Origin of the sequence: Microbispora sp. CL1-1, assembly GCF_012034195.1 — a bacterium.
Lineage (GTDB): Bacteria > Actinomycetota > Actinomycetes > Streptosporangiales > Streptosporangiaceae > Microbispora.
Window position 1 is genome coordinate 283239 of the sequence record NZ_JAATEK010000001.1, and the last position, 57671, is coordinate 340909.

Annotated in this window: 43 protein-coding genes (2 of these 43 cut by a window edge); 31 read left to right on the forward strand and 12 right to left on the reverse strand. The window is 72.5% G+C overall.

Annotated elements, in window-relative coordinates; all coding sequences use genetic code 11:
- Both HCK04_RS01335 and HCK04_RS01340 read left to right on the forward strand, forming a co-directional pair.
- Positions 1-347: the 3' portion of a DNA polymerase IV gene (locus HCK04_RS01335; RefSeq protein WP_142645007.1), read on the forward strand. Its footprint begins 898 nt before the window's first position; only the last 347 of its 1245 coding nucleotides appear in the window; its start codon lies off the left edge, out of view; it ends in the stop codon at positions 345-347.
- A gap of 147 nt (positions 348-494) precedes the next feature.
- Positions 495-875 (forward strand): DUF3040 domain-containing protein, encoded by a 381-nt coding sequence (locus HCK04_RS01340; RefSeq protein WP_142645008.1) that lies wholly within the window; start codon positions 495-497, stop codon positions 873-875.
- Positions 876-1093: 218 nt separating this feature from the next.
- Here the strand turns inward: HCK04_RS01340 and HCK04_RS01345 are convergent, their stop codons facing one another.
- The 3 genes from HCK04_RS01345 to HCK04_RS01355 all read right to left on the reverse strand — a co-directional run bounded on the left by HCK04_RS01345 (position 1094) and on the right by HCK04_RS01355 (position 6004).
- Complete coding sequence (locus HCK04_RS01345) at positions 1094-3535, reverse strand: DUF3488 and transglutaminase-like domain-containing protein (RefSeq protein ID WP_142645009.1); 2442 nt, start codon at positions 3533-3535, stop codon at positions 1094-1096.
- Between the two features lie 35 nt (positions 3536-3570).
- Positions 3571-4827: a DUF58 domain-containing protein gene (locus HCK04_RS01350; protein WP_142645010.1), complete on the reverse strand. Its 1257-nt coding sequence runs from the start codon at positions 4825-4827 to the stop codon at positions 3571-3573.
- A gap of 196 nt (positions 4828-5023) precedes the next feature.
- Positions 5024-6004 carry a MoxR family ATPase gene (locus tag HCK04_RS01355; protein WP_142645011.1) on the reverse strand — a complete coding sequence of 327 codons (981 nt, stop codon included), beginning with the start codon at positions 6002-6004 and terminating at the stop codon, positions 5024-5026.
- Between the two features lie 572 nt (positions 6005-6576).
- Here HCK04_RS01355 and mraZ point away from each other — a divergent pair.
- The 18 genes from mraZ to HCK04_RS01445 all read left to right on the forward strand — a co-directional run bounded on the left by mraZ (position 6577) and on the right by HCK04_RS01445 (position 28571).
- Positions 6577-7008, forward strand: a complete 432-nt coding sequence (gene mraZ, locus HCK04_RS01360; RefSeq protein ID WP_079318531.1) for a division/cell wall cluster transcriptional repressor MraZ — start codon at positions 6577-6579, stop codon at positions 7006-7008.
- A gap of 283 nt (positions 7009-7291) precedes the next feature.
- Positions 7292-8215: a 16S rRNA (cytosine(1402)-N(4))-methyltransferase RsmH gene (rsmH, locus tag HCK04_RS01365; RefSeq protein WP_142645012.1), complete on the forward strand. Its 924-nt coding sequence runs from the start codon at positions 7292-7294 to the stop codon at positions 8213-8215.
- On the forward strand, positions 8212-9102 hold the full coding sequence (locus tag HCK04_RS01370) for a hypothetical protein (protein ID WP_142645013.1): 891 nt from the start codon (positions 8212-8214) through the stop codon (positions 9100-9102). Before rsmH ends, HCK04_RS01370 begins: the two co-directional genes overlap by 4 nt.
- A gap of 1049 nt (positions 9103-10151) precedes the next feature.
- Complete coding sequence (locus tag HCK04_RS01375) at positions 10152-11882, forward strand: penicillin-binding protein 2 (protein WP_260617039.1); 1731 nt, start codon at positions 10152-10154, stop codon at positions 11880-11882.
- 79 nt (positions 11883-11961) lie between these two features.
- Complete coding sequence (locus HCK04_RS01380) at positions 11962-13536, forward strand: UDP-N-acetylmuramoyl-L-alanyl-D-glutamate--2,6-diaminopimelate ligase (RefSeq protein ID WP_142645222.1); 1575 nt, start codon at positions 11962-11964, stop codon at positions 13534-13536.
- Positions 13537-13599: 63 nt separating this feature from the next.
- Positions 13600-14967 carry a UDP-N-acetylmuramoyl-tripeptide--D-alanyl-D-alanine ligase gene (murF, locus tag HCK04_RS01385; RefSeq protein ID WP_142645014.1) on the forward strand — a complete coding sequence of 456 codons (1368 nt, stop codon included), beginning with the start codon at positions 13600-13602 and terminating at the stop codon, positions 14965-14967.
- Positions 14964-16040 (forward strand): phospho-N-acetylmuramoyl-pentapeptide-transferase, encoded by a 1077-nt coding sequence (mraY, locus tag HCK04_RS01390; RefSeq protein ID WP_142645015.1) that lies wholly within the window; start codon positions 14964-14966, stop codon positions 16038-16040. The genes murF and mraY overlap by 4 nt, the downstream gene beginning before the upstream one ends.
- Positions 16022-17398, forward strand: a complete 1377-nt coding sequence (murD, locus tag HCK04_RS01395; protein WP_142645016.1) for a UDP-N-acetylmuramoyl-L-alanine--D-glutamate ligase — start codon at positions 16022-16024, stop codon at positions 17396-17398. The genes mraY and murD overlap by 19 nt, the downstream gene beginning before the upstream one ends.
- Before the next feature lie 113 nt (positions 17399-17511).
- A complete protein-coding gene (gene ftsW / locus HCK04_RS01400) occupies positions 17512-18846 on the forward strand; it encodes a putative lipid II flippase FtsW (RefSeq protein ID WP_205829734.1) in 1335 nt (444 codons plus the stop codon).
- A 1-nt stretch (position 18847) separates the two neighbouring features.
- Positions 18848-19927 carry an undecaprenyldiphospho-muramoylpentapeptide beta-N-acetylglucosaminyltransferase gene (gene murG, locus HCK04_RS01405; protein WP_142645018.1) on the forward strand — a complete coding sequence of 360 codons (1080 nt, stop codon included), beginning with the start codon at positions 18848-18850 and terminating at the stop codon, positions 19925-19927.
- Positions 19924-21348, forward strand: coding sequence for a UDP-N-acetylmuramate--L-alanine ligase (gene murC, locus HCK04_RS01410; RefSeq protein WP_142645019.1), 1425 nt, complete (start codon positions 19924-19926; stop codon positions 21346-21348). The genes murG and murC overlap by 4 nt, the downstream gene beginning before the upstream one ends.
- A 31-nt stretch (positions 21349-21379) precedes the next feature.
- Entirely contained in the window at positions 21380-22051 is a 672-nt protein-coding gene (locus tag HCK04_RS01415; RefSeq protein ID WP_142645020.1) for an FtsQ-type POTRA domain-containing protein, read from the forward strand.
- A 247-nt stretch (positions 22052-22298) separates the two neighbouring features.
- A complete protein-coding gene (gene ftsZ / locus HCK04_RS01420) occupies positions 22299-23735 on the forward strand; it encodes a cell division protein FtsZ (RefSeq protein WP_142645021.1) in 1437 nt (478 codons plus the stop codon).
- Positions 23736-23768: 33 nt separating this feature from the next.
- Positions 23769-24482, forward strand: a complete 714-nt coding sequence (locus HCK04_RS01425) for a YggS family pyridoxal phosphate-dependent enzyme (protein WP_142645022.1) — start codon at positions 23769-23771, stop codon at positions 24480-24482.
- 134 nt (positions 24483-24616) lie between these two features.
- Positions 24617-25144 carry a cell division protein SepF gene (gene sepF / locus HCK04_RS01430; protein WP_142645023.1) on the forward strand — a complete coding sequence of 176 codons (528 nt, stop codon included), beginning with the start codon at positions 24617-24619 and terminating at the stop codon, positions 25142-25144.
- Positions 25145-25227: 83 nt separating this feature from the next.
- Positions 25228-25515 (forward strand): YggT family protein, encoded by a 288-nt coding sequence (locus tag HCK04_RS01435; protein WP_030509057.1) that lies wholly within the window; start codon positions 25228-25230, stop codon positions 25513-25515.
- A 49-nt stretch (positions 25516-25564) separates the two neighbouring features.
- A complete protein-coding gene (locus HCK04_RS01440) occupies positions 25565-26428 on the forward strand; it encodes a DivIVA domain-containing protein (protein WP_142645024.1) in 864 nt (287 codons plus the stop codon).
- A gap of 46 nt (positions 26429-26474) precedes the next feature.
- Positions 26475-28571, forward strand: a complete 2097-nt coding sequence (locus HCK04_RS01445) for a hypothetical protein (protein WP_142645025.1) — start codon at positions 26475-26477, stop codon at positions 28569-28571.
- Between the two features lie 254 nt (positions 28572-28825).
- Here HCK04_RS01445 and HCK04_RS01450 read toward each other — a convergent pair whose 3' ends face one another.
- A complete protein-coding gene (locus tag HCK04_RS01450) occupies positions 28826-29188 on the reverse strand; it encodes a helix-turn-helix domain-containing protein (RefSeq protein WP_142645026.1) in 363 nt (120 codons plus the stop codon).
- 97 nt (positions 29189-29285) lie between these two features.
- Here HCK04_RS01450 and HCK04_RS01455 point away from each other — a divergent pair, with 97 nt between their 5' ends.
- Entirely contained in the window at positions 29286-30533 is a 1248-nt protein-coding gene (locus HCK04_RS01455; protein WP_142645027.1) for an MFS transporter, read from the forward strand.
- An 82-nt stretch (positions 30534-30615) separates the two neighbouring features.
- Here HCK04_RS01455 and ileS read toward each other — a convergent pair whose 3' ends face one another.
- A complete protein-coding gene (gene ileS / locus HCK04_RS01460; protein ID WP_142645028.1) occupies positions 30616-33774 on the reverse strand; it encodes an isoleucine--tRNA ligase in 3159 nt (1052 codons plus the stop codon).
- 697 nt (positions 33775-34471) lie between these two features.
- Between ileS and HCK04_RS01465 the strand changes: the two genes are divergently transcribed.
- From HCK04_RS01465 to HCK04_RS01475, 3 genes are read left to right on the forward strand one after another with little or no spacing between them, the layout of a single operon-like run.
- Positions 34472-34864, forward strand: coding sequence for a TraR/DksA C4-type zinc finger protein (locus HCK04_RS01465; RefSeq protein ID WP_142645030.1), 393 nt, complete (start codon positions 34472-34474; stop codon positions 34862-34864).
- Between the two features lie 53 nt (positions 34865-34917).
- Entirely contained in the window at positions 34918-35475 is a 558-nt protein-coding gene (gene lspA, locus HCK04_RS01470) for a signal peptidase II (RefSeq protein WP_312845711.1), read from the forward strand.
- A complete protein-coding gene (locus HCK04_RS01475; RefSeq protein ID WP_142645032.1) occupies positions 35468-36397 on the forward strand; it encodes an RluA family pseudouridine synthase in 930 nt (309 codons plus the stop codon). The genes lspA and HCK04_RS01475 overlap by 8 nt, the downstream gene beginning before the upstream one ends.
- A 213-nt stretch (positions 36398-36610) precedes the next feature.
- Here the strand turns inward: HCK04_RS01475 and HCK04_RS40875 are convergent, their stop codons facing one another.
- Together HCK04_RS40875 and HCK04_RS01485 are read right to left on the reverse strand one after the other, a co-directional pair.
- Positions 36611-38311 carry a serine/threonine-protein kinase gene (locus HCK04_RS40875; protein ID WP_205829673.1) on the reverse strand — a complete coding sequence of 567 codons (1701 nt, stop codon included), beginning with the start codon at positions 38309-38311 and terminating at the stop codon, positions 36611-36613.
- A gap of 92 nt (positions 38312-38403) precedes the next feature.
- The gene (locus tag HCK04_RS01485) at positions 38404-40329 is read right to left on the reverse strand and encodes a serine/threonine-protein kinase (protein ID WP_142645033.1); all 1926 of its coding nucleotides are present in this window, start codon (positions 40327-40329) and stop codon (positions 38404-38406) included.
- Positions 40330-40692: 363 nt separating this feature from the next.
- Here HCK04_RS01485 and HCK04_RS01490 point away from each other — a divergent pair, with 363 nt between their 5' ends.
- Positions 40693-43515 carry a M14 family zinc carboxypeptidase gene (locus HCK04_RS01490; RefSeq protein ID WP_142645034.1) on the forward strand — a complete coding sequence of 941 codons (2823 nt, stop codon included), beginning with the start codon at positions 40693-40695 and terminating at the stop codon, positions 43513-43515.
- Between the two features lie 65 nt (positions 43516-43580).
- Positions 43581-45011, forward strand: a complete 1431-nt coding sequence (locus tag HCK04_RS01495) for a M1 family metallopeptidase (protein WP_142645035.1) — start codon at positions 43581-43583, stop codon at positions 45009-45011.
- A gap of 123 nt (positions 45012-45134) precedes the next feature.
- On the opposite strand, the gene HCK04_RS01500 is transcribed toward HCK04_RS01495, so the two are convergent.
- From HCK04_RS01500 to HCK04_RS01510, 3 genes are all read right to left on the reverse strand, one after another.
- Entirely contained in the window at positions 45135-45770 is a 636-nt protein-coding gene (locus tag HCK04_RS01500) for a response regulator transcription factor (protein ID WP_142645036.1), read from the reverse strand.
- Positions 45767-46912, reverse strand: coding sequence for a sensor histidine kinase (locus tag HCK04_RS01505; RefSeq protein WP_142645037.1), 1146 nt, complete (start codon positions 46910-46912; stop codon positions 45767-45769). The genes HCK04_RS01500 and HCK04_RS01505 overlap by 4 nt, the downstream gene beginning before the upstream one ends.
- Before the next feature lie 195 nt (positions 46913-47107).
- Positions 47108-47830, reverse strand: a complete 723-nt coding sequence (locus tag HCK04_RS01510) for a DUF2470 domain-containing protein (RefSeq protein WP_142645038.1) — start codon at positions 47828-47830, stop codon at positions 47108-47110.
- A 66-nt stretch (positions 47831-47896) separates the two neighbouring features.
- Between HCK04_RS01510 and rpsD the strand changes: the two genes are divergently transcribed.
- Positions 47897-48511 (forward strand): 30S ribosomal protein S4, encoded by a 615-nt coding sequence (rpsD, locus tag HCK04_RS01515; protein ID WP_142645039.1) that lies wholly within the window; start codon positions 47897-47899, stop codon positions 48509-48511.
- Between the two features lie 30 nt (positions 48512-48541).
- On the opposite strand, the gene HCK04_RS01520 is transcribed toward rpsD, so the two are convergent.
- Positions 48542-49267 carry a GNAT family N-acetyltransferase gene (locus tag HCK04_RS01520; RefSeq protein WP_142645040.1) on the reverse strand — a complete coding sequence of 242 codons (726 nt, stop codon included), beginning with the start codon at positions 49265-49267 and terminating at the stop codon, positions 48542-48544.
- Positions 49268-49450: 183 nt separating this feature from the next.
- Between HCK04_RS01520 and HCK04_RS01525 the strand changes: the two genes are divergently transcribed.
- Both HCK04_RS01525 and HCK04_RS01530 read left to right on the forward strand, forming a co-directional pair.
- The gene (locus HCK04_RS01525) at positions 49451-50224 is read left to right on the forward strand and encodes a MerR family transcriptional regulator (RefSeq protein WP_142645041.1); all 774 of its coding nucleotides are present in this window, start codon (positions 49451-49453) and stop codon (positions 50222-50224) included.
- A 188-nt stretch (positions 50225-50412) separates the two neighbouring features.
- Positions 50413-50904 (forward strand): hypothetical protein, encoded by a 492-nt coding sequence (locus HCK04_RS01530; RefSeq protein WP_142645042.1) that lies wholly within the window; start codon positions 50413-50415, stop codon positions 50902-50904.
- An 85-nt stretch (positions 50905-50989) separates the two neighbouring features.
- On the opposite strand, the gene HCK04_RS43315 is transcribed toward HCK04_RS01530, so the two are convergent.
- Positions 50990-53605, reverse strand: coding sequence for a serine/threonine-protein kinase (locus tag HCK04_RS43315; protein WP_142645043.1), 2616 nt, complete (start codon positions 53603-53605; stop codon positions 50990-50992).
- 339 nt (positions 53606-53944) lie between these two features.
- On the opposite strand from HCK04_RS43315, the gene HCK04_RS44025 reads away from it, so the two are divergent.
- A complete protein-coding gene (locus tag HCK04_RS44025; RefSeq protein WP_142645044.1) occupies positions 53945-54955 on the forward strand; it encodes a chorismate mutase in 1011 nt (336 codons plus the stop codon).
- 79 nt (positions 54956-55034) lie between these two features.
- On the forward strand, positions 55035-57671 hold the 5' portion of the coding sequence (dnaE, locus tag HCK04_RS01545; protein WP_142645045.1) for a DNA polymerase III subunit alpha. The gene runs 885 nt beyond the window's last position; only the first 2637 of its 3522 coding nucleotides appear in the window; the start codon lies at positions 55035-55037; its stop codon lies beyond the right edge, outside the window.

Here is a 57671-nt window from a genome sequence, read left to right on the forward strand (position 1 = left end):
ATGTCGGCCGCACGGTCAGCGTCAAACTCCGACGATCCGACTTCACGACCATCACCCGGTCGCGTACGCTGCGCGAGGCGACCGACGTCGCGAAGGAGATTTTCGACACATCATGCGAGCTCTACGAGGCCGCCGGGCTGGAGCGGGTGCGGTTGCGGCTGGTCGGCGTGCGTGTGGAGAACCTGATCCCGGCCGCCGCGGCGACGCGTCAGCTCGGCCTGGGGGAGCGGGAGACCGGCTGGCGGGAGGCCGAACAGGCCATGGACCGGGCGGCCCGCCGCTTCGGTCCGGACGCGGTGAAACCGGCATCGCTTGTTCGGCGTCCGTTTGGTCCAATAGGTCTATGACGTCACCTCCGGTTTGGACCGCGTTGGACGTTTTCTTTCGCCTACGTCTGAGGCCTCGTATTCTGGGGATAACCGACCGCGAGGTTCGGACACCCCGTGTCGTCCGTTGCCGTCTTCCCCTGAATGGGGCCGTCCTTGGGAGGCGCCGTGCCGCTGTCTGAGCACGAGCAGCGCTTGCTCGACCAGATCGAGCAGGCCCTCTATGCCGAGGACCCGAAGTGGGCGAACACCGTACGGATCAGCGATCCGCGCAGCCACTACAAGCGCCGCCTGGTGAAGGCCTCCATAGGCTTCGCACTCGGCGTGGTCCTGCTGATGGTCGGCGCCGTCGCGGCCCAGATCTGGCTCGGTGCCGCCGGCTTCGTGGTCATGCTGGCAACCTGCCTGTGGGGCCTGTCGAGCTGGAAGCGCATGAACGGGTTCGGTGACTCCCCGCCGACGGCCCGCGGCCGCGGCCGCCGTCCCCAGCGCCAGAGCTTCATGGAGCGCATGGAGGAGCGCTGGCGCCGTCGCCACGACGAGCACTGATCCCCATCACGACCTGAGCCACCGCCGGTGGGCCCGCTTCCCGGGCCCACCGAGTCGTCTGCGGCGCCCCGCGCCCCCGGCTCGCCCGCGGCGCGCGTCCGCGCTGATCGGTGCTTTCGCCCCGCCCTGCCCGCGGGTGCTCGCCTGCCGCGCGCTTTCCCCCGTCCGCCCCAAAAGGGAACGGCACCCCCGGCCAGTGGCCGCCGGGGGCAGGGCGATCAGCGGCGGGCGCCGGTGAGGGTCCGCTCCTTCGCGGTGTCGTCGGCCCGGGTGCCGTCCGGGCGTTCCGGCGTGGCGGCCGCCCGCGTTCCGCCGGGCCGCGCCCGCCAGAGCCGGGGCCGCAGCCCCTCCAGCCGGTCGAAGACGTCGAGCGCGCCCTCGCCGGCCGCCCGCACCCGCAGCAGCACGGACATCGGGGCGAGCGCGGCCCCGAGACGCCGCCACCGTGAGGCCTTCGACGCCAGATCGCGCCTGATCCGGCGCAGGTCCGCCGGGACGGGCCCCGACGCCGAGGGCGTGGGGGCGTACCTGAGCCGTTCCTCCGACGTGACGACGCGGGTGAGCGCCTCGGCGGCCTGCGGCCCGAGCGCGTACCGCTCGCCGATCCGGCGGCCGAGCGCGCGCGGCGTCTCGCTCGGCTCCCCGGCCATCCCCAGGTCCGTGAGCATGTCGCGCAGCTCGGCCCAGGCCGCGTGGCCTCCCGCCGCCGTACGCGTGACCAGGCGAAGGCGACGACGTCGCACCAGGACCCGCGCGGCGGCGGGCAGCAACAGCAGCGCGAGCGCGGCGGCGACGCCGATGCCGATCTCGACGGGCACGGGCATGCCGGGGTCGGCCGCGATGGCCGTGCCGTCGAGGTCGCGGTCGAGCTGGCGCGGGTTCGGCCGGGCCGGTCCGGCGCTCTGCCCGGCGTCGTCCTCCGCGCTCGACGACGGCCCGTCGGACGGGTTCGCCGTCGGGCCGTCCGTCGGCGTGACAGGCAGCGAGTAGAGCGGCACCTGGGCCGTGCCCTGCCCGGTGGCGCCGGTGGGGGTGGGCTCGAACCGCAGCCAGCCGATCCCGTCGAAGAACAGCTCCGGCCACGCGTGGGCGTCGTGGGTGCGGACCGTCCACTCGTTGCCGATCTTGGTGCCGCCGGTGTATCCGATCGACACCCGCGCCGGGATGTTGAGCAGACGCGCCATCACGGCCATCGCCCCGGCGAACTGCTCGCAGTAGCCGGTGCGGTCACGCAGCAGGAACCGGGACAGCGCCTGCGCGCCCGATCCGGACGCGCGCACGTCGTAGGTGAACCGGCCGTCCTGGGTGAACCACTCCTGCAGCTTGACCGCGGCCTCGTACGGCGAGGCGGCGTCGGCGGTGATGCGATGGGTGAGGGCGGTCACCCGCGGGTCGAGTCCTTCGGGCAGCTGCAGGTAGCGGTCGCTGTCCGGGAGGGTCACCGCCGTGCGCAGCTCGGTCAGGGTGGGCTCGGGCTCCTCGGTCATCACCCGGTAGTCGAGCCCGGCCGCCTCGTCCTCGGTGGAGAAGACCATGAGCGAGGCCCGGTCGGCGCGCCAGTCGCCGTCGGCCTCGACCTGCCTGGCCGGGTAGGGCAGCGGCAGGAAGTGGAGCGTGTCGATCTCATCGCTCATCTTGACCCGCATCTCGGCGCGCTTCACCGTCACACCGGGCCGCAGCCCGGGAGCGGGCGGCAGCGGCCCCTCCGACACGCGGTCTTCCGGGCGTCCGCGCAGCGGGGCCAGCGTCCACTTCGTCCCGTCGAAGATGTCGAGCGAGAAGATCCGCAGATAACGCGGCACGTCGTCGCTGCTGGTGTAGGTGAGCACGGTCGCGTTGCGCTGCTGCCTGAGCTGGCCGCCGAGCTTGGCGATGGCGTCGGGGATGCCGATGTTGCCGCCGCCCCCGCCGAGGCCGTTGCCGACGCCGAAGCCGAACAGCGGATCGGGGGAGAGGGCCGGCAGCAGCGCGGGCACCAGCACGGCCAGCGCGATCGCCGTCACGCCGATGCGCTTGCCCGACAGGGCGAGCCGCTCGGTGTCGGGGGCGGAGCCGCGCGAGGCGTCGGATGAACGCCGCACCACGACGGCCCGGCCCCAGCGGCTCAGCCGCTCGCGCCCGTCGGCGACGAGCAGGCCGATGTAGCCGAACGCCGCGACGACGAACGCGATCCACCCGATCGGGTCGGTGATGACCGCCGCGGGCACGGTGAACAGGGCGAGCATCGGCAGCCCGGCCAGCGCCGCCCGGCGCAGCCGCACCGCGAAGACGTCCACGAGCAGGGCGATCAGCGCCACACCCGCCGTGGTGAGCAGCACGATGCCGGGACGGTCCGGCACCGGGGCGGCGTACTGCTGGATGCCGTCATATCCGGAGGCGATCAGCTTGGCGAGCCGGATGACCGAGTCCTTGGTGGGGATGATCCGCAGCCACGCCTCGTCGGGCGTGAAGACGAGCGTCAGGTAGATCAGGACCGTCACGGGCGTCACGGCGGGCGCCACCCATGGGCGGGCGCCCAGACGGGAGGCCACCGTGCCGGTCACGGTGACGACCAGGATCGCCCCCATGCAGGACCAGAACCAGGTGCCGCCCTCGAAGAGCGGATAGAGCGTGATCGTGACGGCTGCCGTGGCCAGCCCCGCCGCAACCGGCAGTTTCATTGCTTCCTACCTTCCGTCCCGCCGGTGCGGCCGGCTCAGGCCGCGCTCCTCTTGTTTCCGGCCTGCGGCCACACGTCGGCGAGCGGCGTGCCGGCGGGCAGGTCGAGCACCCGCCACCCGGCGCCGGTCAGGACCGATCGAGCGGCCCGCGCGTTCTCCTCGGCGACGGCGTCCCAGGAAGCCCCGTGCCCGGACGCGCGGTCCCAGGAGGCGAGGTCGAGCAGGATCGCGACGGCGGTCACGCCCGAGTGGCGGAGCTGGGCGAGCGCCCGGGCCTCCTCCGGATCGAGCCCCCCGAGGACCGCGATGATCAGGCCCTCGCCGCCGCCCTGACGCAGCGCGCCGATGCCGTGCTCCAGCGAGCGCGCCGTGCTCTGCCGGATGACCGAGAGCGTGTCGAGCAGCGACCACGACTGGCCGGTGTCCACCACGTGTCTCGCGCCCTGGTCGGTGACCAGGCGCAGGGCGAGCCCCTCCGCGGACAGGTGCACGCCGATGGACGCGGCGGCGGAGACCGCGACCTCGAACGACGAGCGCGGCCCCTCCCCCCGGTGGGCGTGCCTGCGGGTGTCGAGCAGCAGCGCGCCCCGGCTCTGCCACTCCTGCTCCTCGCGCCTGACCATCAGCTCGCCGTGCCGCGCCGTCGAGCGCCAGTGGACGCGGCGCAGGTCGTCGCCCTGGCGATACTCGCGCGGCGCCACGTCGTCGTCGCCCGCCGCCGCGACCGACCGCGTACGGCTGTCGCCGCCGCCGCTGTACTCCCCGGAAAGACGCGCCGGCGGCAGCGGCACCACCTCGGGCGTGACCACGAGCGTGTCGGTGATGGTGAACGAGCGGGTCAGCTCGACCAGCCCGAACGGGTCGGCGATTCGCACCGAGAGCGGCCCGATCGGGAAGCGCCCGCGCAGGTCCGAGCTCACCTTGTAGTCGATCTCCCGGACGCCGCGGGACTCCATCCGATCGAGGACGAACCTCGGCCGGGTCCCCAGCGCGTACTGCAGGGTGTCCTCCACCAGCAGCAGCCCGGTGGGCAGCCGGGTGACGTTCTCCAGCCGCAGGGTGACCGTGGTCTGCTCGCCGGCCTGCACCCGCGCCGGGGTGAGCCGTCTGGCGCAGGCCAGCCGATAGCGCGTGCGGGCCACGACCATCGAGGCGAGCAACGGCATCGCGATGATCAGCACGGACACGCGCAGCAGGTCCTGCTCGCCGAGGACGAGGGCGCACAGCAGGGCCGCCACGCCGGACGCGAGGAACGAGCGTCCTCGCGGGGTCAGAGCCTTCAGCCCGATCATGGGCCCTCCGTCACTTGCTCACTGTCACATCGCCGGGCGCGCGCCCTGCTTACCGGCGCCCCGCTTACCGGCGCCCTGCTCGCTCGCGCTCTGCTCGCTCGCACCCTGTTCACTCGCACCCGGTTCACCGCACCCGGCTCGCCCGCACCCGGCTCGCCCACATCCGGCTCGCTCACATCCGGCCCACTCGCGTCCGCTATTTGGCGTCGGGCACCGGGACGCGCCGCACCAGCTCGCCGACGAGCTGTTCGGGGTGGCGGCGCTGCCCCTGCGCCTCCAGGCTCGGCATCAGGCGGTGCGCCAGCACGGGGACGGCCAGCTCCTGCAGGTCGTCCGGGATCACGTAGTCGCGGCCGGACAGCGCGGCGTGGGCCCGCGCGCTGCGCACCAGATGAAGGGTGGCGCGCGGGGAGGCGCCGAGCCGCAGGTCGGGGGAGTGCCGGGTGGCCGCGACCATGTCGACCGCGTAGCGCTTGACCGCCTGGGAGACGTAGACCGCGCGGACGGCCTCGATCAGCGCGGCCACCTCCGCCGTGGTCGCGACCGGTTCCATCTTGTCCAGCGGCTGCGAGGCGCCGTGCACGTCCAGCATCTCCAGCTCGGCGGCAGGCTCCGGGTATCCCATGGCGATCTTGGCGGTGAATCGGTCGCGCTGCGCCTCGGGGAGGGGATAGGTGCCCTCCATCTCGATCGGGTTCTGCGTCGCGATGACCATGAACGGCGCCTCCAGCGCGTAGGTCACGCCGTCGACCGTGACCTGGTGCTCCTCCATGCACTCCAGGAGGGCGGACTGCGTCTTGGGGGAGGCGCGGTTGATCTCGTCGCCGACGACGATGTTGGCGAAGACCGGTCCGGGCTTGAACTCGAACTCACGCGTCTGCTGGTTGTACGCGCTGACCCCGGTGATGTCGCTCGGCAGCAGGTCGGGGGTGAACTGGACGCGCTTGACCGGGCAGTCGATGGAGCGCGCCAGAGCCTTGGCGAGCATCGTCTTGCCCACACCGGGCACGTCCTCGATCAGCAGGTGGCCCTCCGCCAGGAGCACGGTGAGAGTAAGACGGACGACGTCGCTCTTGCCTTCGATCACCGATTCGATCGAGGCGCGGATCCGGTGGGCGGTGTCGATGAGATCCTCGAGCCGAGCTGAAGCATCGGTGACGTCGGGAGTTACTGCCACCAGGCCTCCATGAGGGTGCGTCCCCGAGAATGGGGCGTTATACGTTCCTTTTCCATTCTGTGTACTGACCCTATGTCCCCTCTGGTTCTCGAGCGACTTTGTCCGGAAATCCGGGTGAACTGCCCACAGTGTTGTGGCGTCTCTTCACGGTCGCGTGGCGCGTTCGTCCGAATCCCGTGACATCCCGTGACTTTTCGCGACTTCCCGCGCCATCCCGCGACTTCCCGCGCCATCCCGCGACGTCCACCGGCGTCCCGTGCGGCGGCTCATGGCACCTGAAGCCTGGCGCGCTCCACTTCCCTCCACCCGGTTCCCCCACCCCTCTCCTGCCGCCCCCGGGAACCCCGTACGCGCCGGGGTTTCCGGGGTGCCGACACGCCCGTGCGCGGGGCGGGGGGCGCCGCGGCGCCCCACCCCGACCCACCCCATTTCACCTGCGAAAACGCCGTCGATTTTGAATGCCGACACGGCCAGAATCGGTTGACGGTGGGGAGAAGTGGAGTATGGTGGTGCGCAGTGGAGGGCAGGGGCTATAGCGCTGAGCGCTCCACAAGGCACAGGAGGTGGGTCCGGTGTTCCTTGGCACCCACCACCCGCGCCTCGACGACAAAGGACGGCTGTTCCTGCCGGCGAAGTATCGCGAGGAGCTGGCGGAGGGTCTGGTGATCACCAAAGGCCAGGAGCGCTGCCTCTACGTCTTCCCCGTAGAGGAGTTCCAGCGCATCACCGAGGCCCTGCGTACCGCTCCGGTGACGGCGAAGGCGGTCCGCGACTACAGCCGTGTCTTCTTCGCCAGCGCGTCCGACGAGGTGCCGGACAAGCAGGGACGCATCACGATTCCCCAGACGCTGCGGCGTTACGCCGGGCTGGAACGTGACTGCGTCGTGATCGGCGCCAACACGCGACTGGAGATCTGGGACGCCCAGGCATGGGACACCTACCTGGAGGCCCAGGAACAGGCATTCTCCGATCTGTCGGAGGAGGTGCTGCCCGGGATTCTGTAGATCGGTCCTTTCTTTTGATCAATTGACCCGTCGGTGACGTTCGGCGAGGTCTCCACCCGCTCCCATGTGGCAGCTGATGCACCTTCCCCGGTGTCAGACGCCACGGCCGGCGACGCGGATGGGGACCTGGCCGGACGGGTCGGTTCTCCGGGAACCGGCATGGGTGGGGGTCCGTTGGGTAGTCACCGGCGGCACAGCCGCGAATCCGCGAGTACTGCGGCGTAAATGGGGGTTGGAAGCGTTGTCGCAAGAGCCCGGTCACCCGGGTGGTCACGTTCCGGTCATGCTCGATCGCGTGCTGGAGTTGCTCGCTCCGGCGTTGTCCGGACCGGAGCCGGTGGCCGTGGACGCCAACCTCGGTCTCGGCGGGCACGCCGAGGCGCTTCTGGCCGCCCACCCCTCCCTCCACCTCATCGGCATCGACCGCGACCCCACCGCCATCGAGCGTTCCACCGCCCGGCTCGCGCCGTACGCGGACCGGATCACTCTGGTGCGCGCCGTCTCCGACGAACTGGCCGACGTGCTCCGTGACGCCGGACGGCCCCGTGTGGACGCCGCGCTGTTCGACCTCGGCGTGTCATCCCCTCAGCTCGACGAGGCCGAGCGCGGTTTCGCCTATTCCTATGACGCCCCCCTCGACATGCGGATGGACCGCGAGCAGGAGCTCACCGCCGAGCGTGTGGTGAACACCTACTCCGCCGCGGACCTCACACGCATCCTGCGCGACTACGGCGAGGAGCGCTTCGCGGCACGCGTCGCGAGCCTCATCGTCAAAGAGCGCGCCAAGGACCCCATCACCAGCACGAAACGGCTTGCCGACCTGGTCCGCGCGGCGATACCCGCCGCCACGAGGCGGACCGGGGGCAACCCGGCGAAGAGAACGTTCCAGGCGTTGCGCATCGAGGTGAACGGCGAGCTGTCGGCGCTCGAACAGGCGCTCCCCGCCGCACTGGACGCGCTGGCGCTGGGCGGGCGCGTGGTCGTGCTCGCCTACCACTCCCTTGAGGACCGGCTCACCAAGCAGGTCCTCGCGGCGCGAACCAGGGACACCAGCCCACCCGGGCTGCCGGTCCCCCTGGAGGCTCACCAGCCCCGGTTCCGCCTTCTGACGAGGGGAGCGGAGCTCCCGGACGACGAGGAGGTGGCCCGCAACCCGCGGGCGGCCTCGGCCCGCTTGCGGGCGGCAGAGAGGATCCGCGAGGGATGAGGACAGAGCAGGAGAGCAGGAGGGCGGCCGGGCGTACGGCCGCGCCGCCCCGCGTGCCCGGCCGCACGCCGGGCCGGACAGCCGCGCCGGCGGGCGAGGCCGTCGCCGCTCCGGACAAGCGCCGCGTCCGCCCCGGCGCGCCCGGCGACGACCGCGCGCGCGAGGCCGTCCCGGCTCCCCGCGGCGGCGCGCAGAGCCGCGGCCGCGAGGCCGCCCCGGCGTCCCGGCCGGGCGCGGACGGCCGGCCCCGCCGTGAGGCGGTCCCGGCTCCCCGCAGGGCTCGTACGGACGCGCGCCCCGGTGAGGCGGCGGCGTCCGCGGGATCCGTCGCGGCCCCGAAGCGCGACGGTTCCCGGGTGCGTACGACCGCCCCCGCCACGTCCGGCACGGCGGCTTCCGGCACCGCCGCGTCCCGCTCCGCCGCATCCCGTACGGCGACCCGCCCCGCACCGTCCCGCGAGGCCAGGAGTCTCACCGAGGTAGTGCCCGCGCCGCGGCGCGTCGGGCGCGGTGGTGCGGAAACCCGGCCGGCGGCGACCTCACGTGCCACAATGGCGCGGCGGGCGTTCCGGCGGCCGCCGCGCGCGCCCTTCGTGCTGCTCGTCGTGGGCCTCATGTGCGGTGGCCTGGTGACCCTCCTGCTGCTGAACGTGGTCCTCTCGAAGGACTCGTTCAGGCTGAGCGACCTGCAGTCGAGCATCGACGAGCTGCACGAGCAGGCAGCGGAGCAGGAGAACCAGCTCCGCCAGTGGACGCAGCCCAACGCGGTGAAGGAGCAGGCCGCGGCGCAGGGCCTCGAGCCCGACAAGTCCGCGCCGAAGTTCCTCGACGCGGGCGGCGGCGCGGCGGCGCGGGAGCAGGCCCAGAAGGAGGGCACGGACCGGTGAGAGACAGCGGCCGGAACCCGGGTCCCGGCCGCGGGGGTCCCAGCGGGCGAGGCGGTGGCCAGGGCCCGGGCGGTGACAGGAGGAGCCCGGGCTCCCCGGGGCGGCCGCCCCGCCAGGACGGGCCGCCGAGGCTCGGTCGTCCCGGTCGTCCCGCCGACCCCGGACGCGACGACGCGACGGGCGGCTCGCCCCGGCGCGGCCGCACCGGCGGCGCTCCGGAAGGCGGAGGCAGGCAGGGCGGCGGCCGGGCGGACGGCGCGCGCGACGACATCAGGAACGGCCGCGGCGGCGAGTCGGCCGGGCGGCGACCCGCCCGGCCGCACACCGGCATGCCGGGGCACGGCGCGTCGGGGCCCAGTACGTCGGGGCCCAGTACGTCAGGACACGGCGCGTCGGGGCCCAGTACGTCAGGACACGGCGCGTCGGGTCACGGTACGTCGGGGCACGGTACGTCGGGTCACGGGACGTCGGGTCACGGTGCGCGGGGAGGCGCGTCCGGCGCCTCCGGCCGTCCACGTGCGGCGAACGGCGGCGATCCGCGTCCCGGCGCCACAGGAAAGCAGGGCACCGCAGGAAAGTCCGGCACGGGAAAGCAGGGCGCCGCGGGAAAGCCCGGCGTCACGGGAAGGCCCGGTGTCCCAGGCAAGGTCGGGGCCACCGGAAAACCCGGCGCTTCAGGAAAACCCGATGCCCCGGGAAAGTCCACCGGCAGGTCCGGCGCTCCCGGCAGGCCCGGTGCCCCGGGGACGTCGGGGACATCGAGAACGACCGGAGACGGCGCGTCGTCGAAGGCGGGCGCCCCGGGCAGGACCGGCGCGCCGCGCCCGTCCGTACCACGTCCGTCCGCGGCGAGCCCGTCCGCGCCGCGCCCGTCCGCGCCGCGACCGTCCGCATCACGGGCGTCCGGACCCGGCGCGTCCGGTGGGACGGGTGGCACCGGCGGCGGGCGTCCCCGAACCGGAGGCGCGCCGCCGCGCCCGCCGGGTCCCCAGCGTCCCTCCGGCCCGCAGCGGTCCTCGGGCCCGCCCGGCCCGCCGCGCCCGCCCGCCGTGCTCCGGCTGGGCAACCCCGCCCGGCGGCTGCGGGCGGCGCTGGTCGTGATGGCGATCGTGCTGTCGCTGTTCGCCGGCCGGCTGGTCCAGCTCCAGGGGTTCGACTCCAAGGTGCTCCAGGCGAGGGCAGCCGAGCAGCGCGTACGCCCCGAGACGCTGCCGGCCAAGCGCGGCTCGATCACCGACGCCAACGGCCACGACCTCGCCGTGACGGTCGAGGCCAGGGAGATCTACGTCGACCCAGCGGACGTCGACCCGGCCAAGCGCGACCTGGTCGCCACCACGCTGGCCCGGGAGCTGAACAAGCCCAAGGAGGAGATCGCCGCCGCGCTGGCCAAGACCACCCAGCGGTACATCCCGCTCGCCCGCGACGTCGAGCCGCCTCGGGCCAAGCGCATCATGGGCTTCGAGCTCAAGGGCGTGGGCATGAAGGAGACCTACCGCCGTCTCTATCCCGGAGGCTCGCTCGCGGGCGGCCTGCTCGGGTTCGTCGGCGTCGACGGCAGAGGCCTGGAGGGCCTGGAGAGCGCGTACGACGCCATCCTGGCGGGCAAGGACGGCAAGCAGAGCGTCGAGCTCGGCGCGAACCGGCAGCGCATCCCGATGACGCGCAGCCAGCGCGAGGCGCCGGTGCCCGGCCGCGACGTGCGCCTCACCATCGACAGGGACCTCCAGTGGGCGGCGGAGCAGGCGCTCGACCGGCAGGTGCGCGAGAGCCGGGCGCGCAGCGGCAGCGTGATCGTCATGGACGTGCGGACCGGGCAGATCCTCGCCATGGCGAACGCGCCCCAGGCCGACCTCAACAACTGGCAGTCGGCCCCGGCCGAGGACCGCGCCAACCGGGCCGTGTCGGAGATCTTCGAGCCGGGCAGCACCAACAAGGTGATCACGGCCGCGGCGGCGATGGAGGCGGGTGTGGTCACTCCGGAGACCGTCTTCCGCGTGCCCGACCACATCCAGTGCGCCGACCAGCAGCTCAGGGACGCCCATCCGCACAAGCCCGAGCCTCTGACGTTCACCGGGATCCTCGCCGAGTCCAGCAACGTCGGCACGATCATGGTATCGGAGAAGATCACCAGTCAGCGGCTGTACGACATGTTCCGGTCCTTCGGGTTCGGCGCACGCAGCGGGTCGGGGGTCCCCGGCGAGCAGGCCGGCCTGCTGCCGCAGTGGGAGACGTGGTCGGGCAGCCAGCGCTGTACGATCGCCTACGGCCAGGGCATTTCGGTCACCGCGCTGCAGATGGCCAGCGTCTACCAGACGATCGCCAATGGCGGAGTGCGGTTGACCCCCTCGATCGTGGCGGGCACCACCGACGAGCACGGCGCGTTCGTCCCCAGCCCCCCGGCCAAGGGCACCCGGGTGATCAGCGAGGCCAACGCCAAGAAGATCGCGCTGATGCTGGAGGCCGTTGTGGGCAACGAGGGCACGGGAGAGGAGGCCTCGATCGAGGGCTACCGTGTCGCGGGCAAGACCGGCACCGCCATGCGCTACGACGAGAAGTGCGCGGGATACTGCGGGTACACCGCCACGTTCGTCGGCTTCACCCCGGCGGACCAGCCCAGGCTGGTCGCCCTGGCGGTGATCCAGGACCCGAAGAAGGACCACTACGGCGGCTCCGTCGCCGCCCCGGTGTTCAAGGACGTCATGACTTTCGCGTTGAAGAGCAGGAAGATCCCGCCGACCGGCACGAAGGCGCCCGCGATGGTCCTTCGCCCGTCGGAGTGACGGGCACGTGACCGGAGCCGACGTGGCCGGGAGGGGCGACGGAGGGGGGTACGCTCTCGCCGTGCGTTCCCCGTCGTCCATGCGTCCCGAGGCCGTCCAGGCCCGTCCGCTGTCCGCCCTGGCGTCCCTGCTCGGCGCGACGTCGTCGGCCGTCCCGTCCCCCGGAGCGCGGGCGGTGCGCGGCACGGTCACCGGCATCACCCTCGACTCGCGCCGGGTGCGGCGCGGCGACCTGTACGTGGCCGCGCCCGGCAAGGCCCGGCACGGCGCGGAGTTCGCCGCCGACGCCCTGGCGTCGGGCGCGACGGCGATCCTGACCGATGAGGAGGGCCGTGACAGGGCCGTCGCCACCGGGCTGCCGGTGCTCGTCGTGCCCGACCCGCGCGCGGTGCTCGGACAGGTCGCCGCCTGGGTGTACGGCAAGCCTGCCGAGGGCATCGCGCTCATCGGCGTCACGGGCACCAGCGGCAAGTCCACCTCGACGTTCCTGCTGGAGGCGGGACTGCGGGCGGCGGGCCACCGCACCGGCCTGGTCGGCGGCGTGGAGATCCGCGCGGGCGACGTGCGGTTCATCCCCGAGCTCACCACCCCGGAGGCGACCGACCTGCAGGGGCTGTTCGCGCTGATGCGCGAGCGGGGCGTGAGCGCGGCGGCCATGGAGGTCTCCAGCCATGCCCTTGCCCTCGGCCGGGTGGACGGCCTGCGCTACGACGTGTCGATCTTCACGAACCTCTCGCAGGACCACCTGGACTTCCACCGCGACCTGGACGACTACTTCGCGGCCAAGGCGCGGCTGTTCACCCCCGAGTTCAGCCGGGCGGGCGTGGTGAACATCGACGACGCCCACGGGCGTGAGCTGGCCGCGACAGCCAAGATCCCCATCACCACGTTCTCCGCCACCGGGGCGCCGGAGGCCGACTGGCGCGCCGAGGACGTGCGCCTCGGCTCCGCGGGCAGCGCGTTCCGCCTCGTCGGTCCCGGCGGGGTCGAGGCCGAGGTGTCGGTGGCCCTGCCCGGCCCGTTCAACGTGGCCAACACGCTCGGCGCGCTGGTCGCGCTGGTGGAGGCCGGGGTCCCGCTGCAGGCCGCGGTGACCGGCGTCGGCGAGTTCGCCGGCGTGCCGGGCCGCATGGAGCGGGTGCCGGGCGCGGACGACGTCCAGGTGATCGTCGACTACGCGCACAAGCCGGGCGCGGTCGAGTCGGTCCTGCGCTCGCTGCGCGCCGTGCTGGACGACGGGCCGGGCGGCCGCCTGGTGATCGTGCTCGGCTGCGGCGGCGACCGCGACCGCGGCAAGCGCCCGATCATGGGCGAGGCCGCCGTCCGTCTCGCCGACCTGGCCGTGTTCACCAGCGACAATCCTCGTACGGAGGACCCGCTCGCGATCCTCGCCGCGATGCTGGAGGGCGCGCTGCGGGTACCCATCAAGGAGCGGGCCCACGTGATTGTGGAGCCGGACCGGGCGGCCGCCATCCGTCTGGCGGTCGGCGGTGCGGTGCCCGGAGATGTGGTAGTTGTGGCCGGCAAAGGACACGAGCAGGGGCAGTATGTCGGGGGCGAGGTCATTCCCTTCGACGACCGTGAGGTGGCCGCCGCGGCCATCGCGGAGCGAAGCCGGGCACGGCGGGCGGTGCGGGAGGCCGCCGATGCGTGAGCCGATGCCGGGCCGTGTCCAGGCGGCCGAGTTAGCGACGCGAAAGAGAGCAGGAAAGACACCATGATCCCGTTGCCGCTGGCCCGGGTCGCCGAGATCACGTCCGGAGCACTACACGGGGTGGCCGACCCCGGGGCCGTGGTCCGGGGACCCGTCGTGATCGACTCACGGGCGGCCGGACCGGGCTCGCTGTTCGTGGCGATCAAGGGTGAACGGGCCGACGGGCACGACTTCGCCCGGCAGGCCCACGACGCCGGCGCCGTCGCCGTCCTCGCCACCCGGCCCGTCGACGCGCCTGCCGTGATCGTGAGCGACCCGCTCGCGGCCCTGGCCTCGCTCGCCACCGCCGTGCTGTCGGAGCTGCCCGGCACGACCGTGGCCGGCGTGACCGGCTCCGCGGGCAAGACCACGACCAAGGACCTGCTCGCCGGTCTCGCCGCCCGGCTCGGCCCCACGGTCGCCCCCGCCGGCTCGTTCAACAACGAGATCGGCCACCCGCTGACCGTCCTCAAGGCCGACGAGACCACCCGTTTCCTGGTGCTGGAGCTGAGCGCGCGCAACGTCGGCCACATCGACTACCTGGCGCGGATCGCCCCGCCCCGCATCGGCGTGGTGCTCAACGTCGGCACCGCCCACCTCGGGGTCTTCGGCGGCAAGGAGGCCATCGCACAGGCCAAGGGCGAGCTCGTCGAGGCGCTGCCCGCCGACGGGGTCGCCGTGCTCAACGCCGACGACCCGCTGGTGCGCGCGATGGCCGGCCGTACGAGCGCGCGGGTGACCTACTTCGGGCGCTCGCCGGAGGCGCACGTGCGGGCGGAGGACGAGACGCTCGACGCGACCGGCCGCGCCTCGTTCACGCTGCGCACGCCGTCCGGCTCCGCCCCGGTCCGGCTGCGCCTGTACGGCGCGCACGCGGTGGACAACGCCCTGGCCGCGGCGGCGGCCGCGTACGAGCTGGGGCTGCCGGTGGCCGTCATCGCCGAGGAGCTGTCGGCGGCCGAGCCGCGCAGCCGCTGGCGCATGGAGGTCGGCGAGCGGCCCGACGGCGTCACCGTGATCAACGACGCCTACAACGCCAACCCCGACTCCATGCGGGCCGCCTTCGGCAGCCTCGCGGTGATGGGGGAGGGGCGGCGGCGGTTCGCGGTGATCGCCGCGCTGCGCGAGCTCGGCGAGGACAGCGCGGCGCTCAACGAGGACCTCGGGCGGCTGGCCGCGGGCGCGGGCCTGGAGGCCGTCGTCGTTGTGGGAGAGGACGCCGGGCCGGTGCTCCGGGGCGCGCCCGGCGCGATCCACGTCCCGGACGCCGCCGCGGCGGCGCGGGAGTTGTCCGGCCGCCTCGCGCCGGGCGACGTGGTGCTGGTGAAGGGGCCGCGTGCGGCCGGGCTCGAGCGGGTCGCCGAGGCGATCCTCGGAGGTGACGCCCGGTGAGGAACATCCTCATCGCGGGGGCGATCTCGCTGATGCTGTCCATGGTCGGCACGCCGCTGGCCATCCGGCTGTTCGCCCGCAGGGGCTACGGCCAGAACATCCGGGAGGAGGGCCCGTCGGGACACTACGACAAGAAGGGCACTCCCACGATGGGCGGCACGGTGATCGTCATCGCGTCGCTGATCGGCTATTTCGTGGCCCACGGGGTGACCGTCTTCTCGGCGGTCAGCGACCCGCCGACGGCGTCGGGACTGCTGGTGCTGTTCCTGATGACGGGCCTCGGCGCGGTCGGCTTCCTCGACGACTTCATCAAGATCTACAAGCAGCGCAGCCTGGGCCTGCGCAGCGGCGCCAAGGCGGGCGGGCAGCTCGTCGTCGGCGCGATCTTCGCGGTGCTGGTGCTGCGGTTCCCCAACGCCTACGCCGTCACCCCGGCCGACACGCACGTGTCGTTCCTGCGGGACATCGGGCCGTCCATCGGGCTGATCGGCTTCATGATCTGGGTCGTGTTCTTCATCGTGGGCTTCTCGAACGCGGTGAACCTGACCGACGGCCTCGACGGCCTGGCCTCCGGCGCCACCTGCCTGGTCCTCGCGGCGTACGTGCTGATCGGCAACTGGCAGCTGCGCAACAGCTGCACGACGGTCGGCTTCGGCCCCAACTGCTACTGGGTGCGCGACCCGCTCGACCTGGCCGTGGTCGCGGCGGCGGTGCTGGGCGCCTGCCTCGGCTTCCTGTGGTGGAACGCCCCGCCCGCCAAGATCTTCATGGGTGACACCGGCTCGCTGGCCCTCGGCGGCGTGATCGCCGGCCTGGCCTTCACCACCCGGACCCAGCTCCTGCTCGTCATCCTGGGCGGCCTTTTCGCCATCATCACGATGTCGGTGATCATCCAGGTCGGGTCCTTCAAGCTGACCCGCAGACGCGTCTTCCGGATGGCGCCGCTCCAGCATCACTTCGAGCTGTCGGGCTGGGCCGAGACGACGATCGTGGTGCGCTTCTGGCTGATCGCCGCGCTGTGCGTCGCCGCCGGTCTCGGGCTGTTCTACCTCGAATGGATGCCGAAGCAGTGACCGTCGTCGTCGCCGGCCTCGGCGTGTCGGGCGCCGCCGCGGCGCGGGCCCTGGCGGCACGCGGCGAGCGCGTGACCGTGCTGGAGGCCGCGGACGGCGAGCGGCAGCGCGTCACGGCCGCCGAGCTCGCCGAGCTGGGCGTGGAGGTGCGCTTCGGCGAGCCCGCCCTGCCCGCCGGGACCTCGCTGCTGGTCACCTCGCCCGGCTGGCGTCCGTCCCACCCGCTGCTCGTCGCCGCCGCGGACGCGGGCGTCGAGGTCATCGGGGAGGTCGAGCTGGCCTGGCGGCTGCGGCGGGAGCCCGCGGCCCCCTGGCTGGCGCTGACCGGCACCAACGGCAAGACCACCGCCGTCCGCATGCTCAGGTCCATGCTGTCGGCCGCCGGGCACAAGGCCGTGGCCGTGGGCAACGTCGGCGTCCCCATCGTCGAGGCCGTCGACGGGCCCTACGACGTGCTGGCCGTGGAGCTGTCGAGCTTCCAGCTCCACTGGTCGTCCACCGTGGCCCCGCTCGCGGGAGCCGTGCTCAACGTCGCGCCCGACCACATCGACTGGCACGGCTCCATGGAGGAGTACGCCTCGGCCAAGGCGCGCATCTTCGCGGCGGCGGGGACGGTGGTCTACAACGCCGACGACGCGTCGTCGTCCCGTCTGGCCGAGCCGTACGCCTCGCGGGTGGGCTTCACGCTCGCCGTGCCCCGGCCGGGGGAGCTGGGCGTCGTGGAGGACCTGCTGGTCGACCGGGCCTTCGTGGCCGACCCGGTGGCCTCGGCGGAGGAGCTGGCCTGCCTCGCCGATGTGCGGCCGTTCGCGCCGCACAACGTCGCCAACGCGCTCGCCGCCGCCGCGCTGGCCCGCGCGTACGGCGTGCCGCCCGAGGCCGTACGCCGCGGCCTGCGGGAGTTCGTCCCCGACCCGCACCGGATCGCCCACGTGGCCCGGGTCGGCGAGGTCGACTACGTGGACGACTCCAAGGCCACCAACCCGCACGCGGCCGCCGCGTCGCTGGCCGCCTACCCGTCGATCGTGTGGATCGCGGGCGGCCAGCTCAAGGGCGCCGACGTCGACGACCTCGTACGGCAGGCCGCGCCGCGGCTGCGCGGAGCGGTGCTGCTGGGGACCGACCGGGATGTGATCCGGCGCGCATTGGCGCGACACGCCGCGAATGTCCCCGTGGTGGACGTGCCGGAGCAAGACACTGGGGTCATGGACCGTGTCGTCGCCGAAGCCGCCCGGCTCGCCACCCCGGGTGACACCGTGCTGCTCGCCCCCGCCGGGGCGTCACTGGACATGTTCGCGAGCTACGGAGCCCGTGGGGAGGCCTTCGCCCGAGCCGTGCGGCGGCTGGCGGCCTCGTGACGGGCCCAGCGACCGGCCCGGGGGCCGGCGGCTCGGCCGGCGCCGCCACCGCCCGGGAGCCGGAGCGTCGGGGGCCCGAGCCCGTCGGCTGGGCCGCCGCCCAGCTCGCCGCGCTGCGCGAGCTGCTCGGCCGCCCGCTGACGTCCTACCACCTGGTGCTCGGCTGCAGCGCGCTGCTGCTCGCGCTGGGGCTGATGATGGTGCTGTCGGCGTCGAGCATCGAGGCGCTGCAGCGGACCGGCGACCCGTTCTACTGGTTCCTCAAGCAGGTCACCTCGGTGGCGATCGGGCTGCCGCTGATGTGGGTCTGCTCCCGGCTGCCGCAGCGGTTCTTCCGCCTGGCGGGCTATCCGCTGATGGGCCTGTCGATCCTCGGCCTGCTGATGGTCATCTTCCTCGGCCAGGAACTGCTGGGCGCCCAGCGGTGGATCGTCATCGGCCCGTTCTCGGTGCAGCCGTCCGAGCCGGCGAAGCTGGCCCTGGCGTTGTGGGGGGCCGACCTGCTCGCGACGCGGGCCCGCGTCGGCCGCATCGAGTGGCGCCAGCTGCTGATCCCGCTGATGCCGGGCGTGGCCCTGCTGGCCGTCCTGGTCATGCTCGGGCGCGACCTCGGCACGACGCTCGTGCTCATGATCATCTTCCTGGCGTTGCTGTGGGTGGTCGGCGCGCCGGTGCGGTTGTTCGGCGGGATCCTCGCGCTGCTCGCACTGGCGACCGCCACTATGATCATCGCCGAGCCGTACCGGCTCGACCGCCTGACCGGCTTCCTGCACCCGTGGGACACCGCGCAGAAGGAGGGCTTCCAGGCCGTCCAGGGGCTGATGGCCATCGGCTCGGGCGGCTGGTTCGGCATCGGGCTCGGTGCGGGCCGGCAGAAGTGGAACTACGTCCCGCACGCGGAGAGCGACTTCATCTTCTCCATCCTGGGCGAGGAGCTCGGGCTGATGGGGACGCTCGTGGTGGTCGCGCTGTTCGGCCTGCTCGGCTACGCCGGGCTGCGCATCGCCATCCGGACGAAGGACCCCTTCGTCCGCCTGGCGGCCGCCGCCGTCACCGCCTGGATCGCCGGGCAGGCCGTCGTCAACATCGGCGCGGTCATCGGGGTCTTCCCGGTCACCGGCATCCCGCTGCCGCTGGTGTCGTACGGCGGATCGGCGCTGCTGCCGACGCTCGCCGCGCTCGGCATGCTGGTGTCGTTCGCCAAACAGGAGCCCGGAGCGGCCGAGGCGCTCGCCGCCCGTGGCCCGGGACCGGCCGCGCGGGCTCTAAGCTGGCTTGGCCTGAACGGCCGCGCCGGGCGGCGGCCCGCGGTCTCGCGGGCACCGGCCCGTCAGCGGGCGGCGCGGCCGCCGACGGCACGAAGAGGAACGACAGGGAACGGACGCGGGAACATTCGCGAGAAGATCCGGGAAGACGTCCGCGAAGGCGTCCGCGAAGACAGGGAGTGACATGAGGGTGGTCCTCGCCGGCGGCGGGACGGCCGGCCATATCGAGCCGGCGCTCGCGCTGGCCGACGCGCTTCGCCGGCTCGACCCGAGGATCGGCATCACCTGCCTCGGCACCGAGCGCGGCCTGGAGACTCGCCTGGTGCCCGCCCGGGGCTACGAGCTCGAACTCGTGCCCGCCGTGCCGCTGCCCCGCTCGCTCAGCCCCCAGCTCCTGACCGTGCCCGGCCGCCTCGCGGGGGCCATCGGCAGCGCCGCGGGCATCCTCGACAAGGTCGGCGCGGACGTCCTGGTCGGCTTCGGCGGATACGTCGCCACGCCCGGCTATCTCGGCGCCCGGCGGCGCGGCGTGCCGATCGTGGTCCACGAGGCCAACCCCCGGCCCGGCCTGGCCAACCGGCTCGGCGCCCGCGTCACCGAGCACGTCTTCACCGGCCACCCGGACGCCGTGCTCCCGAACGCCGAATACATCGGCATCCCGCTGCGCCGTGAGATCAGCACGATGGACCGCCTGTCGATGGGCGACAAGGCGCGGTCGTACTTCGGGCTGGAGTCCGACCGGGTGACGCTGCTCGTGTTCGGCGGCTCCCAGGGCGCCCGCTCGATCAACCAGGCGGCGCTGGAGGCCGCGCCCTACCTACGGGCTGCGGGCGTCCAGGTGCTGCACGTGATCGGGCCCAAGAACACCGTCGAGGTGGAGCCCCCGCCCGGCGACCCGCAGTACGTCATCCTGCCGTACGTCGACCGGATGGACCTCGCCTACGCCGCCGCCGACCTCGTGCTGTCCCGCGCCGGCGCCATGACCTGCGCCGAGCTCACCGCCGTGGGGCTGCCCGCGGCGTACGTGCCGCTGCCGCACGGCAACGGCGAGCAGCGCCTCAACGCCGAGCCCATCGTGCGGGCCGGGGGCGGCCTGATGGTCGACGACGCGGACCTGTCGGCGGCCTGGATCGTCCAGACGCTGCTGCCGATCCTGAACGACCCCGAGCGCGTGGTCGCGATGTCCGAGGCCGCATCGCGGATGGGCCGCAAGGACGCCGACATGGCGCTCGCCCGCAAGGTGCTGGAGATCGCTCACCGATGAGTCTCGTCAAGCTCGTGGATCCCGTCCCCGCGGCCGACCTTGGGCGGGTGCACTTCATCGGCATCGGCGGCGCCGGAATGTCCGGCATCGCCCGGATCCTGCTCAAGCGAGGCGTGCCGGTGTCGGGCAGCGACGCGCGGCCCTCCGAGCTGCTGGCCGAGCTGCGCGAGCTGGGCGCCGTCATCCACGTCGGCCACGCCGCCTCCCACATCAAGGAGGTGGACACGGTCGTGGTGTCCACCGCCATCCGCGACTCCAACCCCGAGCTGGGGGAGGCGCTGCGGCAGAACCTGCGGGTGATCCCGCGCGCCGCCGCGCTGGCCTCGGTGATGGCCGGCCGCACCGGCATCGCCGTCGCCGGCACGCACGGCAAGACCACGACCACCTCGATGCTGACCGTGGCGCTGCAGAAGTGCGGCGAGGACCCGTCCTACTGCGTCGGCGGGCAGCTCGTGACGACCGGGCTCGGCGCCGACGACGGTGCGGGCGAGGTGTTCGTCGCGGAGGCCGACGAGAGCGACGGCTCGTTCCTCATGCTCGCGCCGGGCGTCGCCGTGGTCACCAACGTCGAGGCCGACCACCTCGACAACTACGGCGACCCCCAGGCCGTCCACGACAGCTTCGCCCGCTTCGTCGAGCGCATCGGGTCGCTGCTCGTGGTGTGCGCCGACGATCCGGGCGCCGCCGCACTCGTGCCCATCGCCCGTGAGCGCGGCCTCACCGTCGTCACGTACGGCGAGAGCGCCGGCGCCGACCTGCGCACGACCGACGTGGTGCCGCGCGGCCTCGGCGTGGAGTTCGGCGTGGAGCTCGGCCCCGCCGTTCCCGGCGGGCCGGGACGCGGTGAGGTGCGCCTGGCCGTGCCGGGCCGGCACAACGCGCTCAACGCCACCGCGGTGATCGCCGTGGCGCTCCACCTCGGCCTGCGCTTCGACGACGTCAAGGAGGGCCTGGCGGCCTTCACCGGGGCCAAGCGGCGGTTCGAATCCAAGGGCGAGGCCGCGGGCGTGACGGTCTTCGATAGCTACGCCCATCACCCGACCGAGCTGACCGCCGACCTGCGCGCCGCCCGCGACGTCGTGACCGGCGACGGCCGCGTCATCGCGGTCTTCCAGCCGCACCTCTACTCGCGCACCCGGTTCTTCGCCGACGAGTTCGGCGCGGCGCTCGGCCTCGCCGACGAGGTGATCGTGCTCGACGTGTACGGCGCGCGCGAGGACCCCGAGCCCGGGGTCTCCGGCGCGCTGGTCGCGGGGAAGGTGCCGCTTCCCGCCGAACGGGTCGTCTACGCGCCCGATCGGCGGGCCGTGCCTGAGCTCGTCGCCGGCCGGGCCCGTCCCGGCGACATCGTCCTGACGATGGGCGCGGGAGACGTGACGGAGCTCGGCCCGAAGATCGTCGCGGAGCTGTCCGCCCGGTGATGCGCGCCGTGATCCGGAGCGTGGGGGACCGGTGAGGCGGGCCGTCCGGCGTTCGGCGCTCGCCATCCTGCTGGCCGGCGGGGTGGTGGGCGTCGCCACGTGGGTCGTGTTCTTCTCGCCCGTCCTCGGCGTGCGCGAGGTCGAGATCACCGGCAACAACCGGATCCCCGCCGAGCAGGTGCGGCAGGTCGTCGGAGTGCGCACCGGAACGCCGCTCGCCACCGTCGACATCGCCGGGGTCGAACAGCGGGTGCGCGCCATGCGCGAGGTCGAGTCGGCCACGGTCGAGCGCGGCTGGCCCGGGACGCTGCACATCAGCGTGGTCGAGCGCGTTCCCGCCGCAGCGGTGCCCATGGGCGTGACGACCGCGATCGTCGACCGCTATGGCGTCGTCCTGCAGGAGGTGGCCGTGGCCCCGCCCCGGCTGCCGGTGCTGCGCGTCCAGCGGGCCGCCGTGGACGACCCCGCCACCAGAGCCGGGCTCACCGTGCTCCGGGCGCTGCCGGAGAGCGTCCTGCAGCGCCTGCGGGAGCTGCGCGTCCCCTCGCCCCGGTCGATCACGCTCAAGCTCACCGACGGCCGTACGGTCGTGTGGGGAGACGCGGAGCGCTCGGCACAGAAGGGACGTGTCCTGCTCGCCGCCCTCGCCAAGCCGGGAACCAGCTACGATGTCAGCTCGCCGCAGGTGGTGACGGTCAAGTGAGATTTCTCACGGGCCGGGAAAACGTGGTCCGGGCCCGCCGGAGAGCGGGGCTTCGTGCGAAAAGGACAGCGCGCGACACGCCGGACGGCCTTGCGGCGCGGTTAGTTGACCCTGGGGGACGCGCAACCCTACTGTCCGTATCAATCCTCAGGTTGACATAACTCTAAATCTCAACTTGAGGGTGAGAGTTCAGAAGACGGCGGGCCCTGCCCGCATGAAACGCAAACGAGCGGAAAGGCCCCTCGTCGTGGCAGCACCGCAGAACTACCTCGCGGTCATCAAGGTCGTCGGCATCGGCGGCGGCGGAGTGAACGCCGTCAACCGGATGATCGAGGAGGGACTCAAGGGCGTCGAGTTCATCGCCATAAACACTGACGCCCAGGCGCTGCTGATGAGTGACGCCGACGTGAAGCTCGACGTGGGCCGCGAGCTCACGCGGGGTCTCGGCGCGGGCGCCAACCCCGAGGTGGGCCGCAAGGCCGCCGAGGACCACCGGGAGGAGATCGAGGAGGTCCTCAAGGGCGCCGACATGGTCTTCGTGACCGCGGGCGAGGGCGGCGGCACCGGCACCGGCGGCGCGCCGGTCGTGGCCAGCATCGCCCGCTCCCTCGGCGCGCTGACGATCGGCGTGGTCACCCGGCCCTTCAGCTTCGAGGGCAAGCGCCGGGCCATGCAGGCCGAGGCCGGCATCGAGACTCTCCGCGAGGAGGTCGACACGCTGATCGTCATTCCGAACGACCGGCTGCTGTCGATCTCCGACCGCCAGGTGAGCGTGCTCGACGCGTTCAAGGCCGCCGACCAGGTGCTGCTGTCCGGTGTGCAGGGCATCACCGACCTCATCACCACGCCCGGTCTGATCAACCTGGACTTCGCCGACGTGAAGTCGGTCATGTCCGGCGCGGGCTCGGCCCTCATGGGCATCGGTCACGCCCGGGGCGACGACCGGTCGGTCGCCGCCGCCGAGATGGCGGTCTCCAGCCCGCTGCTGGAGGCGAGCATCGACGGCGCCCACGGCGTGCTGCTGTCCATCGCGGGCGGCTCCGACCTGGGCCTGTTCGAGATCAACGAGGCGGCCCAGCTCGTCAGCAACGCCGCCGCGCCCGACGCCAACATCATCTTCGGCACGGTCATCGACGACGCGCTCGGCGACGAGGTGCGGGTGACGGTCATCGCGGCCGGGTTCGACGAGCCCGCGCCGGCCAAGCCGGTGGCCGCGCCGTTGTCGCGGCCCCAGCAGGCGGCCCGTCCCGCGACGCCCCCGCCCGCCCCGGCCAAGCCGGAGCCGCGCGTGGAGCCCGCACCGCCCGTGCGTCCGGTGAGCAGCGTGGCGCAGCCCGCGCCCGCGCAGCCCGCGACTCCGCCGGTGACCCAGCTTCCGGTGAACTCGCTTCCGGCCACTCCGGTGCCGCCGCCGGCCCAGCCCGCGAGCCAGCCGGTCCAGCAGGCGACGTCGCAGCCGGCGTCCGCGCCGCAGGCCCAGCAGGCCGAGGGGTCCACGGCGTTCCCGCGTGAGACTGCCGACGGCGGTCGCGACCAGGGCGCCACCGGACCGCTGTCGATCCCGCGCCCGGCTCCCGAGCCGCCGACCCCGATCACCTCCAGGACCGCGCAGCCGGGCCCCCGGCGTCCGGTGGTGTTCGAGGAGCAGGAGGAGGACCTCGACGTGCCGGACTTCCTCAAGTGACCATGGACATCCGTACGGCCGGGGGCGCGGTCCGTGGGTGACCGGCGCGAGGAACTGGCCGCGGCCCTGGCCGAGGTGGAGCGGCGGATCGAGGACGCCTGCCGGGCCGCGGGCCGGTCGAGGTCGGAGATCACCCTGATCGCGGTGACGAAGACCTACCCGGCCTCCGACGTGCGGCTGCTCGCCGAGCTCGGCGTGTCGCACATCGGCGAGAACCGAGACCAGGAGGCGGCGGCCAAGGCGGCCGAGTGCGCCGGTCTCGGCCTCACGTGGCACTTCATCGGCCAGTTACAGACCAACAAGGTCCGCTCGGTCGTCTCCTACGCCGACATGGTCCACTCGGTGGACCGCCCCCGGCTGGTGGACGCGCTCGGCCGCGAGGCCGTACGCGCGGGGCGCGAGGTCGACTGCCTCATCCAGGTCGCCCTCGACGCCGCTCCGGGCGAGGGCGGGGCCGGACGGGGCGGCGCGGCACCGCAGGAGGTGCCGGCGCTCGCCGGGCTCGTGGCGAAGACGGAGGGGCTTCGCCTGCGAGGGGTCATGGCGGTCGCCCCGCTGGGGGAGGACCCGTCGGCCGCGTTCGCGCGGCTGCGGGCCGTCGCCGAGCGGGTCCGCGAGGAACACCCCACGGCCGACGTCATATCGGCCGGAATGAGCGGAGACATCCCCCAAGCTGTGGCGAACGGCGCGACACACCTTCGAGTCGGTACGGCGTTGCTCGGCCGCAGAAAGCCCTTCGTCAGGTAATGTCCCCCAAGTGGACCATGGTGTCCGCGCACAGGTAGAGGTCGATCAGCGGTGAGCTCCAAGGGGGGTACGGCTACCGCCCTGGCCTTCCAAAGGGACCTTGAAGGCACCAGTAACGCGGAGGACGACGAGCGATGGCCGGCGCGATGCGCAAGATGGCGGTCTACCTCGGTCTCGTGGAGGACGACCGCTACGAAGACAGGTACGCGGCAGAATACGGCACAGACGAGGACTATGGCGACGAGGAGTACGAGTCGCCGCGGCGCGGCTTCGCCGGGCCCTCGGGCGCGCACTCCGGGCCCCTGGAGCGCGAGGACGACGCCGAGACGGCCGTCCCCGCCCCGCGTCCTCCCACGACCGTGCTGGAGCGCCGTACGACCGATCTGGCGCGTATCACCACCCTGCATCCCCGCACGTACAACGAGGCGCGCACGATCGGCGAGCACTTCCGTGAGGGCACGCCGGTCATCATGAATCTGACAGAGATGGTCGACAGCGACGCAAAACGCCTTGTCGATTTCGCGGCAGGTCTCGTCTTTGGCCTACACGGCAGCATCGAACGTGTTACCAACAAGGTGTTCCTGTTGTCCCCCGCCAACGTTGAGGTGACCGCCGAGGACAAGGCCAGAATCGCGGAACGCGGCTTCTTCAACCAGAGCTAGAGTTCCATACATGAACAGTGACCGGCTGAGCGGTGCCCGTGCGGCCCGAGGGCGGCTGGACCGAGGGGAGGCGGGGCTCGACCGTGGGGATCATTAGCGAGATCTTGGTCATCGCCCTGACCCTCTTCCTGGTTCTGCTGATCGGCAGAATGATCATAGATACGGTGCAGGCGTTCGCCCGCGCCTGGCGGCCCACAGGGGTCGTCCTGGTGCTGGCGGAGGTCGTTTACACAGTGACCGACCCACCTCTCAAGTTCCTCCGCCGTTTCATTCCGCCCCTCAGGTTGGGTACGGTGGCCTTTGACCTGAGCTTCACAGTGCTGTTCATTGTGGTTTTGGTCTTGATCCAAGTCGTGAACGCGCTTCGTTGATCGGGTACCGTCCGACCGGACAGACTCCAAGCGCGCCAAGGAGACCCAAATGCCGTTGACGCCCGCTGATGTGCGGAACAAGCAGTTCAGTACCACCCGGCTGAGGCCGGGGTACGACGAGGAGGAGGTCGACGCTTTCCTCGACGAGGTCGAGGCCGAGCTGGACCGCCTCATCCAGGAGAACGAGGAACTCCGCGCGAAGCTGGCCGAGTGCCTCAGGGGCAAGGTGCCCGGAGGCATGGGCATGCCCGGCTCCATGCAGATGGCTCCCGCTCCCGTGGCCGAGCCGAAGCCCGAGATGATGGCGCCCCAGCCGGAGCCGATCAAGCCTCCGGAGCCGGCCCGCCCCGAGCCGGTGCCCGTCGGCATGGGCCTGCCGCCCGCCGAGGACAACATGGACACCGCGGCCCGCGTGCTCGCCCTCGCCCAGCAGACGGCCGACCAGGCGATCGCCGACGCCCGTCGCGAGGCGGACGAGACCGTGACCCGCGCCCGTCGCGAGGCCGACGACATCCTCGGCAAGGCCCGCCGCCAGGCCGAGCAGATCATCGGTGACGCCCGCGCCCGCGCCGAGACGCTGGAGCGCGACGCCCAGGAGCGGCACCGCCAGGCCATGGGCACCCTCGTGCAGACCCGCGACGAGCTGGAGCGCAAGGTCGAGGAGCTGCGCAGCTTCGAGCGTGAGTACCGCAGCCGTCTCAAGCTGTACCTGGAGAACCAGCTCGCCGAGCTCAACGTGGCCGGTGAGGGCAGCGGAGGCTTCCCGATCGTGGGCGCCGCCCCGGCCATGGCCCACGCCGTCGCCCCCGCTCCCCAGCAGATGGGTGCGGCCCCCAACCCGTTCGGCCAGGAGCCCTCACAGCACTCCGGCGCCTTCCCCGGACCCGACGGCCCCCACAACGACCGCCGGTAAGCAGTGGCGGGTCCCCACCGGGACCCGATAGCTCGGAGAACCCCCCGTGATCCTCATCAGTGCCGCCCTGGTCCTCGCCGCAATCGTCCTGCTCATCGCAGGCGTCGTGCTGGGGACGCCCCCTCTCGTGATGTGGTCGATCGTCGTCAGCGTGCTGTCGGCGGTCTGCCTGCTGATCGGGGCACTGCTGAGGCGCCACGAGCTGTTCCCTGCCGGTGGGCGTGCCGCCGAGGGAACCGCTCCCACCCCCCAGGGTTCGTCCGTGCCCCAGCTCGCGCACGTCGGTGCCGTGAGCGGGGCGTACGGCGGAGCCCTCGCCGGGGCACCGGCGCATCCGGTGGCCGCGCCCATGCTGGCGGCCCCGCCGGTCACGCATCACGGGGCACTGCCCCCGCAGACCTTCCCGTCCCCGCCCCCGCAGCGGACGGGACCGATCACGCGGCCGCCGGCCGGTTCCGGCCGGGGCCTCGCCCCCGACGCGATCGTCATCGTGATCCCCGGGCGCAAGCGCTTCCATCTGGCCACCTGCCGCCAGCTCGCCGGGCGTGAGACCGAGGAGCTGACGCACGAGGAGGCCCGCGAGGAGGGCTTCACGCCCTGCACCACCTGCCTCCCCGAGGTCTCCACCCGTACGGCGGAGCCGGAGGAGGCCCCATCCCGCGGCGGCACAGCCCGCGGTGACGCGGCCCGCGACGAGAGCCTGCGCGCGGAAGCCGCTCCCACGACCACCACGCCTTCGGCCGGGACCTCCGGCACGACCGGCAGGACCCCGTCCCGTCCCACGTCCGCTGATCGTGAGCCGCCTGTCGCGCGGTTCCCTCAGCCCGGCGTCCCGGGGCCGCGCCTGCCCGAGTCGCCCGGACCAGAGTCCTCCGGCCCCGGCACATCCGTTGCCGGCGCGGCGGGTGCCGCGGCCGTTCCCCCCGCGTCCGGCTCTTCCGCAGCCGCCCCTTCCACAGAGGGATCGTCTGCGCCGTCCGACGACGAAGCGCGCGAAGAGCCCCGTGAGACGGCGGGTAAGCCGTCCGGGAAGACCGCCGGCGGCGAGACCGCCGAGCAGGCCGACACGGCGGCAGACACGGCGGCCGACACGACTTCCGAGGCCGGCGCCGCGACCACGGGCGGCACGCACACGCCCGTGGACTGGTTCGGCCGGCGCGCGGCGCAGGAGCCCGGTGCCGAGACGACGCCGCAGCGGCCCGCCGCCTCCGCCCCGCAGTCCCCGTCTTCGCAGTCCTCGCCTTCTGCCTCGTCTTCGGGATCGTCGTCCGGTTCCTCCGCGTCGTCCCGGCCTTCTGCCACGTCATGGTCCGCACCGGCCTGGTCTCCGCCGGCGACGGGATCGGCATCGGGCCGGTCGGACGCCGAGACGGACGAGTCGCTCACCGACACCGCGGTGCACGGCTGGTTCAAGCCCGGCATGTTCTCCCAGCCGTGGGACCCCGCGCGGTCCAAGGCCGCAGGGGAGGCGACGGAGGACACCTCGTCGCCGGAGGGCGGCGAGTCCGGCGCACCCGCCGCCAAGGGCAAGGCCAAGGGCGCGGCCTCGCCGCGGCAGGCCGCCTCCTCCCGGGCGGACGACGAGCAGGCCCGTGACGACCAGAACGACTCCGGGACCGCGGACGCCGACACGGCGTCCCGTCCGGAGGACGCCCCCACGCCCGCGGGCGCGGGGGCCCGGAAGCCGGTGGAGCCGGCAGAGACCCCCGGATCCGGGCGCGCCGGATCCGCGGCCTCGGCCGGCTCCACCTCCGGCTCGGCGCCCGCCGCCGGGAGCACCGCTGAGAAGAGCAGCGGGAAGGCCGACGCCTCCAACGAGGAGGACGGCGCAGGCGACGGCGATCGCGCCGCCGCTACGGCCCGCCCAGGAAGGGCGGCCACGTCCCGTCCCGGCGGCACGGATACGGACCTTGAGGACCGTGGCGGGTCCGGCGACGAGACCGGTGAGGATCGCGCGGCCGACGCGGCGGAGCCGTCCGCGGACGGGGACGTGCCGGTGCGGGTCATGATCGGCACACGGCGCTACCACAAGGGCGAGTGCCCCCTGATCAGCGGGATGGGCGACTCGGGCGTCGAGACCATGACGCGGGCCGAGGCAGACGAGGCCGGCCTCACCCCCTGCTCGGTCTGCCAGAACGACTGAGAGCGCGGGGCATCGTCCCACGGTCGCGCGATCGGGACAGGACCGGCTGATCCGCGAGCCCGGCGAGGCAGCGAGACCTGCCGCACGGTGTGACACGTCCACCTCGCGAGCACGTCCGAAGGAACCTGCGGCATCCCGCACCGAACGCGATCACTTCTGCGACGAGAACGTCGGGAGGGTCCCGGCGAGCGGCTTGTCTGTTCACCCCGCTGCCGACGGCGCGACCGGGGCGCTTGGGCGTGGGCGCGAGGCCGTCAGGGATGCCAGGCGGCGACGAGGTCGAGTAGGCCGGGGAAGCGCTCCTGCAGGTCGTCGACGCGGACCTGGCTGCGGCGTTCGAGGCCGTACTGCCGCTGACGGGTGACGCCGGCCTCGCGCAGGACGCGGAAGTGGTGGGTGAGGGAGGACTTGGGCCGGTCGATCCCGAACCAGCCGCAGGGATGGTCGAACTCCTCGGCCTCCAGCAGGAGTTTGCGCACGATGGTCAGCCGCAGCGGATCGGCGAGTGCGGCGAGCACGTGTTCCAGCCGAATGTCTTCACGCGCGGGTTCGGGCAAGGGCGGGGGCGCGTCGGCACGCGGGGGATAGACCTTGAACGCTGTGGAGGCTGCGGGCATCGCGGCTCCTTCCTGCCGCTAGGAGCCAGTACGAATTTTCTCGTACTGCATGCTAACTTCGAAAAAGATCGTACTGCCCGCGGAGACGGAGCCTCTCATGTCGCATGTCCGCATCGTCCCTGCCACCGCCACCCATGGGACCGCGCCCCCGCCGCGGCCCCGGCCGGCGCCGACCTGGTGGGTCTGGCTGGCCGCATGGCCGGTCACGGCGGTGTTCGTGCTGTCCAACGCGGCCACGCCGCTGTATGTGCTGTGGCAGCGGGAGATCGGGTTCTCCAAGGGGACCTTGACGGTCGTCTTCGCGCTCTACATCGTCGGATTGCTGGTCTCCCTGCTGGTCAGCGGTGTCGCATCGGACCGGCTGGGCCGTAAGGCGGTCCTGCTGCCGGCCCTGGCGCTGGCCTTGATCGCCTGCCTGGTCTTCGCCACGGCCACGTCGGTGGCCGCTTTGGCCGTCGCCCGCGTGTGCACCGGCATCGCGGTGGGCGCCGTGGTCAGCGCCGGGATGGCCGCCGTGACGGATGTGGCCGGGGCGCACCGCAAGCGCCTCGCGGCGCTGCTTGCCTCCTGCGCCATGGTCTTCGGTGCGGGCCTGGGCCCGCTGCTGGCCGGCGTCTTCGCGGAGACTCTGCCGGGGCCCACGGTCACCGTGTTCGTGGTGGAGGCCGCCCTGCTGCTGACCGCCGCCGTCACCGTGCTGCGGATGCCGCTGGGCCGCCCCGCCCGGGTGATCTCCGGCCGGTGGATTCGAGTGCCCTCGGTTCCTGCCGAGGGGCGCCTGCCGCTCCTGCTGGGCATCGCCACCTTCGGCCCGGGCATCACCGCGACCTCGTTCGTGCTGTCGCTGGGCCCCTCGCTGCTCGCGGGCCTGCTGCATTCCAGTAGCCGCGTCCTCGCCGGCGTCACCGCGTTCGTGATGTTCGCCGCGGCGACGGGCACGCAGTTCGCCGTCCAGCGCGTCTCACGCCGCACGGTGCTGACGGCCGCCGCGGTGTGCACCGTGGCCGCCATGGCGGCGTTGGCGGGAGCCATGCGGGCGGGCTCGGTCGTGCTGCTGGTGGCCGCCGCGCTGCTGGCCGGAGCCGGCCAGGGCATGGGCCAGCTGGCCGGGCTGTCGCTGCTGAATGCCGCCGTTCCGGCCACCCGGCTGGCCGAGGCGAACGCCGCGCTCAATGTGGGAGGGTACGTACCCGCCGGTCTCCTGCCGGTCGCCGCGGGGTATCTCAGCGACGCGGCGGGCCTCACCACCGGCTCGACGATCTTCGCCGCCGTGCTGGCCGCCCTCGCCCTCGCGGGCGGGGTGGTCGTCATGGCGACCCGCCGCCGCATTGTCGAGCCCGGCTGAGCGGAGCCGCCGGGGCACCCCCGGCCGCCGTACATGCACGATGGGGGCCGGTCGGCGTGACCGGCCCCCATCGGCGTCGGGATCAGGCCTTGCGGAGGCGGAAGGACAGGCCGAGGTCGGCGTCCTCGTGCACCGGCAGGTCCTCGTCCGGGGTGCCCTCGGTGATGCTCGCCGCCAGCACCTCCTCGGCGACGGCGTCGCCGCTCTCGCGCAGCGCCTCGGCCGGCTCGCCCTTGGCCGACCACCACAGGTGGATGCGGTCGGTGATGGACAGGCCGGTGGACTTGCGGGCCTCCTGGACGAGCCGGATCACGTCGCGGACCAGGCCGGCCCGGCGCAGCTCGTCGGTGATCGCCAGGTCGAGCGCCACGGTCTCGCCGGTGCCGGTGTCCACCGCGCCGGTCTCCACGGCCCAGCCGGACTTCGGCTGCTCGGTGACGATCACATCGTCCGTGCCCAGCTCCACCGTGCCCAGCTCACCGGCGTCGACCGTCGCGGACCCGCCCGAGCGCAGGGCGCGGGCCAGCTCCGCCGGGTCGGCGCTCGACACCGCCGCGGCGACGAGCTTGGTCTGCGAGCCGAACCGCTTGCCGAGGCTGCGGAAGTTGGGCTTGACCGTGAACGTCACCAGGTCGGCGGAGAAGCCCGACAGGTCCTCAAGCCGCTGGACGTTGAGCTCGTCGGCGATCAGGTCGCGCAGCTCGCCGGGGAGCGCGGCCCAGCCGGGAGCGCCGACCAGGGCACGGCCGAGCGGCTGGCGGGTCTTGACCGACGACGAGGCACGCGCCGAGCGGCCCAGCTCCACGAGCCGGCGCACCAGCGCCATCCGCTCCGACAGCTCGGGGTCGAGCAGCGCGGTGTTCACCTCGGGCCAGGTGGCCAGGTGCACCGAGGCCGGGGCGTCCGGCTCGCGCAGCACGTCCCACAGATAGTCGGTGAGGAACGGCACGAGCGGGGCCATGAGCCGGGTGACGGTCTCCAGGCACTCGTAGAGCGTCGCGAAGGCCGACGCCTCACCGGACCAGAAGCGGCGGCGCGAGCGGCGGACGTACCAGTTGGACAGGTCGTCCAGGAACTCGGTGAGCCGGCGCCCGGCCCGGGCGGTGTCGAACTCCTCCATCGACGCGGTGACCTCGGCCACCGTGCGGTGCAGCTCCGCCAGCGCCCACCGGTCGATCAGCGGCCGGTCCGCGTACGCCGGGGCCTCGGCCGCCCGGGCCGGGGACCACGACTCGGCGTTGGCGTACAGCGTGAAGAACGACGCGGTGTTCCAGTAGGTCAGCAGGACCTTGCGGACGATCTCCTCCAGCGCCGCGTGGCCGATCCTGCGCGGAGCCCAGGGGGACCCGGAGGTGGCCATGTACCAGCGCAGGGGGTCGGCGCCGTGCTGGTTCATCAGCGGCATCGGCTGCAGGACGTTGCCGAGGTGCTTGCTCATCTTGCGGCCGTCCTCGGCGAGGATCAGGCCGAGGCAGAGCACGTTCTCGTACGACGACCGGCCGAACACCAGCGTGCCGACGGTCATCATCGAGTAGAACCAGCCGCGGGTCTGGTCGATCGCCTCGCAGATGAACTGGCCGGGGTAGGAGCTCTCGAAGACCTCCTTGTTGACCAGCGGCGCGCCCCACTGGGCGAACGGCATGGCGCCGGAGTCGTACCAGACGTCGATCACGTCGGGCACGCGCCGGGCCTCCGCCTGACACGACGGGCACGGGAAGGTCACGTCGTCGACGTACGGGCGGTGCGGGTCGAGGCCGGTCAGGTCCTGGCCCGCCAGCTCGCCCAGCTCCTTGAGGGAGCCGACGCAGGTGACGTGGTCCTCGTTCTCCGAGCAGACCCACAGCGGCAGCGGGGTGCCCCAGTAGCGCGACCGCGACAGCGCCCAGTCGACGTTGTTGCGCAGCCACTCGCCATAGCGGCCGTGCTTGATCGTCTCGGGGAACCAGTTGGTGCGCTCGTTCTCGGCGAGGAGCTGGTCCTTGATCGCGGTGGTCCTGATGTACCAGGACGGCAGCGCGTAGTAGAGCAGCGGAGTGTGGCAGCGCCAGCAGTGCGGGTAGCTGTGCTCGAAGTGCTCGCCGCGGAACAGCAGGCCGCGCTCGCGCAGGTTCTCGGTCAGCGGCTCGTCGGCGTCCTTGAAGAACTTGCCGCCCACGAACGGCACGTCCGGCAGGAAGCGGCCGTCCGGGCCGATCGGGTTGACCACCGGCAGGCCGTAGCGCCTGCAGACGGCCATGTCGTCGGCGCCGAAGGCGGGAGCCTGGTGGACCAGGCCGGTGCCGTCCTCGACCGTGACGTACGTGCCGAGCACGACGTAGTGGGCGCCCTCGATGTCGACCAGGTCGAAGGGCCGCTGGTAGGCGGTGTGCTCCAGCTCGGAGCCCTGGTAGGTGGCCAGCACCTCGGCGTCCTCGCCGAGGACCCGCCGCAGCAGCGGCTCGGCCACGACCAGCACCTCGTCGCCGCGCCGGGCCGCGACGTACGTCACGTCGGGGTGCACGGCGACCGCGGTGTTGGACACCAGGGTCCAAGGGGTGGTGGTCCAGATCAGCAGCGAGGCGCCCATCTCGGCCAGCGGGCCGGACAGGACGGGCATCCGCACGTACACCGACGGGCTGGAGACGGTCTCGTAGCCGCCGGGCTGGCCGAGCTCGTGGTCGGACAGGCCGGTGCCGCAGCGCGGGCAGTACGGAGTGATCCGGTGGTCGCGGAACAGCAGGCCCTTGTCCCAGACGACCTTGAGCGACCACCAGACGGCCTCGACATACTGGGGGTCCATCGTGCGGTAGGCCTGGGACATGTCGACCCAGTAGCCCATCCGCTCGGTCATCTCCTCGAACGCGTCCACGTGCCGCAGCACCGACTCGCGGCAGCGCGCGTTGAACTCGGCGATGCCGTAGGACTCGATCTCGGGCTTGCCGGACAGGCCGAGTTCCTTCTCGACGGCGACCTCGACGGGCAGGCCGTGGCAGTCCCAGCCGGCCTTGCGGGGCACGTGGTAGCCGCGCATCGACTTGTAGCGGGGGAAGACGTCCTTGAAGACGCGGGCCTCGACGTGGTGGACGCCGGGCATGCCGTTGGCGGTCGGCGGGCCCTCGTAGAACACCCAGGTGGGGCCTCCGGCGTTCTGCTCCAGCGAGCGCTCGAAGACCTTCCCGTCCCGCCAGCGTTCGAGGACCTCGTGCTCGAGGGCCGGCAGGTCGACCTGCGCGGGAAGTGAGCGGAAATAGTGGGAAGACATCGTCGGGCGGGACCTCCACGCGGTGGCTGTGACAGCGCTGCTGACATGGCGTGAAGGGACGAAGCCGGGAACGGCTCCGCGGTACCACCCTTCTTGACGACCGGCCTGGCCGGGCGCCCTCTCGTTTTCCTCTCCGCTGCCGGTTCTACTCGGCCGGGACGGCCTTTCTTCCGGCGGCTCCGGGGTGATCTTCCCTGCGCGGCCCGCCCCGGGCTCACACCGTCCCCGGGTCGCTGTGCGGGCGGATGCGGAGGTACTCGTCCCCATCAACACCTTGCAGACTACGACGATAACGCAACGCGGGCGGAAGGGCTTCCCGATATACGCGCGACGTTAGGGGTGAGACCCGGCCCGTCCCGGGAATAGGGAGGAACACGCGCAGGCCTCGCGATTGTTGTGGGGATGTGCGGGCGGGCCCCGGCGGCCGTCGGGAGGACGACCGGTGGTGGTCCGCGGGCCTTCGCCTCGGGATCCGGGGCATGGTCTCGATGACACCGTCCGCGACAAACTGATCGAAACAGAGCGTGACGAGGAGGAGCTGGCCGAATGCCCCGTCCCGGTACGGGTGGGGTAAAAGCCTCGGCGAGTCCGTTGCCGATTCGTTATCGGCGACTTATTCTGCCCGGACCGGCTCGAATCGCACCCGCTCGACGGGTGCCCTGAGCCCGACGGGTTCTGGGCGAAGGGGAGGCCCGCAATGACGCGCTCGGCGAGAACCGCCATCAGTGACGACGTCTGGTCCGACGAGGAACTCGCGGAGGTCGGCGAGCGGCTGCGGCACGAGATCGAGGAACTGCGCACCGACATCGCCCGGGCGGAGGAGCAGCTCGCGTCCGGCGACGTGAGCCAGGGCGCGGGGGACGATCCGGCGGACGCCGGGGCCAAGACCTATGAGCGTGAGCGCGAGATCGCCCTTACCCTGAATGCGCGCGACCTGCTCGCGCAGAACGAGCGGGCGATCGCCCGCGTCGAGGCAGGGACTTACGGAGAGTGCGAATCGTGCCACAAGCCGATCGGCAAGGAGCGTCTTCGGGCATTCCCGAGGGCGACGCTGTGCGTAGCGTGCAAGCAGCGGGAGGAGCGCCGCTGAGCGATCCACCGGCGCGGCCCGACCGCGCGCGGAAGATCGCTCTCCTCGTTGTCGTGGCCGCGGTCGTGTACGTGCTCGACCAGGTCAGCAAGTTCCTCGTCGTGGAGTTCCTGGAGCACGAGGAGCCTCTCACCGTCGTGCCCGGCGCGCTGGTGCTGACCGTGATCCGCAACGCCGGCGCCGCCTTCAGCATCGGCACCGGCATGACGATCGTGTTCACGGTGATCGCGCTGGCCGTCGTCGTCGCGATCGTGCGTACGGCTCGGAAGCTGCACAGCCTGCCCTGGGCGATCACGCTGGGCCTGCTGCTGGGTGGCGCCGTCGGCAACCTGACCGACCGCATCTTCCGGTGGCCGGCCCCGTTCCAGGGGCATGTGGTCGACTTCATCCAGGTGTTCCCGGTCACCCGCTTTCCGGTGTTCAACCTCGCCGACTCGGGCATCGTGTGCGGCGGCGTGCTCGCCGTGTTCCTCGCCTGGCGCGGCTACCAGATCGACGGCACCCGGCAGACCGACAAGCCGGAGCCGGTCGAGGACCGCGGGCAGAGCCACGCGGAGAGCGAGGCGGACACGCAGGCCGCCGAGCCGGCGAGGGAGCGGACCGATGGGTGACCAGCGCAGCCTGCCCGTGCCGGACGGCCTGGAGGGCGAGCGCCTCGACGCCGCCCTGGCCCGTCTCTTCGGCTTCTCCCGCACCCGCGCGGCCGAGCTGATCGCGTCGGGGGACGTGCTGGTCGACGGCGCCGTCCCGGCGAAGTCCGACCGTGTCCATGCCGGGGCCTGGCTGGACGTCACGATCCCGCCGCCGCCCGCCGCGCCGATGCCCGTGGCCGAGCCGGTGCCGGGCATGGCGATCCTCTACGAGGACGACGACATCGTCGTGGTGAGCAAGCCGATCGGCGTGGCGGCGCACCCGACCGTCGGCTGGACCGGCCCCACCGTGATCGGCGGCCTGCTCGGCGGCGGCCACCGGGTGTCCACGAGCGGCGCGGCCGAGCGCCAGGGCATCGTGCACCGGCTCGACGCCAACACCACCGGCGTCATGGTCGTCGCCAAGAGCGAGCGGGCCTACTCGCACCTCAAGCGGGCGTTCAAGGAACGCACGGTCGACAAGCGCTACCACGCGCTCGTCCAGGGGCACATGGACCCGCTGCGGGGCACCGTCGACGCCCCGATCGACCGGCATCCGGCGGGCGACGGGCGCTTCGCGGTGGTGGCCGGAGGCAAGGACTCGGTCACGCACTACGACACGATCGAGGCGTTCCGGGCGGCGTCGCTGCTCGACATCAAGCTGGAGACCGGCAGGACCCACCAGATCCGGGTCCACATGTCCGCGCTCAGGCACCCGTGCGTGGGCGACCTGCTGTACGGCGCCGACCCCACCCTCGCCGCCCGCCTCGGCGTGGGCCGGCAGTGGCTGCACGCGGTCTCGCTGTCGTTCGAGCACCCCGCGACGGGCGAGTGGATGACCTTCACCAGCGACTACCCCGCCGACCTCGCCCACGCCCTGGAGATCCTCTCCGACGAGGGCTGAACCCCGGCTCCGCCGGCTCCAGAGGCTTTTGGGGGCGGGCGGGCCGCCCGGCCCGGCGAGCGGGGCGTTTGTCCGGCTCCGGGGCCTGTCGGGGCGGGGAACGCCGGGGCGCCGGGTTCCACGTGTCCATGGTCTTCGCTCCGGCTGGGCGAGCGCCGTGATCTCCGGGGGACGCGCCAGGATGCCGGGTGGACCGTTGGCGGCGCGGCCGGGTCAGGCCGCCCAGCCGGTCTCCGGCTGGATGTAGCCGTCGGGGATGTCACCGAGGTCGCCGAGATCAGTGGTGTCGTCCGTGGTGGGCCCCCGGCCCTCGTCTTTTCCCTGGCCTCCACCTTTTCCCTGGCCTCCACCTTTTCCCTGGCCTCCACCTGCGCCCTGGGACGGCTTGGCGCTGCCGCCGCCGTTCCCGGGCTTGCCCGCGGGCCCATTGCCGCTCTGCTTCGCGGGGCCGTTCTGCTTCGCCGGGCCGTTGCGCTTCGCGGGGCCGTTGCGCTTCGCCGGGGGAGACCCCTTGGGCCTGCCCCCGCCCTTGGACGCGGCCCCACCTTCATGCTTTCCCCCGCCGTGCCTTCCGGCGGGCCCGCCGCGATCCTCCGTACGGTGCCCGCCCGCGGCGCCGGGGTTCCCCACCGGCCGGGTGGCCGCCTTCTCCGCCCCGCGGCTCTCGGCCCGCCTGCCGGCCTCGGCGGTCCCGGGCTCGGCGGTCCCGGGCTCGGCGGTCCCGGGCTCGGCGGTCCCGGGCTGGGCGGTCCCGGGCTGGGCGGTCCTGGTCGCGTAGACCGTCACCGTGGGCGTGCTCACCACGGCGGTCCCCCTCGGGTCGGCCGGAAACCTGGCGGTGGCGAACGCGACCGCGCCCGCCGCCAGCCCGACGAGCGCGACGAGTGCCCCGGAGCCCGCCGCCAGCGCCCACGGCCTGCGGCGTCCGCGCACCGGTGCGGGCACCGGGACCGGCGTCGGGGTGCCCTCGCCGAAGGGCACCGGCGTGGGGGTGGAGGCGGGGGCCGAAGGCGTGGTGTCGAAGCCGGGCATCAGCCGGGCGAGCCGGGGCGGCTGCCGCGGGCGCGGCACGACCGGGTCGGTCGCCTGGCCGCTGGCAACGGCGTACAGATGCTGGGCGGCGTAGTCCGCGGTCATCCTGCGGGCCGGGTCCTTGACCAGCAGGCCCTCGATCACCGGTGCCAGCGGCCCGGCGTTGTGGAGCGGGCCCGCCTCCTCGTACATGACCGCGGCGAGCGTCGCCAGCGCGTGCCCCCGGTGGAACGGCGAGCGCCCCTCGACGGCCATGAACAGCGTCACTCCGAGCGACCACAGGTCCGAGGCCCGCTGCGCCTGCCGTCCCGCCGCCCGCTCGGGTGCGATGAACGCCGGGGTGCCGATCAGCATGCCGGTGCGGGTGACCGGCGAGTCGTCCTCCATCGCGGCGATGCCGAAGTCCGTCAGCACGACCCGGCCGTCGTCGGCGAGCAGCACGTTGTCGGGTTTGACGTCCCGGTGCAGCACGCCGTTCGCGTGGGCGACGCGCAGCGCGGCCAGCACCCGCGACCCGATCTCCGCCACCCGCCGTGGCGGCAGCGGGCCCTCCTCGCGGATGACCGATCCCAGCGTCCGGGACGGGATCAGTTCGAGGACGATCCAGGGACAGCCGTTCTCCTCGAAGGCGTCGTACACCGCGGCCACGCCCGGATGGCTCAACCGCCCGGCGGCCCTGGCCTCGCGGAAGGTCCTGATGGTGAAGACCTCCCGCTCCGCGCCGGTGAGCCCGGCCGACGCGAGCAGCTCCTTGACGGCGACCTCACGTTCGAGCACCTGGTCGACGGCGCGCCACACGGTGCCCATGCCGCCCCGCCCCAGCGGCTCGATCAGGCGATAGCGTCCTGCCACGACACGTTCGGAGGTCTGCGCTTCAGCCATGGTTGTCGCGCTACCCGCCTTGGGCGGACGCATGCGACATCATTGCCTGAACGGGCGAAATCCCCTCGACCTGCGGATCGTCCCCGGATCGGCTATGCCGGCTGGAAGGTCCGCGTGAAGGCGTTGAAATAGGACAAACCGGATGTCCATCGGGAGTCGGCGACCTGCCAATAGAGCATGATGGACCGGCCGTCACGGAGCCTGAAGGCGCGATCGATCACCCGCACCTTGCCGAAGCTCGGTTTGAACGTGAACTCCCACTCCGCCGACTCGACCCCGAGGTAACGACTCGTCTTGTAGTCGATGCGCTCGTAGCCCGGCAGGTAGCCCTGCTTGGTCGAGTTCATCTCGACGATGCGCAGGGCGTTCACCGGATTCGGGTCCTCCCACGGCGTCAGGTCCACCTGCAGGTAGTCGTGACTGTTCGGATGGTGGAAGCGCACCCGGGCGCCCTCCCTTCCGAACGGGACCCAGCCGGAGGGCAGGGCGATGGAGAAGCCCAGCGGGTCGTGGTAGGTCTTCCACCCCTTGGGCGGCTTGGGGGCCTCCGGTGACGGCTTCTCCGAGGGCGTGACCGGCTCGGGGGAGGCGCTCGGTGAGGTGTCCCCCGACGGGAGATAGGCGCCCGTGGTGGGGCCGATCTGCGTGGTATTGGGATCCTCGGCGAGGGTCTCGTCGCCGGCCGGTGAGCGGGAGCCGTACCAGAGGCCCACGCCGGTGGCCACGAGCGCCAGCGGTAACACGACGCCCAGGATCACCTTGGCCAGGGTCTGCTTGGCCGCGGAGACCTGTCCCGGAGGGCGCGCACCCGGTGCGGCGTACGCGCCGGGCCTGCTTCCCGGCGGGACGGCGGGTCCGCCGGGACCGGGGTGGCTTCCGGGTGGGGCGGCGGGACCGGCGTGGCTCGCGGCGTTGACCCCTCCGCCGTTCGGCGCCGTGGGGTGGCCCGCCATGCCGATGCCGCCTCCGGGCCCGGTCGGTCCCTCGGGACCGGCGCCCCCGGGCCATACGGCGGTGCCGCCGTACGGCCGGGTCCCGTGCGGCTGCGCGAAACCGGACGGAGGCTGCTGCGACGGCCCGGACGGAGGCTGCGGGGTACCGGGCGGAGGCTGCGGCGGCCCGGACGGGGCGCCGCTCCACGGGCCGGGCTCGGGCAGGTTGTACGGGGGACCGGGGGCGGCGGCGGGTCCGGGGGCGGGTCCGGGGGCGGCCGTCAGTGCGGCGTTGAGCAGGGCCGCGGCCTCGGCCGCGCCCATCCGCCGGGCCGGGTCCTTGCGCAGCAGCCCTTCGAGCACCGGCGTCAGCGCGCCCGCCTGCCGGGGCGGGGCCGGGTCGTCGTGCAGGATGGCGGCCAGAGTGGCCACGGGCGTCTTGCGGTCGAACGGCGTTCCGCCCTCGACCGCGGCGTACAGCGTCGCGCCGAGCGACCACAGGTCGGACTCGGGGGTCGCGGGATCGCCGTTGAGCCGCTCGGGCGGCATGAAGGCGGGGGTGCCGATGATGCCGCCGGTCATGGTCAGCCCGGCCTCCTCGGGCATCGTCGCGATGCCGAAGTCGGTGAGCACCACCCGGGTCTGCCCGCTGAGCAGCACGTTCTCGGGCTTGACGTCCCGATGCAGCACCCCGGCGGCGTGCGCCGTGCACAGCGCGTCGAGCACCTGCAGGCCGATCGCGGCGACCCGGGCGGGCGGGAGGGTGCCCTGGTCGCGCAGCACCTGGCCCAGCGACTGCGCCCGCACGAGCTGCATCACGATCCAGGGGCGGCCGTCCTCCTCGATGACGTCGTGGACGACGACGACGTTCGGATGGTCGATGCGGCCCGCCGCTCGCGCCTCACGGATGGTGCGCCGGTTGAACGTCTCCCTGTCCTCTTCGGAGGCGGGGTGGTAGAGCACCTCTTTGACGGCCACCGCGCGGTCGAGCAGGTCGTCGTGGGCACGCCACACGACGCCCATGCCTCCACGGCCGATCGGTTCGAGCAGGTGATATCTGCCCGCGACGCGGCGCTCCTCGTCCACTCTGTCCCTCCTCCGAACATCCTGAATGGTCCCACAGCGGAGCGCGCGGGCGTCCGTCTTCGATCACGCGATGCCCGGCGCGGGCGGGCAAGTCGCAGTCCGCGCCGACCGGCCGGGAACGCCTGCGAGGCGGGCGAACCCGATGCTCAGTTGTTATCGGACGTTATAAAAGGGTGATTCGGACAGTCATCGCTACATTGACTTGCGAAAACTCCATTGCTCACAGTTTCCGTTCGCGCATGGTTATGTTTCGCGGCGGCTTGTCCGGTTTATTCCGTTCTAATACTGTCCGCAGTGACTTTGTCGTTTCCCGGACGGGCGCTCTCCCACGGAGACCTCCCCGTCCCCCCGCCTGGAGGCGAGATGCGGTTACGCACATTGCTGTGCGGAAGATCCCCCTTTGGTGTGGCGCTCGGCGCCGCCGTCCTGGTGTCGGCCACGCTGACGCCCGCGGCGCCGGCGCTGGCCGCGCCGGGCGGCAAGCCGGGTGGCAAGCCGCCCGCGGGGTGCAGCACCGACCCGAACGCCCACGAGGCCAAGGTGCCGTCCCCCGAGCAGTTCTTCGGCTTCCCGCTGGGCAAGGGCCAGCCCCGGGTGCTCACGACCGAAGAGATCCAGAAGTACGTCCAGGCCGTGGGCGGCGCCTCGGACCGCGTGGTCACGGGCAGCGTGGCGCACAGCGTGACCGGCCAGGACCTGCCGTACGCCATCGTGTCCGACTCCCACAACATGGTGCCCGGGCAGCTCAAGAAGATCGCGGACCAGATCCGCTCGCTGCGCGACCCGAGGTCGCTGAAGGCGGACAAGGCGGCGCGCATCGCCGACGACTCGCCCGCCATCGTCTGGATCGCGGGCAACGTGCACGGCGGCGAGAAGAGCGGCGCCGACGCCTCGCTCAAGACCCTGTACGAGCTGGCCAGCGGCCTGTCCTGCGACGTCGCCAAGCGCAACGACAACCTGGTCACGGTCATCATGCCGACCCAGAACCCGGACGGCCGCGACGCGAGCCGCCGGACGAACGAGTACGGCTTCGACCTCAACCGCGACTGGTTCGCCCGCACCCAGCCGGAGACCGACGGCAAGCTCGAGATGCTGCGCCGCTATCCGCCGCAGGTCTTCGTCGACGCGCACGAGATGGGCGGCAGGCAGTACTTCTTCCCGCCGAACGCCGACCCGATCCACCACGAGATCGCCGACCAGCCGGTGGACTGGATCAACCGCATCGGCGCGGCGAACGCCGCCGGTTTCGGTTACAACGGCGCCTGCAACGACGTGGTCACCACCGAGTGCTACTTCAACTACGCGACGTACGACCTGTTCTACATGGGCTACGGCGACAGCGTCCCGGCCACGGGCTTCGGCGCCGCCGGCATGACGTTCGAGAAGGGCAGCTCGTCGGCGGTCGAAGACCGGGTGCAGCAGCAGTTCAACACCCAGTGGGCCACGACCGGCTGGGCCGCCGACAACCGGCGCGAGGTGCTGAACGGCTACTACTCGATCTGGCAGACCGCGCTGGCCGAGGGCGCCGCGGGCGCCCTGGAGCCGAACGAGGTCGTGCAGCCGGCCAACACCGTCCGGTTCCCGGTGCCCGACATCACGATCCGGTCCTACTTCCTGCTGCCCGACCGGCAGCTCGGCGACGTACGCCGCCTGGTCGAGCGGCTGCGCCGCATGGACGTCGAGGTCTACCGGGTGAAGAAGCCCGTGAAGGTGCCCTCCGCGCGGGTCTTCGGCGGCCGGACGGCCAGTGACGTGACGGTGCCCGAGGGCGCCTACTGGATCCCCATGGACCAGCCGCAGAAGCACTGGATCCAGGCGGTCATGGGCGAGGACCCCTACGTCCCGTTCCCGTACTTCTACGACGTCTCCTCGTGGAGCAACCCGCTGCTCGCCGGCGTGGACACCATCACCACCGGTGACGTGGTGTCGCCGAAGGCCGACCTCGTCAAGGACATCGACGGCGGCGTCGCCTCCAACGCGCCCAAGGGCGGGTCGTACGCCTACCCGATGGACTCCGCCGCCGCCTCCGAGCTGACCTTCCGGCTGCTCGGCGCGGGCGTGCCGCTCACGCGTGACGCCACCAGCGGGGTCGTCAGCCTGCCCGAGGCCGCCATGAAGCGCGGCGATCTGGACAAGCTGGCCCGCTCGCTGGGCGTGACGGTCGAGGGCGTCCGCACCCCCGCGTCCGGCGCCGCGCTGCGCACCCCCGACGTCGGCCTGTTCGCCGGCACCGGCATCTCCACCACCTCCGGGTCGTACGGCGAGGCCCGCTACGTGCTCGGCGACCGCTGGGGTCTCGGCCTCAAGCCGGTGACCGCGGCCGACGTCAACGACAACACCCCCGCCTTCACCGAGCGGACCGTCCTGCTCGTCCCGGACGGCAGCAGCTCCAACGGCGGCCTGACCGAGCAGGGCCTGGCCAACCTCAGGCAGTGGGTGGCCGCGGGCGGCACGTACGTCGGGCTGCGCAACGAGGGCACCCGGGTGGCCAGGGCCGCCGGCCTCACCTCCACGACCGAGAAGGCCAAGCCGACCGGTTACCAGGTCATCGGCTCGCACTTCCGGGTGGACGTGGCCCAGGACAGCCCGGTGTCGCTCGGCCGTCCGGCGGAGGACTTCCAGTTCAACAACGGCGACCCGATCCTCAACCCCAGCCAGACCGGCGTGAACGTGCTCACCTACCCCACGGACGACACGTTCTGGTCCAACGGCTACACGGTGGGCGCCGAGGCGCTCAAGGGCACGGCCTCCCTCGTCGACGAGCCGACCGGCGCCGGGCACGCCGTGCTGTTCGCGTACAACCCGCTGTTCCGGGCGTACAACGAGAACGGCATCCACCTGCTCGCCAACGCCGTGCTCTACCCGGCGTCGCAGGCCTCGCCCAAGGCGAAGCTCCGCGTCGCTCCGGACACGCTGCGCAGCGCCGCGGCGACGGCCGAGGAGCCGCCGAACCTCGGCGGCGAGTGGCGTCCGATCGTCATCCAGGTGGCCGACGCCGACCTGGCGCGGGCGCAGGCGGTGGTCGAGCGCTACACGGACACGGCGCAGACCGCGTCCGCGGACGGCTCGTCCTACATCACGATCCCGAACCCCGACGGCCTGCCCGCCGACGAGCACCCGTTCGTCCGCGACCTGGTCCGCGACCTCGGCACAGCGGGCATCCCGCTCCGGTCCGTCGTCGCCTGATCCCACCTGAGAAACCGGGCCGGGCGGCCGGTCTCCCGGCCGCCCGGCCCTCCGAAAGGAACCTCATGACCTCGTCCCGCTCGCGCCGGGCGGTGCGGCTCGGCGGTGCGGCCCTCGCGGCCGCGCTGCTCGCCACCACCCAGGCGACCACGGCTCTCGCGGCCCCCGGCAAGCCCGGGGAGCCGCGCTTCTCCGCCGGCGCCCCCTCGCTCGGCGACCCGTACTTCCCCGACCAGGGCAACGGCGGCTACGACGTTCAGCACTATGACGTCACGTTCTCCTACGACCCCGCCACCAAGGTCATGGACGCCACGACGGTGATCACCGCGGTCGCCACCCAGGACCTCGACCAGTTCGACCTGGACTTCCGGGGCCCGGAGATCACGTCGCTGAAGGTGGGCAAGCACCCGGCCGACTTCCGCCGCGACGGGCAGGAGCTCGTCGTCACGCCGCGGCCGAAGCTCAAGGCCGGGGAGACGTTCACGGTCACGGTGACGTACGCCGGGACGCCGCCGGTCGTCACCGACCCCGACGGCTCGATCGAGGGCTGGGTGCCGACCGACGACGGCGCCTTCGTGCCGGGCGAGCCGCAGGGCGCCCCGGCCTGGCTGCCGTCCAACGACAGCCCCACGGACAAGGCGACGTTCACCTTCCACGCGACGGTCCCCGAGGGCGTCACGGTGGTCGGCAACGGCCGCCTGGTGTCCAAGACGACCGCGAAGGGCAAGACGACGTTCGTGTGGGACTCGGCCGAGCCGATGGCGACCTACCTCGCCACCGTGACGCTGGGGAACTTCACCGTGAACGAGACGACCACGCCGAGCGGCATCCCGGTCTACACGGCCGTGGACCCGCGCCTGGAGGCCCAGTCGGCGGCGGCCGTCGCCCGGATCCCCGACATCCTGGAGTTCTTCTCCTCGATCTTCGGGCCGTACCCGTACAACCAGGCGGGCGCCATCATCGACCGCGCGCCGGACGTCGGCTACGCCCTGGAGAGCCAGACCAAGCCGATCTTCTCCAGTGCGCCCAGCGTCGGCACGATGGCGCACGAGCTCGCGCACCAGTGGTACGGCGACAGCGTGAGCGTCGCCAAGTGGTCCGACATCTGGCTCAACGAGGGCTTCGCGACGTACGCGAGCTGGCTGTGGACCGAGCACACCGGCGGCGCCACCGTGCAGCAGACGTTCGACAGCTCCAGCAACTACGGCCGGGCGGCGACCTCGTCGTTCTGGCAGGTCGTCACGGCCGACCCCGGCCCCGAGGACATGTTCGGCAACGTGCCGTACAACCGCGGCGCGATGACGCTGCACGCGCTGCGCGGCAAGATCGGCGACACCGCCTTCTTCACGCTGATCAAGGACTGGACGACCCAGCACCGGTATGGCAACGCCAGCACCGCCGACTTCATCAAGGCGGCGGAGAAGGTCTCGGGCAAGGACCTGCAGGCGTTCTTCGACGTGTGGCTGTACCAGAAGGGCAAGCCCACCTCCTGGTGACCCTCCTCCGGCGGCTCCCGTTCCGCGGGAGCCGCCGGGTTTCATGGCGTGGGGCTTTCATCGCCGGAGGCTTTCCGGCCGGGCTTTTCGCGGCCGGGCTTCTTCCGGTCGGCGGCGGCGGCGTCAGGGGCGCAGGTGCAGGGCGAGCTGGGTGCGGTCGCGCAGACCCAGCTTGCGCAGCACGCTCGACACGTGGTTCTTGACCGTGCCCTCGGTGATGCACAGCCGGGCCGCGATCTCCCTGTTGGCCGCCCCGGCGGCGACCATCCGCGCCACCTCCACCTCGCGGGCCGACAGCAGCTCCCGCCCGCGGAAGGCGACCGCGTTCACCGGCAGGTGCCGCAGCTCGGCGACCAGCCGGGCCGCCACCGGGCTGCCCAGCACGGTCTCCCCGCGGCTCACCCGGTGGACGGCCGAGACCAGCTCCTCCGGCGAGCAGTCCTTCAGCAGATAGCCGGTCGCGCCGCCGCGCAGCGCGCCGAAGATGTACTCGTCCTCGTCGAACGTGCTGAGCACGACGACCGCCACCTCCGGATGCCCGGCGGCCAGACGGACGATCAGCTCCACGCCGTTCATGCCCGGCATGCGCATGTCCACGAGCGCCACGTGCGGCCGTCGCTCGCCGATCACCCGCAGCGCCTCGTGGCCGTCGGCCGCCTCGCCGACGACCTCGATGCCGTCCTCGACCTCCAGCAGCTTGCGCAGGCCCTGGCGCAGCAGCGCCTGGTCGTCCACCAGCACCACCGTGACCGGCGTCACGCCCGCACCCCCGCCAGCGGCAGCTCGGCGCGCAGCTCGAACCCGCCGCCCGGCCTGTTGCCGCCGGCCAGCGTGCCGCCGAGCGCCCTGGCCCGATCGGCCAGCGACGCCAGCCCGAAGCCGCGCGAGCCGTCGTCCCGGCCCGTTCCGTCGTCGCTGACCACGAGCGCCACCCGGCCGTCGCCGAACGTCAGCGTGCCGTGCACGTGCTCGGCCTTCGCGTGCCGCAGCGCGTTGGTGAGGCCCTCCTGCAGCACCCGATAGAGGACGAGCTCGGTGTCGGCCTCCAGGCGCCGCTCCTCGCCCCGCACCTCGAAGCTCACGCTGATACCGGTGCCGTCGAACGACGCCGCGAGCCGTTCGAGCGCGGCGCTGCCGACGCGGCCGTCGAGCGCGAGCGGCCGCAGCGCCCGCACCCAGCGCCGCGCGTCGGCCAGCGCCTCCACGGTGAGCTCCTTGGCCTGGCGGACCTCCGCCCAGGCGGCCTCGGGGCGGCGCTCGCGGAACCGCTCGGCGTTCTCCAGGCCCATCTTGATGACGGTGAGGTGATGGCCGACCGAGTCGTGCATCTCCGCCGCCATCCGCGCCCGTTCCTCGGCGACGGCCAGCTCCCTGATCCGCTCCAGCAACCCCTGGGCCTCCTCGCGCCTGCGCCGCGCCTCGCGTATGGACGCCACCATGCCCAGGACGAACGCGGAGAACGCCGCCATCCAGGCGGCCTGGACCAGGCCGTCGGCGATGGTGTCGCCGACGAGCGGAGGCGTGACGGCGCACAGGACCACGACGCCCGACAGGATGGCCGTCGCGACGCGCATGCCGTACAGGAAGGCCAGGTCGGCCACCGCGATGAGGATCAGCGGCAGGTGGGTCTGCCGCGAACCGGTGAACCCCAGCATGATCGTCGCCGCCAGGAACAGCGGGGCCACCCAATGGCGGCCTCGCGCCGGATTCCAGGGAAGCACCGGCCAGAGCACCGCGAGCAGCACGAGGTTGGCGCCGAAGAGCACGACCTGCGGCCGGGCGGCGGGGCCGGCCGCGACCCATTGAGTGAGGCTGGCGGCCAGCAGGGCCGTCATCGCCCAGAACACGACGTTGAACAGGAACGGCCGGTCGGCGTCGCGAAGCCAGTCGAAACGCGCCATGGTCTCGACCTTAGAGAGATCCGGACCGGATGCAATCGCCCATCGGGGCCATGACGAAGGTCATGCCCGTGTCTATCCGCCGCTCGATGTGCCCGCGAACGGGGCGAACCCAGCGTTCCTCGCATGAGAGCCGCCACGCCCGTGTGGGCGGTATGCGAGTAGCGGCCCGCCCGCACGTACGCGGGAGGCCGTCGCTCAGGAGGCGTGCATGAGACAGGCCAGGGCGTGTTCGAGTGCCGCGGGCGTCGTGACGGGCGCGGGCCAGGGGATCCTCACCAGGTGGCCGGGCCCCGGCCGCAGTGTGGCGCCGTAGCGGTCGAGCTCCCACAGCCACACCTCCTCCTGGGCCGGTTCCCCCGTCAGCCTCTCCACCGCCTCCTTCAGCTGCCGCGCGTGGGACTCGTTGACGTGCCGCACCATGCGTTCGGCCAGAGGGAGCAACGGGTCGGGAGCCGAGGCGAGGTAGCTCTCGGCGTCGAGGACGCCCGACTCCTGGCCGGTCAGGTAGATCACGTGGCAGACGTCGACGCGCAGCAGCGCGGGACCGCCGCCCTCGACCGCCGCGAACAGGTCCTCGTCGGGGCACGCCTCCGCGATGGCGACGGCGGTGGCCCGCGTCTCCGCCTCCGGCACGGGCTGCGTCCACCCCCGCACCTTCAGCAGGGCGCGCTGCCGCTCGACCCCGCCGACCTCCCTGCTCACTGTGAGGTCGACCGTCACCAGGGTCTCCGCGGGCGTGCCGTACAGGGTCTCGCCGGGCTTCACGAGCAGGACCGGCCGGCCCGTGCCGTCCACGCCGCCCCGGGCGGTGGCCGTGGGCACGCCGGACCCGGCGACGGAGACGTGCGTGGGCGCCGCAACCGCCGCGAGCGTCCGTACGCGTTCGGGGATGGGGGCTGCGGTGACCGGGTGGCGCATGAGAGCTCCTCGCTTCGTAGGTTAGGCTTACCTTAGTAAGGCTCACCTAACTTGAAAAGAGGCGTCATGCGTTACACGGGTCCGAAGGTGCGGCTGTCGCGCCGGGCGGGCGTCCCGCTCACCCGGAAGGCGGTGAAGTACTTCGAGGCCCGGCCCTACCCGCCGGGGGAGCACGGCCGCAAGACCAGCCGGCGCAACACCGGCGACTACGGAATGCGGCTGCTGGAGAAGCAGAAGCTCCGCTGGTATTACGACGTGCCGGAACGTCAGCTCCGCCGCTACTGGGATCTGGCCGTCCGCCGCCCCGGCCGTTCGGGGGAGGAACTGGTGGCGCTGCTGGAGACCCGGCTCGCCTCGCTCGTCCTGCGGGCCGGCCTCGCACCGTCCATCTACGCCGCCCGGCAGTACGTGAACCACGGGCACATCACGGTCGACGGCCGCAAGGTGGACATCCCGAGCTACCAGGTCAAGCCGGGCCAGTCGGTGGCCGTACGGGAGCGGTCGGTCCGGATGCAGCCGTTCGCGGCCGCCGCCGAGGGCGCGTACGCGGACGAGCGGATCGCCCCCTACCTCGACGTGGACCACCGCGCGCTGCGCTTCACGCTGCTGCGGCGACCCGTACGCGAGGAGATCGCCGTGCCGGTGGACGAGCAGCTCGTGGTCGAGCACTACTCCCGCTGACGCCGCGACGGCGGCGGGCGTGACGGCCGGTCAGGGTGTGCGGAACCCGCGGAACGTCACGCGCCTGCGGACCTTGAAACCGAGCCGCTCGTAGAGCGCGATCGCGGCGACGTTGGCCTCGGCCACGTGGAGGAACGGGCGCTCGCCGCGCGCCGTGATGCGGGCGACCAGGGCGCGCACCAGGCGGGAGGCGTGACCGCGCCCGCGGGCCTCGGGGGCGGCGCAGACGGCGCTGATCTCGGTCCACCCGGGCGGGCGGAGCCGTTCGCCCGCCATGGCGACCAGGGCCCCGTTCTCGCGGACGCCGAGATAGGCGCCGAGCTCGGGGGTCCGGGGCCAGAACGGCCCAGGCCGGGTCCGCGCGGTGAGATCGAGCATCTCGGGCACGTCGCCGGCGCCCAGCTCGGCGATCCGCGCGCCGGACTCGGCTTCCGCATGAGCGGGTTGGGCCTCCGTGTGACCGGGGTGGGCGCCCTCGGGCCAGATCATCTGGAAGCCGTCGAGGCTGAACACCGGCTCCCAGTCCGCGGGCGGGGTAGCCGGGGAGCTGAACAGATCGGCGAACCCGCCGCGACCGAGCAGCCGCGCGAGGTCGTCCCACTCGGCCGGGCCGGGGTCGGCGGACACCGTGGAGAACGTCGCGATCTCCGGCGGATAACCGGCCGCCCGTCCGATCCGGCGGGCCAGGTGCGCGTGGTGGCCGCGAAGCGACTCGCCGACGGGGTCGTCGAGTGCGGCGGTGTCGCGGTCGGCCATCGTGCCGTGCCTTTCGTTTCCGGGCGGGGGAGCTCCAGCCTTCGACGGCGTCGCGACCGGATCGCAGCCGCAGTGTAGTCAGGCGGGTTCCCGTCCTCGGCAGAGGGAGGCCTGCCGGACGCCGGTGATCGCGCGCTCGCGGGGCTTGAACCCTACGCGGCGGGAGGTCGTAGCGTTCCGAGCGTGATCGGGACGGACGACGCCGGGCGGCGATGGTCGATCGGCGAGCTGGCACGGGCGACCGGGATGACGGTGCGCGCTCTCTACCACTACGACGAGATCGGGCTGCTGCGCGCGAGCGAGCGTACGCCCGCCGGGCACCGCCGCTACACCGAGCGGGACCTGCGGCGGCTGTACCGCGTCCGCACCCTGCGGACCCTCGGCCTGTCGCTGGAGGAGATCGCGGGCGTTCTCGACGGCGCGGCGGACGACCCCGAGTCGATGCGCCATCTGCTGACGGCGCAGTTGCGCAGGCTCGACGAGCATGCCGAGCTGATCGGGATGCTGCGCCGGCGGGTCCGCGGCCTGCTCCGGCAGGCCGGCGACTCGTCCGGCCCCGATCCGGACCGGTTGATGACCGCATTGGAGTTGATGTCGGTGTTCGAGACCTACTTGACCGAAGAGCAGCGCGAGCGGCTGGCCGAGCGCAGGGCCGCCCTGGGCGGCGAGGGCGTCGAAGCGGCCAAGCACGAATGGAAGGGGCTCGTAGAGGAGGGCCTGCGGCTCGTGGAGACCGGCGTTCCCGCGGAGGACGAGCGCGCCCGCGACCTCGTACGCCGCTGGGACGCCCTCGCGGGCCGGTTCCACCCCGCCGGACCGGAGGGCGAGCGGACGAGGGCGGCGGCCCAGAGGATGTGGCAGGACAACAGCGCGGAGATCGGCCGGAGCCTGCCCTGGCCGGCCGAACGGATCGCCGGCCTGGTGGCCTACCTGGCGCAGGCCCGCCACACCGGCTGAGCCCGCCCCGCCACGGTGGTCAGGGGGCCGGGGCGCCGAGGCGGAGCTGAGCCGGTGAACGTTTCACCCGTTCCGCCGCGTCTTCCGAGCGCCGGGCCGAGCGGGGGACAGCGGACGTTGACCGGCAGGAAGGACCGGCCTACCGTCCGGATCGCCCGTTCGCGCACCTGTCGTCAGCCGGAGGTTCCGTGTTCCGCACCGCCGCCGCGCGCCTCGTCCCCCTGGCCGCCGCCGTCCTCGTGGCGGCCACCGCGCTCCCCGCCTCGGCCGAGGTCGCCGACCCCGCTCCCATCGGCCCCCACGAGTACTTCTACGGTTTCGTCAACGGCCAGACCAGCCACACGGTCATCAAGATGGCGTGCTATGGGCCGGTATTCCCTGGACAGACCGGGCATCCGTTACCCGGGCAGACGGTGGAGGTGCGGCCCGCCGGGATCGCGTCGTCGCTCGCGGGCCTCGGCTACACCGGCAGCGGCGGCACCTCGATCGCGGTGAACCTGGGCGACCCGTCGACCGTCACAAGGGCGCTCGTGCTGCGCTACTACGGGGTCAAGGCCGACATCCCGGCCACCGCGACACTGCCGTGCTACGGCTCCGGGAAGGTGACGTTCACCCCCGTGGACGACAGCTGGACCGCCCGCCCGGCGACCGTGGTGGTCGACTACGTCGGCCAGCCCTGACCGCATCGCGTCGCCGCCAGTGCCGGGACCGCGGGCACCCGCGTATGAGCGCCCGCGGTCACCGGCGTGACACGCCCGCCGGTCGCTACTTCGCCGGCTTGAAGGTGGAGGCGATGGTCTCGAAGAGCTCTTTCTTCTTCTTCCAGTCCTTGTCCTGGGTCTTGTAGAGCAGCGCGTAGCCGTTGTGCTTGTCGGTGACGAAGCCACGGTCGATCACCCGGGACCGATAGCGGCTGTCGCCGAAGGTGAACTCCCAGTCGGCCGCGGTCTTCCAGAACCCCTTGACCTCGCGGATCTCGACGAGCTTGTAGCCGGGGAAGTTCCGGCTCATGCCCGGCACGTCGCGCCGCCAGACCTTCAGCGCGTCCGACTCGGGACTCGTGGTGTGGTGGACCTCCAGATAGGTGTGCGAGTCGCCGCGGAAGCGGACCTCGCCGTTGCCCCTGCCGTCGACATGCCATCCCTTCGGCAGCGCGATGGAGAACCCGCTGGAGTGCTTGTACTTGTGCCACCCGTCGGGGACACCGGCGGGCTCGGAGGTCTTGGGGCTGGGGGAGGGCTCGGGGGACTTCGTCTCCTCTTCCGACGCGGACGGCTCGGGGGAGTTCGGCGCGGCCGATGAGGGCTCCGCAGCGGAGGGCGTGTCGCCGCCCCCGACCGCCGCGGCCGCGTTCGGCCCGGCGGCGGGGTCGCTTCCCGAGTCGCCTTCACCCGCCCGCAGGCCGAGGTACCCCGCCACACCGGCGATGACCAGCAGCGCGGGAACGAGGATCAACGCGACCTTCAGCAGGCTGTTCGACGACCGCGGCACGACCAGGCTGGTCGGCGACCCCTGCCAGGCCGCCCCGTCCTGCGGGGGAATCGTCGGGGACGCCTGCCGCAGCCCGGCGATCGGGCTCCCGGCGATGCCGCCCGAGGACTCCTGCGTACGGTCCGCCGTGGCGGCGGGCCGCTCGTCGCCCGCACCCGGCGTGGGCCGGTCGTTCGCGTAGGGCCGGGACGTACGGCTGCCGCCACCGGAACCCCCGAAGCCGCCGGAGCTCCCGGAGCCGGTGGAACCGGAGGAGGCGAACGAACCGGACGAACCAGATGGGGCGGACGACGCGGACGACGCGGACGAGGCCGAACCCGCCGCGGCCTTCGACGCGGCGCTCCCCCCTGTGGTGCTTCCCCCTGTGGTGCTTCCCCCTGTGGTGCTCCCGCCTGTGGTGCTCCCGCCCGTGGCGCCCTTCGGTGTCGCGCTCGACCCGGAGGCCGTGGTGGCGGGGCGCTCACCGGAGGAGGCGCCGGAATCCTTCGCCTTCCCGGCGGCGGACGAGCCCTCCTGCCCATTACGGCCCTTCCCACCGGAGGCCACGGAGGCCACGGAGCCCGCGGAGGCGGCGGGGGCGATCCTGGTGGTGCCGTCGCCGGCGTCCGCGTCCGCCGCCCGGCCGTCCTCCTTCCCGGGCCTCCCCTTGGCGGAAGTGCCGGTCGAAGGCGTCGTACGGGCGGGCGGGGCGGCCTGCGCGCCGGTCTCCGGCATGGCCGCCGGAGTCTTCCCGGGCCGCTCCTGGGCCGGGCCGTCCGCCTGTCCGGGTGCCGCGTCGTCGCGGATGACCGGGAGGGGCGAGGTGATCTCGCCGGGGCCCGCGGCATCGCGCAGGGCGCCGCCGCGCCCGGCCGCTCCTCCCTCACCGGCGGCGGGGGTGCGCTCCGCCGCCTCGTCCCTTCGGGAGGAGGAGGCCTCCGGCGAAGACGCGGGCGAGGGGGACACGGGCGGGTACGGCGCCGCACCCCGGGACGCCTTGCCCTGCCGGGAGGCGGGCGTTTCGGGCTTCGCGGCCTCCGGCTTCGCGGCCTGCGGGGAGGCGGGCTCGGCGGCGGGCCGGGACGGCGGCGGGGCCAGCTCCCGCGCCGCCCGCTTGAGCAGCCGGATGAGCTCGTCATAGCCGGGCCGGTCGGCGGGCTCCTTGGCCAGCATCCTTTGGAGGACGGAACCCAGCGCGCCCGCGCGCCGCGGCGGGGCCGGGTCGTCGTTCAGCACGGCGTGCATGGTGGCCATCGCCATGCCCCGGTCGTGCGGGGGCTTGCCCTCCACCGCCGTGTAGAGCGTGGCGCCGAGCGACCACAGGTCCGATTCGCGCTGGGCGGCCTCGCCGCGGAGCCGTTCGGGGGCGATGAAGGCGGGGGTGCCGACGAGGCCGGTGCGGGTCATGGTGGAGTCGGCTTCGAGCCTGGCGATGCCGAAGTCGGTCAGGACCACCCGGCCGTCATCGGTGAGCAGCACGTTCTCCGGCTTGACGTCGCGGTGCAGCACGCCCTGGCGGTGGGCGGCGCGCAGCGCGTCGAGGATCTGCAGGCCGATCTCGACGGTGCGCTCGGCGGACAGCGGGCCGTCCTCCCTGATCACCTGCCCCAGCGAGCGGGACGGCACGAGCTGCATGATGATCCAGGGGCGGTCGTCCTCCTCGATCACGTCGTGGACGACCACCACGTTGGGGTGGGTGAGGCGGCCCGCGGCCCGGGCCTCGCGCATGGTCCGGCGATTGAGGTCGCTGAGCTCGTCGCCCATGGCGCTGTCGTAGCGGACCTCCTTGACCGCGACCGCGCGGTCCAGCAACTGGTCGTGGGCGCGCCATACCACGCCCATGCCACCCCGGCCGATCGGCTCCACCAACTGGTACCGGCCTCCGACGAGCCGGCCTTCCGCACGCGACACTCGAACCCCTTCCTGGACCCATGAATCGTCCCACGGATGGCAAAGGGATCAACCGCGTACATGACAGGCGATCCCGGAATCCGAGACAAATCGGTTCGAGTCGTGGCCCGCCGCTGCTAAGGTCCTTGTTATGGGTAGGTACAGCTCGTTTACGAGGCCGGCTCCGGAGAGCCGGTCGCGTGACGTGAGCTAGCGACCATCCGGAGCCGGCTTGAGGCAGGGACGCCAGCGTCTCTGCCTTTTTGGTTTTCGGACGTTCGTTTTCTCGGCCAGTCCCGATCTCAGCGAGCCCTCGTGGCGGACCGCCGGTTCCGCGGGGGCGCTCATGGAGGAGCCCACATGACGAAGGCAGCCCAACTCGACCGCGATGCCGTACGGATCGGCGACCTCGTGATCGGCGACGGGCGCCCCGTTGTGGTCATCGGGGGCCGGGACGCCCGCTGGGTGCGCCTGCGCGGCGACGGCACGATCCCCGGCACTCCAGGCGCTCCCGGCGCTCCCGCCGGCACTTCCGCGGACGGCGCGGGGCCCGAGCACGGGGACGCTTCCGGGGAGGGTTCCTCGCGAGACAGGGCGGTCGCCGAGGCCGGCCCACTGCTGATGGAGCCCGCCACGGTCGCCGACCTGTCCATCGTGGCCCGGCACGCCGACGGCGTGGTGGTCGGGGCGGCCTGGGCGGCCGACCCCGATCTCGTCCGCGCCGCGGCCCGGCTCGGGCTCCCTGTCGTCCTCCAGCGGGGAGCCGGCCGGAACGGGCGGGCGGCGACGCTGGAGGAGTGGCTGGCCGCGGCGGACGACTGCGCCGCCGAGGGCAACGAGGCGGTCGTGCTATGCGAGAGCGGCGGTCACGCGGAGGACGCCGCGCCCGATCTCGGGCTCATGCGCGCCGCTCGGGAGCGGGCAGGCCGTCCCGTGCTCGCCGGGCTGGGCGCCGACGGCGGGCTCGCGAACGCGGCGGTGGCGGCGGGCGCGGACGGCCTGCTGGTCGCCCCGGGCGCGCCCGCGCCGGCCCTCGCGGCGGCGCACGAGGCGGCGACGGTCATGGCGGCGCTCGTGCGGCGCGACGACCCCGAGACCCTCGGCGCGGCCCGGGCCGCGATCGACCGGGTGGACGCGGCCCTCGCCACGCTGCTCGAACGCCGGGCCGCGCTGGCCGGGCGCATCCAGCGGCTCAAGCCCGTCGGCGGGTTCCGGGGGCGCGACATGGAGCGTGAGCGGCGCCTCGTGGAGGCCATGGCCCGCCGCGCCCCCAGCCTCGGCGCGGGTCGGCTCGCCCCCATCATGAACGCCGTGATCGAGGCCGGGCTGCGCCTGTCGGAGGAGACGCGCGACGGCGAGGAACGGAGATAAACTCTGTTTCACCTGAGTCCCACTGGTTGGCGATCGCGGCGTAGGCTCTGGTCCGCGGTCCGGTGACGATGGGGGTCTCATGGGTGATTCGTTTGTTCATCTGCACGTCCACACCGAGTATTCGATGCTCGACGGAGCGGCGCGGCTGAAGCAGATGTTCAAACTCGTGGGCGAGCTGGAGATGCCCGCGATCGCGATCACCGACCACGGCAACATGCACGGCGCCTACGACTTCTACAAGCAGGCGACCGGCGCCGGGGTGAAGCCCATCCTCGGCATCGAGGCGTACGTCGCGCCCGAGTCGCGCATGCACAAGAAGCCGGTGCTGTGGGGCGAGCCGCACCAGAAGAGCGACGACGTCTCGGCGGGTGGCTACTACACCCACATGACCATCTGGGCGCGGAACAAGACCGGCCTGAAGAACCTGATGAAGCTCAGCTCGCGTGCCTACACCGAGGGCTTCGTCCGCAAGTGGGCCCGGATGGACGCCGACATCCTCGCCGAGCACGCCGACGGCCTGATGGCCACGACCGGCTGCCCGTCCGGGGAGGTGCAGACCCGGCTGCGGCTCGGCCAGTACGACGAGGCGCTCAAGGCCGCCGCGAAATACCAGGAGATCTTCGGCAAGGAGAACTACTTCCTGGAGATCATGGACCACGGGCTCGACATCGAGCGCCGGGTCCGCGACGGCCTGATCCGGATCAGCCGCGAGCTGGACATCCCGCCGGTGGTCACCAACGACTCCCACTACACGTACGAGTCGGACGCCGCCGGTCACGACGCCCTCCTGTGCATCCAGACGGGCAAGCAGCTCAGCGACCCCGACCGGTTCCGGTTCGACGGCAGCGGCTACTACATCAAGACGGCCGACGAGATGCGGGCGGTCGACTCCTCCGACATCTGGCAGGAGGGCTGCCGCAACACGCTGCTGGTGGCCGAGAAGGTCGACCCCGAGGGCTTCTTCCCCTACCACAACCTCATGCCGACCTACCCGATCCCCGAGGGGATGACGGAGGAGGAGTACTTCCGGCAGCAGGTCTGGGAGGGCATGAAGCGCCGCTTCCCCGGCGGCGTCGACGAGGAGCACCGCGCCTGGGTCGAGAACGAGCTGTCGGTCATCATCCAGATGGGCTTCCCGAGCTACTTCCTCGTGGTCGCCGACTTCATCATGTGGGCCAAGAACAACGGCATCCGGGTCGGTCCCGGCCGTGGTTCGGCCGCCGGTTCGCTGGTCGCGTACTCGCTGGGCATCACCGACCTCGACCCGATCCCGCACGGCCTGATCTTCGAGCGGTTCCTCAACCCCGAGCGCGTCTCGATGCCCGACATCGACATCGACTTCGACGAGCGCCGGCGCGCCGACGTGATCCGCTACGTCACCGAGAAATGGGGCGCCGACAAGGTCGCCATGATCGCCACGTTCGGCACCATCAAGGCGAAGGCGGCCGTGAAGGACGCCGGCCGCGTCCTCGGTTACCCGTACGCGCTGGGCGACCGCATCTCCAAGGCGTTCCCCCCGGCGGTGATGGGCAAGGACATCCCGCTGTCGGGCATCTTCGACTCCGACCACCCGCGCTACAACGAGGCGGGCGAGCTGCGCAAGCTGTACGAGGAGGACGTCGACGTCAAGGCGACGATCGACCTCGGGCGCGGCCTGGAGGGCCTGATCCGGCAGACCGGCGTGCACGCCGCGGGCGTCATCATGTCGGCCGAGCCGCTGACCGACCACATCCCGATCATGCGCCGCGACTCCGACGGCGCGATCATCACGCAGTTCGACTACCCGACCTGCGAGACGCTCGGCCTGCTGAAGATGGACTTCCTGGGCCTGCGCAACCTCACGATCATCGACGACTGCCTCAAGATGATCGAGACGAACACCGGGAACAGGATCGAGCTGCTGGAGCTCCCGCTCGACGACACCAAGACGTACGAGCTGCTGGCCAAGGGCGACACGCTCGGCATCTTCCAGCTGGACGGCGGCGGCATGCGCACGCTGCTGCGGCTGATGAAGCCCGACAACTTCGAGGACATCTCCGCGGCCCTCGCGCTCTACCGGCCCGGCCCGATGGGCGCCAACTCGCACACCAACTACGCGCTGCGCAAGAACGGCCAGCAGGAGATCACCCCGATCCACCCCGAGCTGGAGGAGCCGCTCAAGGACATCCTCAGCACGACCTACGGCCTGATCGTCTATCAGGAGCAGGTCATGGCCATCGCCCAGAAGGTGGCCAACTACACGCTCGGCGGCGCCGACCTGCTCCGCCGCGCGATGGGCAAGAAGAAGAAGGCCGAGCTGGACAAGCAGTTCGAGTTCTTCGAGAAGGGCATGAAGGAGAACGGGTTCTCCGCCGCGGCCATCAAGGCCCTGTGGGACATCCTCCTGCCGTTCTCCGACTACGCCTTCAACAAGGCCCACACCGCCGGATACGGCCTGGTGTCCTACTGGACCGCCTATCTCAAGGCCAACTACCCGGCCGAATACATGGCGGCCCTGCTCACCAGCGTCAAGGACGACAAGGACAAGTCGGCCCTCTATCTCAACGAGTGCCGCCGCATGGGCATCAAGGTGCTCCCGCCGGACGTCAACGACTCCGACTTCGACTTCACCCCGCGCGGCACCGACATCCGGTTCGGCCTGTCGGCCATCCGCAACGTCGGCGCGAACGTCGTCGACGGGATCATCGCGGCGCGCAAGGAGAAGGGCAGGTTCACC

Bases quoted from the DNA above. Each gene is read 5' to 3' on its own strand.
- rpsD (WP_142645039.1), top strand. From the start codon at position 47,897: ATGCGTTACACGGGTCCGAAGGTGCGGCTGTCGCGCCGGGCGGGCGTC.
- HCK04_RS01490 (WP_142645034.1), top strand. From the start codon at position 40,693: ATGCGGTTACGCACATTGCTGTGCGGAAGATCCCCCTTTGGTGTGGCG.
- HCK04_RS01475 (WP_142645032.1), top strand. From the start codon at position 35,468: ATGGGTGACCAGCGCAGCCTGCCCGTGCCGGACGGCCTGGAGGGCGAG.
- HCK04_RS01520 (WP_142645040.1), bottom strand. From the start codon at position 49,267: ATGGCCGACCGCGACACCGCCGCACTCGACGACCCCGTCGGCGAGTCG.
- HCK04_RS01440 (WP_142645024.1), top strand. From the start codon at position 25,565: ATGCCGTTGACGCCCGCTGATGTGCGGAACAAGCAGTTCAGTACCACC.
- ileS (WP_142645028.1), bottom strand. From the start codon at position 33,774: ATGTCTTCCCACTATTTCCGCTCACTTCCCGCGCAGGTCGACCTGCCG.
- murG (WP_142645018.1), top strand. From the start codon at position 18,848: ATGAGGGTGGTCCTCGCCGGCGGCGGGACGGCCGGCCATATCGAGCCG.
- HCK04_RS01455 (WP_142645027.1), top strand. From the start codon at position 29,286: ATGTCGCATGTCCGCATCGTCCCTGCCACCGCCACCCATGGGACCGCG.
- HCK04_RS01370 (WP_142645013.1), top strand. From the start codon at position 8,212: ATGAGGACAGAGCAGGAGAGCAGGAGGGCGGCCGGGCGTACGGCCGCG.
- HCK04_RS01450 (WP_142645026.1), bottom strand. From the start codon at position 29,188: ATGCCCGCAGCCTCCACAGCGTTCAAGGTCTATCCCCCGCGTGCCGAC.
- murF (WP_142645014.1), top strand. From the start codon at position 13,600: ATGATCCCGTTGCCGCTGGCCCGGGTCGCCGAGATCACGTCCGGAGCA.
- rsmH (WP_142645012.1), top strand. From the start codon at position 7,292: ATGCTCGATCGCGTGCTGGAGTTGCTCGCTCCGGCGTTGTCCGGACCG.
- murD (WP_142645016.1), top strand. From the start codon at position 16,022: ATGGATGCCGAAGCAGTGACCGTCGTCGTCGCCGGCCTCGGCGTGTCG.
- HCK04_RS44025 (WP_142645044.1), top strand. From the start codon at position 53,945: ATGACGAAGGCAGCCCAACTCGACCGCGATGCCGTACGGATCGGCGAC.
- sepF (WP_142645023.1), top strand. From the start codon at position 24,617: ATGGCCGGCGCGATGCGCAAGATGGCGGTCTACCTCGGTCTCGTGGAG.
- HCK04_RS01505 (WP_142645037.1), bottom strand. From the start codon at position 46,912: ATGGCGCGTTTCGACTGGCTTCGCGACGCCGACCGGCCGTTCCTGTTC.
- HCK04_RS01345 (WP_142645009.1), bottom strand. From the start codon at position 3,535: ATGAAACTGCCGGTTGCGGCGGGGCTGGCCACGGCAGCCGTCACGATC.
- HCK04_RS01380 (WP_142645222.1), top strand. From the start codon at position 11,962: ATGCGTCCCGAGGCCGTCCAGGCCCGTCCGCTGTCCGCCCTGGCGTCC.
- HCK04_RS01510 (WP_142645038.1), bottom strand. From the start codon at position 47,830: ATGCGCCACCCGGTCACCGCAGCCCCCATCCCCGAACGCGTACGGACG.
- HCK04_RS01350 (WP_142645010.1), bottom strand. From the start codon at position 4,827: ATGATCGGGCTGAAGGCTCTGACCCCGCGAGGACGCTCGTTCCTCGCG.
- HCK04_RS40875 (WP_205829673.1), bottom strand. From the start codon at position 38,311: ATGGCTGAAGCGCAGACCTCCGAACGTGTCGTGGCAGGACGCTATCGC.
- HCK04_RS01495 (WP_142645035.1), top strand. From the start codon at position 43,581: ATGACCTCGTCCCGCTCGCGCCGGGCGGTGCGGCTCGGCGGTGCGGCC.
- HCK04_RS01465 (WP_142645030.1), top strand. From the start codon at position 34,472: ATGACGCGCTCGGCGAGAACCGCCATCAGTGACGACGTCTGGTCCGAC.
- murC (WP_142645019.1), top strand. From the start codon at position 19,924: ATGAGTCTCGTCAAGCTCGTGGATCCCGTCCCCGCGGCCGACCTTGGG.